This is a genomic window from Vibrio breoganii, from assembly GCF_001677275.1.
In the GTDB taxonomy this organism is placed as follows: Bacteria; Pseudomonadota; Gammaproteobacteria; order Enterobacterales; family Vibrionaceae; genus Vibrio; species Vibrio breoganii.
Genome location: NZ_CP016177.1, coordinates 1,268,775 through 1,325,720 on the forward strand (window position 1 = coordinate 1,268,775; position 56,946 = coordinate 1,325,720).

Annotated in this window: 58 protein-coding genes (2 of these 58 running past the window's edge); 32 read left to right on the forward strand and 26 right to left on the reverse strand. The window is 44.8% G+C overall.

Going from position 1 to position 56,946, the window contains the following annotated elements:
- Positions 1-1,449, forward strand: partial view of a D-2-hydroxyglutarate dehydrogenase YdiJ gene (gene ydiJ, locus A6E01_RS05955; protein WP_026026087.1) — the 3' portion only. 1,581 nt of this gene lie to the left of the window's left edge; only the last 1,449 of its 3,030 coding nucleotides appear in the window; its start codon lies beyond the left edge, outside the window; it ends in the stop codon at positions 1,447-1,449.
- Positions 1,450-1,516: 67 nt separating this feature from the next.
- Here ydiJ and A6E01_RS05960 read toward each other — a convergent pair whose 3' ends face one another.
- Positions 1,517-2,035 (reverse strand): phosphoribosyltransferase, encoded by a 519-nt coding sequence (locus tag A6E01_RS05960; RefSeq protein ID WP_017027540.1) that lies wholly within the window; start codon positions 2,033-2,035, stop codon positions 1,517-1,519.
- A 268-nt stretch (positions 2,036-2,303) separates the two neighbouring features.
- Here A6E01_RS05960 and A6E01_RS05965 point away from each other — a divergent pair, with 268 nt between their 5' ends.
- Positions 2,304-2,687: a hypothetical protein gene (locus tag A6E01_RS05965; protein WP_065209797.1), complete on the forward strand. Its 384-nt coding sequence runs from the start codon at positions 2,304-2,306 to the stop codon at positions 2,685-2,687.
- 32 nt (positions 2,688-2,719) lie between these two features.
- On the opposite strand, the gene A6E01_RS05970 is transcribed toward A6E01_RS05965, so the two are convergent.
- Positions 2,720-3,721: a metal-dependent hydrolase gene (locus A6E01_RS05970; protein ID WP_065209798.1), complete on the reverse strand. Its 1,002-nt coding sequence runs from the start codon at positions 3,719-3,721 to the stop codon at positions 2,720-2,722.
- Between the two features lie 256 nt (positions 3,722-3,977).
- Complete coding sequence (locus A6E01_RS05975; protein WP_017027538.1) at positions 3,978-4,451, reverse strand: peroxiredoxin; 474 nt, start codon at positions 4,449-4,451, stop codon at positions 3,978-3,980.
- 416 nt (positions 4,452-4,867) lie between these two features.
- On the opposite strand from A6E01_RS05975, the gene A6E01_RS05980 reads away from it, so the two are divergent.
- The gene (locus A6E01_RS05980) at positions 4,868-5,635 is read left to right on the forward strand and encodes a homocysteine S-methyltransferase family protein (RefSeq protein ID WP_237334503.1); all 768 of its coding nucleotides are present in this window, start codon (positions 4,868-4,870) and stop codon (positions 5,633-5,635) included.
- 94 nt (positions 5,636-5,729) lie between these two features.
- Here the strand turns inward: A6E01_RS05980 and A6E01_RS05985 are convergent, their stop codons facing one another.
- Both A6E01_RS05985 and A6E01_RS05990 read right to left on the reverse strand, forming a co-directional pair.
- Positions 5,730-5,921 (reverse strand): hypothetical protein, encoded by a 192-nt coding sequence (locus tag A6E01_RS05985; RefSeq protein ID WP_017027536.1) that lies wholly within the window; start codon positions 5,919-5,921, stop codon positions 5,730-5,732.
- A 217-nt stretch (positions 5,922-6,138) separates the two neighbouring features.
- Positions 6,139-6,459 carry a DUF4144 family protein gene (locus A6E01_RS05990; protein ID WP_065209799.1) on the reverse strand — a complete coding sequence of 107 codons (321 nt, stop codon included), beginning with the start codon at positions 6,457-6,459 and terminating at the stop codon, positions 6,139-6,141.
- A gap of 186 nt (positions 6,460-6,645) precedes the next feature.
- Between A6E01_RS05990 and A6E01_RS05995 the strand changes: the two genes are divergently transcribed.
- On the forward strand, positions 6,646-7,302 hold the full coding sequence (locus A6E01_RS05995; RefSeq protein ID WP_065209800.1) for an HAD family hydrolase: 657 nt from the start codon (positions 6,646-6,648) through the stop codon (positions 7,300-7,302).
- 112 nt (positions 7,303-7,414) lie between these two features.
- Here A6E01_RS05995 and A6E01_RS06000 read toward each other — a convergent pair whose 3' ends face one another.
- A complete protein-coding gene (locus A6E01_RS06000; protein ID WP_065209801.1) occupies positions 7,415-8,728 on the reverse strand; it encodes a 6-phospho-beta-glucosidase in 1,314 nt (437 codons plus the stop codon).
- A gap of 120 nt (positions 8,729-8,848) precedes the next feature.
- Between A6E01_RS06000 and A6E01_RS06005 the strand changes: the two genes are divergently transcribed.
- Positions 8,849-9,826, forward strand: coding sequence for a LysR substrate-binding domain-containing protein (locus A6E01_RS06005; RefSeq protein ID WP_065209802.1), 978 nt, complete (start codon positions 8,849-8,851; stop codon positions 9,824-9,826).
- Positions 9,827-9,912: 86 nt separating this feature from the next.
- Here A6E01_RS06005 and A6E01_RS06010 read toward each other — a convergent pair whose 3' ends face one another.
- A complete protein-coding gene (locus A6E01_RS06010; RefSeq protein WP_065209803.1) occupies positions 9,913-10,620 on the reverse strand; it encodes a DUF3581 domain-containing protein in 708 nt (235 codons plus the stop codon).
- A 337-nt stretch (positions 10,621-10,957) separates the two neighbouring features.
- Here A6E01_RS06010 and thrS point away from each other — a divergent pair, with 337 nt between their 5' ends.
- The 4 genes from thrS to rplT all read left to right on the forward strand — a co-directional run bounded on the left by thrS (position 10,958) and on the right by rplT (position 14,137).
- A complete protein-coding gene (gene thrS / locus A6E01_RS06015; RefSeq protein ID WP_017027532.1) occupies positions 10,958-12,886 on the forward strand; it encodes a threonine--tRNA ligase in 1,929 nt (642 codons plus the stop codon).
- Positions 12,887-12,889: 3 nt separating this feature from the next.
- Positions 12,890-13,444, forward strand: a complete 555-nt coding sequence (gene infC / locus A6E01_RS06020; RefSeq protein WP_082961343.1) for a translation initiation factor IF-3 — start codon at positions 12,890-12,892, stop codon at positions 13,442-13,444.
- Between the two features lie 103 nt (positions 13,445-13,547).
- On the forward strand, positions 13,548-13,742 hold the full coding sequence (rpmI, locus tag A6E01_RS06025; RefSeq protein WP_017027530.1) for a 50S ribosomal protein L35: 195 nt from the start codon (positions 13,548-13,550) through the stop codon (positions 13,740-13,742).
- 41 nt (positions 13,743-13,783) lie between these two features.
- On the forward strand, positions 13,784-14,137 hold the full coding sequence (rplT, locus tag A6E01_RS06030) for a 50S ribosomal protein L20 (RefSeq protein ID WP_004401084.1): 354 nt from the start codon (positions 13,784-13,786) through the stop codon (positions 14,135-14,137).
- Between the two features lie 140 nt (positions 14,138-14,277).
- Here the strand turns inward: rplT and A6E01_RS06035 are convergent, their stop codons facing one another.
- Both A6E01_RS06035 and A6E01_RS06040 read right to left on the reverse strand, forming a co-directional pair.
- Entirely contained in the window at positions 14,278-15,207 is a 930-nt protein-coding gene (locus tag A6E01_RS06035) for a LysR family transcriptional regulator (RefSeq protein WP_065209804.1), read from the reverse strand.
- A gap of 46 nt (positions 15,208-15,253) precedes the next feature.
- Entirely contained in the window at positions 15,254-15,736 is a 483-nt protein-coding gene (locus tag A6E01_RS06040; RefSeq protein WP_017027528.1) for a GNAT family N-acetyltransferase, read from the reverse strand.
- Positions 15,737-15,957: 221 nt separating this feature from the next.
- Between A6E01_RS06040 and A6E01_RS06045 the strand changes: the two genes are divergently transcribed.
- On the forward strand, positions 15,958-16,794 hold the full coding sequence (locus A6E01_RS06045; protein ID WP_065209805.1) for a sulfurtransferase: 837 nt from the start codon (positions 15,958-15,960) through the stop codon (positions 16,792-16,794).
- 48 nt (positions 16,795-16,842) lie between these two features.
- Here A6E01_RS06045 and A6E01_RS06050 read toward each other — a convergent pair whose 3' ends face one another.
- The 4 genes from A6E01_RS06050 to A6E01_RS06065 all read right to left on the reverse strand — a co-directional run bounded on the left by A6E01_RS06050 (position 16,843) and on the right by A6E01_RS06065 (position 22,927).
- On the reverse strand, positions 16,843-17,892 hold the full coding sequence (locus A6E01_RS06050; protein ID WP_065209806.1) for a YadA C-terminal domain-containing protein: 1,050 nt from the start codon (positions 17,890-17,892) through the stop codon (positions 16,843-16,845).
- 215 nt (positions 17,893-18,107) lie between these two features.
- On the reverse strand, positions 18,108-19,193 hold the full coding sequence (locus A6E01_RS06055) for a PQQ-dependent sugar dehydrogenase (protein ID WP_065209807.1): 1,086 nt from the start codon (positions 19,191-19,193) through the stop codon (positions 18,108-18,110).
- A 12-nt stretch (positions 19,194-19,205) separates the two neighbouring features.
- Positions 19,206-20,249 (reverse strand): DUF3080 family protein, encoded by a 1,044-nt coding sequence (locus A6E01_RS06060; protein WP_237334504.1) that lies wholly within the window; start codon positions 20,247-20,249, stop codon positions 19,206-19,208.
- 32 nt (positions 20,250-20,281) lie between these two features.
- Positions 20,282-22,927: a DUF2339 domain-containing protein gene (locus tag A6E01_RS06065; RefSeq protein WP_065209808.1), complete on the reverse strand. Its 2,646-nt coding sequence runs from the start codon at positions 22,925-22,927 to the stop codon at positions 20,282-20,284.
- Positions 22,928-23,383: 456 nt separating this feature from the next.
- Between A6E01_RS06065 and pheS the strand changes: the two genes are divergently transcribed.
- From pheS to A6E01_RS06105, 8 genes are all read left to right on the forward strand, one after another.
- On the forward strand, positions 23,384-24,367 hold the full coding sequence (pheS, locus tag A6E01_RS06070) for a phenylalanine--tRNA ligase subunit alpha (RefSeq protein WP_017030158.1): 984 nt from the start codon (positions 23,384-23,386) through the stop codon (positions 24,365-24,367).
- A 17-nt stretch (positions 24,368-24,384) separates the two neighbouring features.
- Entirely contained in the window at positions 24,385-26,772 is a 2,388-nt protein-coding gene (pheT, locus tag A6E01_RS06075; RefSeq protein ID WP_065209809.1) for a phenylalanine--tRNA ligase subunit beta, read from the forward strand.
- Between the two features lie 188 nt (positions 26,773-26,960).
- Positions 26,961-28,253 (forward strand): DEAD/DEAH box helicase, encoded by a 1,293-nt coding sequence (locus A6E01_RS06080; protein ID WP_065209810.1) that lies wholly within the window; start codon positions 26,961-26,963, stop codon positions 28,251-28,253.
- 75 nt (positions 28,254-28,328) lie between these two features.
- Positions 28,329-28,520 carry a YwbE family protein gene (locus A6E01_RS06085; protein WP_017030155.1) on the forward strand — a complete coding sequence of 64 codons (192 nt, stop codon included), beginning with the start codon at positions 28,329-28,331 and terminating at the stop codon, positions 28,518-28,520.
- 90 nt (positions 28,521-28,610) lie between these two features.
- On the forward strand, positions 28,611-29,336 hold the full coding sequence (locus A6E01_RS06090; protein ID WP_065209811.1) for a DUF429 domain-containing protein: 726 nt from the start codon (positions 28,611-28,613) through the stop codon (positions 29,334-29,336).
- A gap of 434 nt (positions 29,337-29,770) precedes the next feature.
- A complete protein-coding gene (locus A6E01_RS06095) occupies positions 29,771-30,979 on the forward strand; it encodes a serine/threonine-protein kinase (protein WP_065209812.1) in 1,209 nt (402 codons plus the stop codon).
- 118 nt (positions 30,980-31,097) lie between these two features.
- Positions 31,098-31,760 (forward strand): RipA family octameric membrane protein, encoded by a 663-nt coding sequence (locus A6E01_RS06100; protein ID WP_065209813.1) that lies wholly within the window; start codon positions 31,098-31,100, stop codon positions 31,758-31,760.
- A gap of 137 nt (positions 31,761-31,897) precedes the next feature.
- Positions 31,898-32,602, forward strand: coding sequence for a hypothetical protein (locus tag A6E01_RS06105; RefSeq protein ID WP_065209814.1), 705 nt, complete (start codon positions 31,898-31,900; stop codon positions 32,600-32,602).
- Positions 32,603-32,879: 277 nt separating this feature from the next.
- Here A6E01_RS06105 and A6E01_RS06110 read toward each other — a convergent pair whose 3' ends face one another.
- Positions 32,880-33,932 (reverse strand): IS91 family transposase, encoded by a 1,053-nt coding sequence (locus A6E01_RS06110; protein WP_065210350.1) that lies wholly within the window; start codon positions 33,930-33,932, stop codon positions 32,880-32,882.
- Positions 33,932-34,819: a tyrosine-type recombinase/integrase gene (locus A6E01_RS06115; protein ID WP_017030971.1), complete on the reverse strand. Its 888-nt coding sequence runs from the start codon at positions 34,817-34,819 to the stop codon at positions 33,932-33,934. The genes A6E01_RS06110 and A6E01_RS06115 overlap by 1 nt, the downstream gene beginning before the upstream one ends.
- 239 nt (positions 34,820-35,058) lie before the next feature.
- On the opposite strand from A6E01_RS06115, the gene A6E01_RS06120 reads away from it, so the two are divergent.
- From A6E01_RS06120 to A6E01_RS06170, 12 genes are all read left to right on the forward strand, one after another.
- The gene (locus A6E01_RS06120) at positions 35,059-35,514 is read left to right on the forward strand and encodes a GNAT family N-acetyltransferase (protein WP_065209815.1); all 456 of its coding nucleotides are present in this window, start codon (positions 35,059-35,061) and stop codon (positions 35,512-35,514) included.
- A gap of 177 nt (positions 35,515-35,691) precedes the next feature.
- Complete coding sequence (locus tag A6E01_RS06125; RefSeq protein WP_026026067.1) at positions 35,692-36,105, forward strand: GFA family protein; 414 nt, start codon at positions 35,692-35,694, stop codon at positions 36,103-36,105.
- A 71-nt stretch (positions 36,106-36,176) separates the two neighbouring features.
- Entirely contained in the window at positions 36,177-36,713 is a 537-nt protein-coding gene (locus A6E01_RS06130) for a nucleotidyltransferase family protein (protein ID WP_065209816.1), read from the forward strand.
- Between the two features lie 27 nt (positions 36,714-36,740).
- A complete protein-coding gene (locus A6E01_RS06135; protein WP_065209817.1) occupies positions 36,741-37,220 on the forward strand; it encodes a P-loop nucleotide/nucleoside kinase family protein in 480 nt (159 codons plus the stop codon).
- Between the two features lie 199 nt (positions 37,221-37,419).
- Positions 37,420-38,217, forward strand: a complete 798-nt coding sequence (locus A6E01_RS06140; protein ID WP_065209818.1) for a class I SAM-dependent methyltransferase — start codon at positions 37,420-37,422, stop codon at positions 38,215-38,217.
- A 119-nt stretch (positions 38,218-38,336) separates the two neighbouring features.
- Positions 38,337-38,498: a hypothetical protein gene (locus tag A6E01_RS21415; RefSeq protein ID WP_017027212.1), complete on the forward strand. Its 162-nt coding sequence runs from the start codon at positions 38,337-38,339 to the stop codon at positions 38,496-38,498.
- Between the two features lie 37 nt (positions 38,499-38,535).
- A complete protein-coding gene (locus A6E01_RS06145; protein WP_065209819.1) occupies positions 38,536-39,009 on the forward strand; it encodes a GNAT family N-acetyltransferase in 474 nt (157 codons plus the stop codon).
- A gap of 79 nt (positions 39,010-39,088) precedes the next feature.
- Positions 39,089-39,691 carry a flavin reductase family protein gene (locus A6E01_RS06150; RefSeq protein ID WP_065209820.1) on the forward strand — a complete coding sequence of 201 codons (603 nt, stop codon included), beginning with the start codon at positions 39,089-39,091 and terminating at the stop codon, positions 39,689-39,691.
- A gap of 60 nt (positions 39,692-39,751) precedes the next feature.
- A complete protein-coding gene (locus A6E01_RS06155; protein ID WP_065209821.1) occupies positions 39,752-40,537 on the forward strand; it encodes a PhzF family phenazine biosynthesis protein in 786 nt (261 codons plus the stop codon).
- Positions 40,538-40,570: 33 nt separating this feature from the next.
- Positions 40,571-41,041 (forward strand): ASCH domain-containing protein, encoded by a 471-nt coding sequence (locus A6E01_RS06160; protein ID WP_065209822.1) that lies wholly within the window; start codon positions 40,571-40,573, stop codon positions 41,039-41,041.
- Positions 41,031-41,726, forward strand: coding sequence for a pseudouridine synthase (locus A6E01_RS06165; RefSeq protein WP_065209823.1), 696 nt, complete (start codon positions 41,031-41,033; stop codon positions 41,724-41,726). Before A6E01_RS06160 ends, A6E01_RS06165 begins: the two co-directional genes overlap by 11 nt.
- A 14-nt stretch (positions 41,727-41,740) precedes the next feature.
- Complete coding sequence (locus A6E01_RS06170; protein WP_065209824.1) at positions 41,741-42,199, forward strand: NUDIX hydrolase; 459 nt, start codon at positions 41,741-41,743, stop codon at positions 42,197-42,199.
- A gap of 91 nt (positions 42,200-42,290) precedes the next feature.
- Here the strand turns inward: A6E01_RS06170 and A6E01_RS06175 are convergent, their stop codons facing one another.
- Both A6E01_RS06175 and pulA read right to left on the reverse strand, forming a co-directional pair.
- Positions 42,291-42,716: a hypothetical protein gene (locus A6E01_RS06175; RefSeq protein ID WP_065209825.1), complete on the reverse strand. Its 426-nt coding sequence runs from the start codon at positions 42,714-42,716 to the stop codon at positions 42,291-42,293.
- Between the two features lie 603 nt (positions 42,717-43,319).
- Positions 43,320-46,514 (reverse strand): pullulanase-type alpha-1,6-glucosidase, encoded by a 3,195-nt coding sequence (pulA, locus tag A6E01_RS06180; RefSeq protein ID WP_065209826.1) that lies wholly within the window; start codon positions 46,512-46,514, stop codon positions 43,320-43,322.
- Positions 46,515-46,926: 412 nt separating this feature from the next.
- On the opposite strand from pulA, the gene ihfA reads away from it, so the two are divergent.
- Positions 46,927-47,229 (forward strand): integration host factor subunit alpha, encoded by a 303-nt coding sequence (gene ihfA, locus A6E01_RS06185; protein WP_017027221.1) that lies wholly within the window; start codon positions 46,927-46,929, stop codon positions 47,227-47,229.
- Positions 47,230-47,333: 104 nt separating this feature from the next.
- Here ihfA and purT read toward each other — a convergent pair whose 3' ends face one another.
- From purT to A6E01_RS06225, 8 genes are all read right to left on the reverse strand, one after another.
- A complete protein-coding gene (gene purT / locus A6E01_RS06190) occupies positions 47,334-48,509 on the reverse strand; it encodes a formate-dependent phosphoribosylglycinamide formyltransferase (protein WP_065209827.1) in 1,176 nt (391 codons plus the stop codon).
- A 150-nt stretch (positions 48,510-48,659) separates the two neighbouring features.
- A complete protein-coding gene (gene cdd / locus A6E01_RS06195; RefSeq protein WP_065209828.1) occupies positions 48,660-49,553 on the reverse strand; it encodes a cytidine deaminase in 894 nt (297 codons plus the stop codon).
- A 147-nt stretch (positions 49,554-49,700) separates the two neighbouring features.
- Positions 49,701-50,378, reverse strand: a complete 678-nt coding sequence (locus tag A6E01_RS06200; protein WP_065209829.1) for a CidB/LrgB family autolysis modulator — start codon at positions 50,376-50,378, stop codon at positions 49,701-49,703.
- 1 nt (position 50,379) lies between these two features.
- Complete coding sequence (locus tag A6E01_RS06205; protein WP_065209830.1) at positions 50,380-50,742, reverse strand: CidA/LrgA family protein; 363 nt, start codon at positions 50,740-50,742, stop codon at positions 50,380-50,382.
- 3 nt (positions 50,743-50,745) lie between these two features.
- Entirely contained in the window at positions 50,746-52,161 is a 1,416-nt protein-coding gene (gene sbcB, locus A6E01_RS06210; protein WP_065209831.1) for an exodeoxyribonuclease I, read from the reverse strand.
- Between the two features lie 272 nt (positions 52,162-52,433).
- Complete coding sequence (locus A6E01_RS06215) at positions 52,434-52,811, reverse strand: nuclear transport factor 2 family protein (protein ID WP_017027227.1); 378 nt, start codon at positions 52,809-52,811, stop codon at positions 52,434-52,436.
- 132 nt (positions 52,812-52,943) lie between these two features.
- Positions 52,944-54,314: an L-cystine transporter gene (locus A6E01_RS06220; protein ID WP_017027228.1), complete on the reverse strand. Its 1,371-nt coding sequence runs from the start codon at positions 54,312-54,314 to the stop codon at positions 52,944-52,946.
- A gap of 192 nt (positions 54,315-54,506) precedes the next feature.
- Positions 54,507-55,166: an NAD-dependent epimerase/dehydratase family protein gene (locus A6E01_RS06225; protein ID WP_065209832.1), complete on the reverse strand. Its 660-nt coding sequence runs from the start codon at positions 55,164-55,166 to the stop codon at positions 54,507-54,509.
- Between the two features lie 97 nt (positions 55,167-55,263).
- Between A6E01_RS06225 and A6E01_RS06230 the strand changes: the two genes are divergently transcribed.
- Positions 55,264-56,289, forward strand: coding sequence for a succinylglutamate desuccinylase (locus A6E01_RS06230; protein WP_017027230.1), 1,026 nt, complete (start codon positions 55,264-55,266; stop codon positions 56,287-56,289).
- Here A6E01_RS06230 and A6E01_RS06235 read toward each other — a convergent pair.
- Positions 56,286-56,946, reverse strand: partial view of an alpha/beta fold hydrolase gene (locus tag A6E01_RS06235; protein ID WP_065209833.1) — the 3' portion only. 512 nt of this gene lie beyond the right edge of the window; 661 of the gene's 1,173 nt are visible here — the last part of the coding sequence; the start codon falls outside the window, past its right edge; it ends in the stop codon at positions 56,286-56,288. The genes A6E01_RS06230 and A6E01_RS06235 overlap by 4 nt on opposite strands.

Genomic DNA, 56,946 nt, shown 5'->3' on the forward strand with positions numbered 1-56,946 from the left:
CCAGGCAAGATTTGTACCCCGCTAGAGTCTGATGATGAACTGGTAAAAGTGAAAGGCGTCAAGCGTGCGCATTTTGATCGTCAGATCCCTGTTACCGTCCGCGATAGCTTTAATGGTGCAATGGAGTGTAATGGTAACGGCTTGTGCTTTAACTACGATGTTGCATCACCAATGTGTCCATCAATGAAGGTACTTGCCGACAGACGTCATTCGCCTAAGGGTAGGGCGGGTATCGTTCGAGAATGGCTACGCCAGTTGTCGGAACAAGGCGTTGATATACTCGATCTAGAAAGTAAAACTCTGAAAGGCTCATTGTCTTTAAAGAGCATGCTAGATCGAATGACTAACCGCTTTAATAAGCGACACCATTATGATTTCTCTCATGAAGTGTATGAGGCGATGCAAGGCTGTTTAGCGTGTAAAGCCTGTGCCACTCAGTGTCCTATCAAAGTCGATGTGCCAAACTTTAGGGCGCGCTTCCTCAACTTGTATCACTCTCGTTATCAAAGGCCTCTTAAGGACTACTTTGTCGCTAATATTGAGTCCTTGCTTCCGGTAATGGCACTGTCGCCAAAGATTGTGAATACAGTGCTTGATGCGGGTTGGGTTCAGTCGTTAGTGTCTTCAACGGTCGGTTATGTGGATGCGCCATTGCTGTCTTCTCCGACATTGAAGCAACGTCTGAAGAGCCAACACGTTGAAAAATACGATCATCAAAAGCTTTCAAGCTTAAGCGATGAGCAAAAACAGCGTCATGTGATTGTGGTACAAGACCCGTTTACCAGCTACTACGATGCCCAAGTGGTGGATGATTTTGTGTCTTTGTTGGTGAAGCTTGGATTTATTCCAGTAATGCTACCGTTTAAGCCCAATGGCAAGGCACAGCACATCAAAGGCTTCTTGAAGCAATTCACTGATACAGCGCAAAATACCTCACAATTCCTTGCTGAGGCTGCCAAGCTCAAAATGCCGATGGTGGGAGTAGATCCTGCGTTAGTGCTTTGCTATCGCGATGAATACAGAGAAACCCTGAAAAAAGATTGCCCTGATTTTTCCGTAAATACAGTGCATGAATGGCTACTTCCACAGTTGGAGACGCTTCCTTCTCGCGACAGTAACAGTCAAGAACCTTGGTACTTGCTCGCGCACTGTACTGAGAAAACCATGCTACCCAACGCGGAAAAAGAGTGGGGAGCAATCTTCAATCACTTCGGCGCTTCACTTGCGGCTGTGCCTGTTGGCTGTTGTGGTATGGCAGGTACCTTTGGCCATGAGGCTGATAAATTGCAATGGTCAAAAGACATCTATGGATTAAGTTGGAAGCCAAGCTTCGAGCGCTTACCTATAGAACGCTGTTTGGTTACGGGATACTCGTGCCGAAGTCAGGTGAAACGCTTTGAAGGTACAGTGGTTAAGCACCCACTCCAAGCGCTGTTAGAAGTGCTTTAAATAATAGAAAAGCGGGGTTTTACCTCGCTTTTTTCTTTTCCATTAGACGTTAGATTTACACCGCTGATTACTTTATTAGCTTTGAAACGTAAGGAACATTTCTTAATTTATCTTTCCAAGGTAGTCCATAGCCGACGAGCAAGTCATCATTTTCCATCTCATAAGCAAAATATTGCGCTACGGGTATCTCTACTCGGCCTGGCTTTACAAACAACGTTGCGATTGAGATTGAGTTAATCTCGTAATTGTCTGAAATATACTCCACTAACCTTTTCATGGTGCCACCAGATTCAATGGCATCGTCGATCATAATGACGTCCTTACCCTGAATTGATACGTTCTCATGGTATACGATTGAAGAGGCGTTGTTGCTATCGCCGGGGGTATGGGGGCAAGAGATAGTATCCATCTTTAAATCAAAGCTGAGGTTACGAACCAAATCAGCGGTAAATAAGATGCCACCAGGAACAACAGTGATCACTACCGCATCATCGAACTCTTCGTTTAGCTTATCTGCTACAATTTTCGCCCCAACCCGAATCTGCTGCTCACTTAGCACCAACTCACCGATATGTTTTGATTTCATTCCAAATTCCTAAATTTTCTGTCGCAAGATAATCTGTTTTATACAAATCAAATTGTGCATGGTCCTCTAATGTTGCCATTTTTCATCCCTAATTACAGTCAAAAATTCATTAATTTTAATCAGTGATGGGACTATGTTTTAAGCATATTTACCTTCAAAAGAGGAAATATACAGTGTAAAAGTTTACCGCAATTTATATTACTACCTGTGGTTACAATATTAAGGCGTTTGATTCTACTTAGTCATTCAACCTTAAAGCAAAGCCACTATGAACCAGAAAGCAAAACAACTTTTACAGCACTTGTGCGCTGAATACGATAGATTATCCGAAGAATTCAAATCTCGTTCGTTCCCTGAATTTTCAGAAACCATTACCCACTCATTGGGACATTGCTTTGTTCTATGCCCCGTTGGTAGTCAGCGTTTTTCAATCGTGTCGATTAACTTTGATCCTTGTGTGAGAGGGCAAGGGGTTCTAACCGAGTTTATCGATTATGTGAAACAGCACCCTTACCATTACCAAGGGGTTGAAGTGGCAACTATCGAGAATAAAAGCTTGGCAAAGCGGCTACGATCTCATGGGTGGAAGTACAAATCTCTGTTTGGCAAAGTTTTCTTTTCTAACACGCCGACGCTCATCCAGGATTTTTAGTGAGTCTATTGCTTTCATACCCAATGATTCGTTTAAAAGTCCGTTAGCATACGTAAAAAGCCTTTCCTAGACTCTGGGGTGTTGTCTCTGTGGGTTGCGTACTCAACATGCGCGTTTGCATCTGCCGTCGATGATAGATTGATACTCCACAGGGCTCTAATTTCGTTGGGCACCATAGAGTAACGCACATCTATAATTCTAAATTTATCGGTAGGATCTTGCGCTAGAAAACCATTTGAAAATTGACTGAATCGCTCGATGTCTTTCGCTTGTTGAGAGTGAGGGTCTAGCCAAGGAAAGTCTTTAGTCACGTTTAGCTTGTCGATGGATTCGCCAGAATACGTTTTTACCGATGTCCCCAATCTGACCGCGTCCACATAATATTTATCTTCTGTTTCGTAGATGACCTTCCACAATAAGATATTAGCGAATGTAGGTTTTGCTTCTAAGCGCAGCGGGGCATGTTGTCGCTCTTTAGCTAATTGCCATCCTCGCGCTTCTGCTCTGTCTCGCTGGATCACCCCAAGAGTTAGATAGATTAAACCCCATAGAAGGGCAATGCGTGCTAATACAGGCTTTTTCTTAAGTGTCGCAAATACCAGCAAAATCAATATGGGTAGGGTGAATGCAGGGTCAATAACGGAAATGGTATTCCATGCAAAACGTTCACTGGTTAGTGGCCAAAATAGCTGAGTGCCGTAGGAGGTACAGGAATCAAGTAGCCCATGTGTGCCATAACCTAACGCGCAAAACCCCCAGCTTTGCTTAAACGAGAGGCCACGCTTGTTCGCTATTAGCCAATGTAAAACCAATGCACAAATAAAACTGCCAATGGGGATAAACAGCAGTGAATGCGTAAACTGTCGATGAAATTCCAAAAACAATAGTGGATCGCTCGATGAACGAATAAGCACATCCAAATCTGGCGCCATCCCAGCAAGCAGGCCTAATACACCAGCAACAACGACATGCTGTTTCTTACTCAACGACTGAGGCACAGAAGCCCCGAGCAATCCTTGCGTTAATGGGTCCATTAATTTCTCTTCGGTAGGTGTTGCTTGATACACGCAGTGCAACTCGTTTTAAAACTGAATCTAGTTTAGAAACAAGGTTACTCTTTAGCATAGATTAATCGTATTGGGTTGAGATGGAATAGAGTCCTAAATTGACAAAAGGGTTTAGGTTGTGGATGTCTCTTAAGACATGCTGGGACAAGACCACCAACTTGCTATGCTAAAACAAAAATCGGAAGCCATTGCCTCCGATTTGTCTATCTACAGGTCAAGCCATCTACAATGTGGCTAATATGGTTTCAGCCGTACTCGCTTCAAACTCACCTTGCTTTTCAACGTTCAGAGTTGTCACTACGCCATTATCGATCACCATTGCATAGCGTTGTGAGCGAACGCCACCAAAACCAGCGGTATCCATTTCGAGTCCTAACGCTTTGGTGAACGAGGCATTACCGTCCGCCAGCATAGTGATTTCTGATGCATTTTGAGACTTCGCCCAAGCGTCTAGTACAAAAGCGTCATTGACCGAGATACAGGCAATCAAATCAACGCCTTTGGCTTGCAGCTGGTCTGCTAACACAATATAGCCAGGCAGATGTGCTTCGGAGCAAGTAGGTGTAAAGGCCCCCGGTACTGCAAACAGAGCCACTTTCTTATTAGCAAACAGCTCGTTAGTCGAGTGTTGCTGCATTCCATCGGTAGTGAGTTGGCTCAAGGTGCCTGTTGGTAGGGTTTGGCCTTGTTTAATCATGACATTACCATCCTTTGTATGAGTGAAGGATCAGTGTAACCGTGATTACTAAGATTCGCTAACGGTGCTGGGTAACTGGATCCCTAGAGCCAACAGTTCGTAAACATCAGTTGCTACTTGTGTGCAACCATGCAGGGAGCTCACGTTGCTGGGGACTCCCTAGACGTTGTTTCAAACTCTAAACTACAAATGAGCCTACCGCTTGTGAACTAGTCTTATGCACACAACACTATTTAGGAACGCACACTATGGTGAATCATCGGCGGCATTTAATTGAAGACATGACAATACCTACTCTTTGTTACACCGGAATAGATACGGAACTGCTCTTCACTCATAACTAACCTCTTCTTGGATATGCGTCTTACCCGCTTCTCGCCAAGTCGTCGACTCGTACAATAATAGAAAAGATGTATATGGACCTTATAGCGCTGGCAAAACGCTATCAAACAGCCGTTATCTTGGATGCGATGACATGGATAGCCAGTTCACAACGAGGAGCAATGATTGGTCTTAATGAACATCAGCTACGAGATTTCAATTTAGATGCCATCGACCTAATGGCGCAAGTGCGAGATAGATGTGGTGATTTACCTACACTGCTCTCTGCACAAATCGGCCCCCGAGAGGACGGGTATCAAGCAAATAATCAGATGTCTGCAAACGAATCTCTAGGCTATCACTCAACACAGATAGACACCTATAAGTTGACTAAAGCTGACTTTATTACAGCCTCTACACTGAGTTACCCCGAAGAAGCTGCAGGGATAGTCTTAGCAGCAAAAAGCGCTAACATACCTGTTGTTGTCTCTTTTACCGTCGAACTCGATGGTAACCTACCGAACGGACAATCGCTTGAAGACGCGATAGCCAAGGTTGATGGATTAACTAAGCGTTACGCGTCTTACTTTATGATTAACTGCGCCCATCCATCGCACTTTTCACATAGTTTCACCCAGCAACCATGGGAGCAACGCATTAAAGGTATCGTGGTTAATGCTTCAAAATGCAGCCATGCAGAATTGGATAGGTGCGAAACATTGGATTCAGGTGATCCTTTCTCATTGGGCAAGGAAGTTGCAAAGATTTGCCGTCAAAATACTCAGATATCAGTAGTGGGTGGATGCTGTGGGACGAACCTTGATCATCTAGAACAGATCATGAAAAATCTACGCGAGAGTTGATGGTCAATAAGACGAAGAAATATCGAAAATGATAGGTATCGTACAAAGGACTTGTTAGAAGTTTCTGCTTTGAGCTTAGTTGCTGTAAGGGCTTTTAATCAGAAGTCTTGCTCTTTTTGATGTACTTATACACCGCCCAAATAAGATAACCCGCAACGCCGACGATAAGTGCTGAGCGAATCAGAATAGGGGCGTCATGCTCTAGTTCATTAACGTGCGGGACTATGCTCGCGTACAGTCGAGTGGTGAAAAGCAATCCCATTATTAGCATAAAAACTTTGTTCATGTGACCGGCCTTTATATCAATGCTTTGTACAGAACAATGTAATCGTGAATGCCTTCTCATTGAGAGCAGGTTTTGTCCTGTTTGGATTTAGAAGAATGCGCTTCTTAAGCAGGCTCGTCAACGCGACATGCGTTTATAACAGGTAAGCTAATTTTCCAGATTTGGAAATGCTCTATGCTTGGCTGGGCCAACTCGCTCGGAAATGAAGGTTCATACACTATCCTTCAAACTGAAGTGATTGTATGGCTTCTTCTACGGACAGGAACTGTATCTTGGTCAGGCACATTTCTGCTTTGGAAAATTCATGTTCTTGAATCAATTGAGTAACCGATTGCAGCGATAGCGGTGCTTCAATCGATTCAAATAGATATTCGTCGCCTCTTTGTTTGATGGTGTAACTTTGACCTGTGCTATCAATCAGACAATCGGCACTACCCCAAATGAGCCCTTCTAATTCTTGATTTAACGTTAACATTGAGTCGATAAATAGTAGCTCAGAGTCACCGTCCAACTTTAAAATACATGGCCATTGAATCATCGTCTTCCTCACGAAAAAAACCTACAATCCTGTTTTTCTACCGTAACATTAACCCTCTAGGAGTTCTACTTATCGCAGTCTGTGGATTCATTCTCAAGGTTATTCTGAAGAGGATAGGCAGTTTGATGATTTGCTATATGAGATAATTTTAGTAGTATCTCGTTTCCTGATTTTCGAGATAACACTATGACCTTTAAAGCCGCAATTTTTGATATGGATGGATTGCTTCTTGATACTGAGCGCGTGTGTATGAATGCGTTTGAAAAAGCATGCCATACATTGGATCTCGAATTTTTGAAGCCGGAGTACCTTGCAATGATTGGCCAAAATGCTCAGGGCGTGGAGCGTACTATCCGTGACGGTTATCCTGATGATTTGGATTACCCAGCACTGCGTAAAGTGTGGATGGAGTACTACCACGATGTCACGCATCATCAGGCTATTCCCATTAAAGAGGGAGTGCTTGAGCTTCTTGATTGGCTAAAGGGCAATAACATACCGATAGCAGTCGCTACATCTACAGAGTTAAGCTTGGCGAAAACAAAGCTTAAACTGGCTGGACTAGAGAGTTACTTCGATGTTCTGGCTTGTGGGTGTGAGGTGACTCATGGTAAGCCCGATCCTGAGATCTATTTATTGGCTGCAAGTAGATTGAATATAGATCCACAGCAATGTTTAGGTTTTGAGGATTCAAACAATGGCGTGCGCTCAGGTATTGCCGCAAATCTGCAAATGTACCAAGTCCCAGACCTAGTCTCTCCAACTGACGAGATAGTCGCGCTAGGCCATCAAATTCTTCCTTCAATGCTTGATGTACTGCAGCATCTAAAACAAGCGGGTTGAGTTTCCAATTAGCGGTAATCTAGGCTGTTTAAAATAACAAAATGCATTGCGAAGGTAAGACCTTCTGCAATGCATTTATCAACGGTTTGCTTATTGATTTACGCTTTAAAATTTAGCGAAACTGAGGCATGTAGTCCAAGTTTGCTTGGATAGTTTCCTCTAGCGCTTTCTCCAAGATTGAACCTGTAGTCACCAGTGGATTCAATATCAAGGCTCTATGCGCCGCGTTACGATTGCCAGTTACAGCAGCTTCAACCGTTAATGATTCAAACTCTTTTAGTACCTGAATGAGACGCAAGGTATCACTAGGGAAGGGCGCCACACTGAGAGGTACAGGACCTGATTTTGTGATCATGCTGCTAACTTCTACGGTGCAGTCATCAGGCAGGCCTTGGATAGTGCCGTTATTGCGTGTATTAACATGCATGATGGTACGCTTGTCGTTGTAAATAGAGCTCATCAGTTCGCAGGCCGCTTCTGAATAATATTGACCACCACGCTTTTCTAGCTCTTTTGGTTTTTCGTTTAGCTCAGGGTTTTGATAGATATCGAACAGGCGTCTTTCCATGGCTTTCACCACTTCGCCACGAGTACCTTCACCGCTGGCTTCTTGTTGTTCTTGCTCCATGATGTCTTCGCTAGTGTAGTAGTAGCGTAAGTAAGCGCATGGAATCATGCCCATGTTGCGCAGTAATTCTGGTGGCCACTCAAACTTAGGGATGTTTTGTGGAACCAAAGGATCGTTTCCAGATAGCATGGCATCTACCACATCTTGAAGCTTATCTTGACCGTTATGTAAAACTTGGCGAGCCCAGATAAAGTGGTTAAGCCCTGCAACTTGCAATACGAAGTCTTGCTCATCCGCTCCTAGTATTTGAGCGATGCCTTTTTGCATGATGACAGGTACATTACACAGACCAACGGCTTTTACCTTGGTGTGCTTTAAAATAGCCTCAGTAACCATGCCCGATGGGTTGGTAAAGTTAAGCAGCCATGCATCAGGGCACAACTCTTCCATTTCACTGCATATTTCTAAGGCGATAGGGATAGTGCGGCACGCATTGGCAAACCCACCCAGGCCATTGGTTTCTTGACCAATCATTCCATATTTAAGCGCAATACGTTCATCACGAATACGACCCTCTAAACAGCCAGCGCGGAATTGAGAACAAACAAAATCAGCATCTTTAAGTGCAGGCTTACGATCTAGGCTGACATGGACATTGATGTGCGACATGCCGTTCTTCGCCAACATGCGACGAGTGAGCTCTCCAATAATCCTTACTTTCTCTGCACCATCTTCAATATCAACCAACCACAACTCACCAATGGGTAGCTCGTGGTTACGCTTGATCAGACCTTCAATAAGCTCTGGTGTGTAACTAGAGCCTGCGCCAATAATAGTGATTTTTAGGTTCTTGTTCATCGTGATGATTCTCGCTATGGATAAGATGGTTTAATTTAAAAGCATTAGGCGTGCCTTTACAAACCAGTAATAAAAAGCTATGAATTAGCAAGGCTAATCCATGGGTAATATCAAAGCACTATGAATAAAAATCAACAAATGCTATCCAATATGTACACCTTCGCCATTGCAGGAAAATCACTTAGCTTTACCAAAGCAGGAGAAGAACTGTTTATAACGCAAGGCGCGGTAAGCCAGAGAATAAAATCCCTCGAAGCACAATTGGGCTTTAGTTTGTTTGTCAGAATGACGCGCCGTTTGGAGCTTACGAAAGAGGGAGAGCGATTACTTCATGCATTGAATCAATCATTCGAGGTCATCTTTTCTGAGTTAGAAGACATTAAGTTTGATGAGTTACGTGGTGAGCTATACATAGGTGTTGCGCCCACTTTTGGACAAAAATGGTTGCTGCCAAGGCTTAAGAGTTTCCAAAACAAGTATCCAAATTTGAATGTGAAGCTGAGGGTAAAAGCCAGTCGATTGGACTTCCAGCATGAGCCTGTCGATATCGCGATCTATTACAGCAAAGAGGACCATCATGGCTTTCATCATCAAAAACTCTACGATGAAGCGCTTGTTCCAGTGTGTAGCCAAGAGTACTTCAATGCGCACTTTGGCAATGAGGTGCCAAGCGTAGAGCAATTTTCACAAGCGACATTGCTGCACTGCACCGAGTCGTTGGAAGGTGGCGAGCCGGGAAAAGAATGGTCAATCTGGCTTGATAAGCAATCGCAACATGAGCTTAAGTCATTTGATGCAATGCAGCGCACCTATCACTTTAACCACTCAGATATGGCGATGATCGCCGCTAAAAACAGCATGGGAATAGCAATAGCGAGGGCATCACTAATACAAGAGTATTTAGATAGGGGTGAATTAATTGCACCATTTGAGCGAGTAAGTGCAGGGCGCGCCTACGATCTGATCTGTCTAAAGGGCCAACAAGACAGACCAAGGATTTCAGCATTCATTGCATGGTTGACGACCCAAGTAGCACAAGAACAAGAATTGCAGGAAGAGAGAAAGGGAAGGAAAGTTTTTCTGACGGCTGACGGCTGACGGCTGACGGCTTTAAGCCAGAAGTTAAAAAGGGCCTAATAGCATTAAGCTCTAGACCCTTTCTCAATTGTTAACGGTAACGCCTGTTACTTATTAAAGTTTGTTTTCGCTGCGTTGAACTTGTCTACGTAAGCCATCATGTCTTCTTCAACCCAAGGGATAAGACCGCTAGCAATCATTCGTTTACTACCTGTACCGATAACTTGACCGTCTCCCTTAAACTCGAAGTTCAGGGTGACTACACCGCGTTTACCATTCACATCAAAGGTGGCGCTAGACAGTTCTACTGTCGGCTCCTTGATATCAAAGCGATCAAACTCAAGCTTCATGCTTTCATAAATGATAAGAGGGCGTTTAGTGTTGAACATCATTTGCTCTTCTTTCATAAGAGGAACCATGATGTGAGGGAAGTTCATGCCTGAAAATTGTACATAGCCACGAATTACATTCTCAATGAGCTCAGCATCGGTGCAGATGTCACCACGACGCTCCATGCTCAGATATTCTTTGCCTTTTTTATCTACCACCGCGCTGTTTTCATCACAGGCGTGATCTAACTGTAATTCAACGCTATCACCCACCATTCCAGAGAAGGTGAATTTCATGTTCTGGCTTAGTCCCTCATTCTGCAGTAATACCGCGAATAATAGGTCACCGGGTACGCAGAAACGCTTGTTGTCTTCATCATGTATAGGGTTGAAGTCACCCGCAACACCTTTAGCAAAATCACTTGCTTGCTTGCGAGTAAAATGAATTGATGAATTATCACTTACGAAGTACGGGGATAGAAACATAGTTACAGCTTAAATCTTTGTTATTAGTAGATATGTGAATGGAGTATATCAAAGTGTAAAAACTTAATGGTCTATCCAGTATATAAATGTGTGCATAACTGTGTAACTTAACGTGTTGAATTACGGGATTAAAGCCGTGTAATCCGGCATTTTGGTTGTTATTTGAGTGATTTTGGTTACAATGCTCAGCTTGCTGTTATTTGAATCCAATCACATCAGTAATTGTGAAGGACTTAATGGCCATTTCTTTGGCTCTTGTATTCTAGGCATTGAACGCAAGAGATTAACTTAAAACATGTGTTGCTTCGTATGTAACACCACTGGAATAGGACTTAAAATGCCTGTAATTACTCTTCCTGACGGCAGTCAGCGTCAATTTGACAACCCTGTATCAACTCTAGATATCGCAGCTTCTATCGGCCCTGGTCTTGCAAAAGCAACCATCGCTGGTCGTGTTGATGGCGAGCGCGTTGATGCTTGTGATCTTATCGAACAAGATGCAAGCCTAGAAATCATTACTGCAAAAGATGAAGTTGATGGTCTTGAGATCGTGCGCCACTCATGTGCTCACCTTCTTGGTCATGCAATCAAACAGCTTTACCCTGATGCGAAAATGGCTATTGGTCCAACGATCGATAACGGTTTCTACTACGACATCGATATGGAGCATCACCTTACGCAAGAAGATTTAGAAAAAATCGAAAAGCGTATGAAAGAGCTTGCTAAGACCAAGTATCAAGTTGTTAAGAAAAAAGTCAGCTGGCAGGAAGCTCGCGATGCATTTGAAGCACGCGGTGAAACCTACAAGATTGAAATCTTGGATGAGAACGTTTCTAAAGACGATCGTCCAGGTCTTTACCACCATGAAGAATACATCGACATGTGTCGTGGTCCACACGTACCGCACATGGGCTTCTGCCAACACTTTACGCTACTTAACGTAGCAGGTGCATACTGGCGTGGTAACAGCGACAACAAGATGCTACAGCGTATCTACGGTACTGCATTCCACGACAAGAAAGCTCTTAAGGCGCACCTAACACGCCTTGAAGAAGCGGCTAAGCGTGACCACCGTAAGATTGGTAAGCATCTAGACCTGTTCCACATGCAGCAAGAAGCACCGGGTATGGTGTTCTGGCACCACAATGGTTGGTCTATCTTCCGTGATCTAGAAGTATTCATTCGTCAAAAACTGACTGAATACGATTACCAAGAAGTAAAAGGTCCTCTAATGATGGATCGTGTTCTTTGGGAACGCTCTGGTCACTGGGACAAATACGCTGACGCGATGTTCACAACGAACTCAGAAAACCGTGAATACGCGATTAAGCCAATGAACTGCCCAGGTCACGTTCAGATCTTTAACCAAGGTCTAAAATCGTACCGCGATCTACCGCTACGTATGGCTGAGTTTGGCTCATGTCACCGTAACGAACCGTCAGGTGCGCTACACGGCATCATGCGTGTTCGTGGCTTTACTCAGGATGATGCACACATCTTCTGTACTGAAAGCCAGATCCAAGATGAAGTGATTAGCTGCATCAAGATGGTCTACGATACGTACCAAACATTCGGCTTCGATAACATCGTAGTTAAGCTGTCTACACGCCCTGAAAAGCGCGTAGGTTCTGATGAAATCTGGGATGAATCAGAAAAAGCACTAGAGCAAGCTCTGCAATCTTTGGATATCGCTTATGAGATCCAAGAAGGCGAGGGTGCGTTCTACGGACCGAAAATTGAATTTACTTTGTATGATTGTCTGGATCGTGCGTGGCAATGTGGTACAGTGCAACTCGATTTCAACTTACCAGGCCGTTTAGGTGCAACTTATGTCGGTGAAAACAACGAACGTTTAGTTCCTGTTATGATTCACCGTGCAATTTTGGGTTCACTTGAGCGTTTCATCGGTATCTTAATCGAAGAATACGCTGGTTTCTTCCCAACGTGGTTGGCGCCAGAACAAGCGGTAATTTTGAATATTACTGACAAACAGTCAGAATATGTACAAGAAATCGTACAAAAATTGCAAAAAAGTGGAATTAGAGCCAAAGCGGACTTGAGAAATGAGAAGATTGGCTTTAAAATCCGCGAACATACTTTAAAACGTGTACCGTACATGTTGGTTGTCGGCGACCAAGAAATGGAAGCTGGCGAGATTGCAGTACGTACTCGTAAGGGTAAGGACCTAGGCAAGTTCAAAGTGGATGATTTTATCTCTTACATCCAAGCCGAGGTTTCAAACCGTAAGCTCAATCTGGAGGAATAAGCTATTAAAGGCGGAAGACGTGGTCAACAACAACCGGCCAAACAAAACCAGCATCGTTTAAACGATGAAATCCGAAGCGTTCGTGAAGTTCGTTTAAGTGACGCCGAAGGCGAACCAGTAGGTATCGTTACTTATCAAGAAGCGCAGACTATAGCAGACGAAGCTGGTATGGATCTCGTAGAGATCAGCCCTAACGCCGAGCCACCAGTTTGTCGTGTGATGGACTATGGTAAATTCCTCTTTGAAAAGAGCAAAGCTCTTAAAGAGCAAAAGAAGAAGCAAAAGCAGATTCAGATTAAGGAAGTAAAATTCCGTCCTGGAACTGATATTGGAGACTATCAGGTAAAACTACGCAACCTGACGCGTTTCCTAGAAGACGGCAACAAAGTGAAGGTAACAATTCGCTTCCGTGGCCGCGAAATGGCACACCAAGACATCGGTGTAGACGTTCTGAAGCGACTGAAAGAAGATACAGTAGAATTTGCTGTTGTTGAATCTTTCCCTAGCCGAATTGAAGGTCGTCAGATGATCATGGTGCTAGCCCCTAAGAAGAAGTAATTACAGGCCTGCAAGTAATGTAACCTCGCTGCTGTATGCGGCGGGGTTTTATTCGCCCTAATTACTATTGTTTAATTAACTCAACAATGCGGAGTTATTCATCATGACTAAGATGAAAACCAACAAAGGTGCTGCTAAGCGTTTTAAGAAAACTGCTGGTGGTATCAAATTTAAGCACGCTGGTAAACGTCACATCTTGACTAAGCGTACTACTAAGAACAAGCGTCAGCTACGTCCAAATGCAATCCTTCCTAAGTGTGAAGTGGCTGCAGTTATTCGTATGATGCCATACGCTTAATTCTTTTTAGTTTATAATTCGTTTAGTTTAGGAGAAGCATAATGCCTCGCGTAAAACGTGGTGTACAAGCTCGTGCACGTCATAAGAAAGTTCTAAAACAAGCTAAAGGTTACTACGGAGCACGTTCACGTGTTTACCGCGTAGCTTTCCAAGCAGTTACTAAAGCTGGTCAATACGCATACCGTGACCGTCGCAACAAAAAGCGTCAGTTCCGTCAGCTATGGATCGCTCGTATCAATGCTGCATCTCGCCAGAATGGTCTATCTTACAGCCGTTTCATCAACGGTCTTAAGAAAGCATCTATCGAGATCGACCGTAAGATCCTTGCGGATATCGCGGTATTCGACAAAGCTGCATTCGCAGTTCTAGTTGAAAAAGCAAAAGCTGCTCTATAATTTTTAGAACACCAAAGCTTTATTTAAAGGAGACCTTAGGGTCTCCTTTTTTATTGCTTATAATTCCTAGCTGATAGCTGATAGCTGATAGCTGATAGCTGATAGCTGATAGCTGATAGCTGATAGCTGATAGCTGCTATTCATTCCGACTGAAAGTGTTGCTTTCCAAGCTCAATGGATTTGCTTAGGTCGTCTTTAATCAGCGGTAAGCAAAGCTCTCTAAACCACTGATGCTCTGGATCGTTATTATAACGAGCGTGCCAAAGTAGGTAATAGCTGTGTTCGTCGGTATCAAAGGGGACGGGCTTAACAACCAAGTCTCTATCGGCAAAGCCTGCGGCAATGTGCAGGGGAACCGTCATCAATGTTTGGGTGAGGAGCAAGGCTTCGACACCAGAATCAAACGAGGGGACGGTGGCGAATATGTGCCTCTTTTGTCCAGCATCTGCGATCAGTCGATCCACTTCTCTTTGTTTATCAACGACGCCATTCACCAAAATGTGTTTAGCATCGGCGTAGCGCTTTGTGGTCATCGACATATCGGCTAGGGGATGTGAGGCCGACATCAGCACAACGTACTTATCGCCTCCAAGACGTTTGCCGTACAGATTGTCCGGGATCTCTTCTGCCATGGTCGCTACCACATCAACACTTCCCTTATGCAACTCACTAAGGTCTTCACTTTGCCAAAGTTGCGTCGTTAAACTGGATAAAGGGGACTGCTCCTCTAATTGCTGGCAAATAACCGGCAGTATCTTAGGGGCAATGAAGGCGTTGAAGGCGAGGGTAAAGCGGCGAGTGATTTCTTTGGGAATGATTTCTTCTGGGGAATAGAGTCGGTTTAGCCTTTGCAAGAGTTCAGGTAACTCTTTTTGTAAGTGGGTAGCACGCTGACTCAGTGAGAATTGATTGCCTTCACGGATCAATATGGGATCACCGAAGGCATCTCGGATCTGCAGGAGTGTTTTGCTCATTGCCGACTGACTGACATTAAGCTCTTGGGCAGAGAGTGTCAGGTTGCGGGTTTTGAGCAATGAATCCAGCGCGATTAACAGCTTATAATTGTGCATCTTTTCATCCTTGATAAGATTCAAACCATCCAACGGGCGGTAATTACTACAACGTTTTTAGCATCCACACGTCACACATATTGTGTAGCGTTCCTTCTAACGGAGCAGATAGATGCTCAAAACCGAGCTTTTCATAAAGACGCACTGCAGAATTCATATTAGATAGAGTATCTAAATAGCACTGAGTGAAACCTTGCTCTTTGGCAAACTCTAAACAGTGGTTAGACAGGGCTTTGCCTAGACCTAGTCCTCTTGCTCCCTCTAGTAGAAACAATTTTTTTAATTCACAAGTCGATGAGCCTTCAGTAAAGGGTGCAACGCCACAACCGCCCACCACTACACCATCTTTAAGCGCGACAAAGTAACGGCTCTTGTTCTCTAGCGTGTAGTATCGACTCATATTCTCTACTTCAGGATCTGAAGGGCCATAGCCTTCACCAACGGCGCCAAATTCCTCACCTACTTTCTTGATGACCTCTTTTACAACAGGATCAAACTCTGGGCTTATGCTTACGATTTCTAAAGACATAGGATTTCCTCATTCTCTATTATTCTTGGTCTGTAGTAACAAGTTACCGTTATTTATCGCTATAGAGAAATGGATAAAATGACTACTTAGTATGAATTTTTATCAAGTCTAGCAGAAATGGGAGAATTATTATCATGCTAATTTACTGAGCATTGTACTTGTCACAAGGGTTGGTTTGATAAATACTGAGTTGTTATGAATCAGTATTTTAGGGATAAGAGATGAGCAATGTGTTGGTTGATTGTGCTTGGCTAAACGAGCATTTAGATGATAAAGATCTGGTACTGCTTGATGCCTTTATGCTGAAGGTCGTGGGCAAAGAACCTATTGAGTACCCAGAGTTCGTCACCATTCCCGGCGCGTTGCCCTTTGATATTGAAAATGATTTTTGTAACAACGAATCGACGCAGCTGCACGCACTTCCTACCTCACAACAATTTACTGAACAGGTTCAGAAGCTAGGCATTAACAAGCAAAGTAAGGTCGTGATCTTCGATAATCAAGGCATTTATAGCGCTCCTCGCGCATGGTGGACGTTTAAAGTGATGGGCTTTGACAATGTGAAGGTGTTAGATGGCGGACTACCTGCGTGGATTGAGAAAGGGTACCCAACCACTTCCGCTTATGCAGAAGCTTCTGGCAAAGGCGATTTTGTCGCTAGCTACGATTCAAATAAAGTGACTGACTATCAAACGGTACTATCAGAGCTAAACAATCCTCAACAATTGGTTGTCGATGCCAGAGGCAGCGCGAGGTTTAATGCCGAAGTAGCAGAGCCAAGACCAGGCGTTAGAGCGGGGCGAATCCCTAATTCTGTGAATCTTCCTTTTGCATCGCTAATGGAAGGGAATGGGTTTAAATCGAAACAGGTACTATCACAGCTGTTCTCGAATGTTGATACTGCTGACTCTGAGCGTATGGTGTTTTCCTGTGGCTCGGGGATCACCGCTTGTATTCTGATCTTGGCGGCTCATGAAGTGGGTCTATCCAACACCATTTTATACGATGGCTCTTGGGCGGAATGGGGCTCTAATGAGGCACTTCCGCTAGGAAAGTAAACAAAAAACGAGGAGCCATAAAGGCTCCTTTTTTCGTGAACTTATTTGTTAGAACTCATAACCCACACCAGCGTATGCACTCATTGATTCTGTTGCTGTGTCGTAAGCGCCACCGAGTTTTGCAGTAAAGTTCTCGGTGAATCGTTCACCGACACCTACAGCAACCGCTTGTGCATCACCGTGATAACCCACTGCGGCAGTAACCGCGAATTTACCTACACCATATGGGTCAACTAGACCTGCAAAAGCAGCTGATTCGGCATACGCACCATCTACGTTTTTAGCCATTTGTTCGAAGTCTTCTCGTAAATCTTGAAGATCTGCGCTGTTTTGTGCCACTTTCTCAGAGTTTTGCTCAACCATAGCGCGGTTCTGCTGAGCCATCGCTTCTGCATGTGTGGCGTGATCATTCGCATTGGCTACTTGTTTCTGCTGATTACGCAGAGTCTGCGTATGAGCATCGAGAGTGTGTTTATGTTCTGCTAGCGTTGCTTCATTACGCTCAACCATAGCTCGGTTCTCTAGTGAGTGATTCGCATTTTCCGTTACTCCTTGCGAGTTGGCATTAGCGGCGCGAGCATTGGCTTTAACTTGCACATCTTGACGATCAAGATTCGCTTTATTTTCCAAGGCGTGACCAGCATTCTCAGTTAACTGTTGACGCTGTGCATCTTGCTGACGTTGCACTCGTCCTAACCACTGATTGTTGTTGTGAGCAGTTTCCGCGTTACCTAGCGCTGCTACGTGGTTTACATCGGCTTGTTTTTGCACTCGCCCTAACCACTGATTGTTGTTGTGAGCAGTTTCCGCATTGCCTACCGCTGCTACGTGGTTTGCATCGGCTTGTTTTTGCACTCGCCCTAACCACTGATTGTTGTTGTGAGCAGTTTCCGCATTACCTACCGCTGCTACGTGGTTTGCATCGGCTTGTTTTTCCACTTGCCCTAACCACTGATTGTTATTGTGTGAGGTCTCTCCAGCTGCTACTGCTGTTCTGTGGTTCATCTCTACTTGCTGTTCTAGTGTCTGAGTCGCGAGTGCGTTTACTGAAACAGCTGTAACTGATAGAGCAAGTAGAGTTTTAGTTAGATTTTTCATTATATTCACCTTCAATTAAATGTTAGTTAGTGCCCGTTGTTGCTTCAGTTCGTTGGGCATGCATTTAATTTAGGTGTTTTCAGTCGCTCAGAAAAACGACATTTTGGAATAGGGGGTGTGAGATAATTTCATGTGCATTAGGTCTAGTAGTCTATTAATGCATTCTTTTAGTCAGCGTCGAAATATCTCACAGTTAACGCTTGTTGATAGGATAACTAGGGTAGCAGTCGCATCACCTTGCCACTGTCTGTGGTGATATACAGGTAATCATCAGGTGAGACTTGTATATCACGAATCCTTTCGCCTAAGTCTTCAAATAGGCGCTTCTCTTCAATCAGTTCCTTACCGTCTAACTTGATAACGTTGATGTGAGTGAGCTTTAAGGCGCCTGCGAGTAGCTTTCCATTAAGTTCTGGATAGCGTTCGCCTCGATACATAATGAGTGAGGAGGGCGCAATTGATGGGGTGTAAACAAGTGAAGGCGGTGTAACCCCTTCTTGGTACTCAGAGTCACCGACCATTAAAGGACCCCAGTATTCTTTGCCGTGAGAGGTCATGGGCCAGCCGTAGTTGTGTCCTTTCTCAATCCTGTTTATCTCATCTCCTCCACGAGGACCATGCTCGATTGCCCATAGTGTTTTTGTTACCGGGTCAAAGGTTATCCCTTGCGTATTTCTATGCCCATAGCTCCATATCTCAGGTAACGCATTGTCACTGCTTACATAGGGATTGTCTTTTGGTACTGAACCGTCAGCGTTAATACGTAGAATGGTGGCAGCATGATTAGAGATGTCTTGACCGTTATCCCTATCGCCTCTATCTCCAATGGAAAAATAGAGCATGCCCTCATCATCAAACACAATGCGGCTACCAAAATGTCTTCCGGTATCTGAGTGAGATTGGGTAGGCAGGATTTCCTTGAAATTACTGAGTGAACCCTTGGCATAGGTTGCTGAGGCTAGGGTAGTGCTCGGGCCTTTTTTATCATTCTGGCTGTAGGTGATGAACAACTGGCTGTTGTCTTTCGGGTTAAAGGCGAGGTCTAGCAGTCCGCCTTGACCACTAGCGTACACATCCTTAGGTTTGTACAGAGCTTTGACCTTTCCTGAGGGGATGTCCAGCTCCACGATAGAACCATTACGCTCGCTAATGACGGCGGTTTTACTATCGGCAAACTCGATTGACCAAGGCACTTTTAATCCAGTTGCTACGGTTTGCAAACTGTAGGCGTGGCTTAGGTTTACACAACCCAATGTTCCCAACGCGACTGCAAGTAAATGACTTTTTTTCAACCTAAGCATGCCTGTTTCCTTTTAGCGCGACTGTCCAACTTGATCCCCGCAACGCTTGAATAGTGACATCCAGTATTGTGCGTGATTGATTGTGGCTTGTTTATATTCAGTATATGCACTTTGTACAGGATGATGGTATTGCTTGTCGAGATTGACAGTATAAAGAATGTCGATGTGTGGAGACAAGGTATGGTAGGCGGAGTTAAGGTCAGCGAGGTAGGGCTGAATCTCCCCAACATAGTACTTCTGAAATACGTTTTTTAGTCTGCGATACTTGGTTGTGTCTCGGTTTTTTCCGCAGAATATAACGCTATCGTGCTGCTTAAGTTGTTGTGTACTCGCGTGCAAATAGACGGTCGCAGATTGCAAGGAATAGCTTATTCGGCCGAGTTGATCGTACTTTTCTATCTCTTCTTGATAACTAAGGATATCGAAGTATTCAGGCAGTTCTTCCTTAAGGTAAAGAGCGTGTAGCGTAGACAATGCTTGAAGCGCGCTTTGCAGGCTATACAGCCCTTGATTCGTCTCTTCTGTGTACCAGTTTGTTGAGAAGGCATTGGCGTAAAGAACGTCACTGCTGTAGAGAGTATTGGTGATATGTAACGGCAGTTCTTGCCACTTAACGGCATAGATCCTCTGTAGATCTTGGTTGAGCTCTGCGTTCAATTCATTCGTGGCTAGACACGATTTTAGTCCAATTAATAGTGCGACTTCGTACTCTAAGCTTCGGAACTGATCTTGCACCTTACCCAGTACCGTGTTTCTCTGTGCAACCAGCTCCATGAGATGACATTTAGAAAGCTGAAGGGCATCAACAAGCCCAACGGTTTGCCTAGAAGGTTGCTGAAAGAGGTCGCGCTTTCTTGGATACTCAGGGGGTGAAATTGCCACTTCCATCGCGTCTTTTTCTTGTACGTTCGCAAGGCGCTCAAGATAGTTCTCAAATTTAGCTTCAACGCTCGATGATCGATCACAACCCAACAAGGCTAGGCATGCTGCCATAGTAACAGTGATGGCGATTGCGCTTTTTGCTCCCTTCACAAACAGCCCTCGAATATTATTCATAACCACGTATACGCATTGGAAGAACAGATAGTCTAAGTGGGTTTGCTCATCCCCTTGTTCATCGAACTGTCATCATGTTTCAAGCGTTGGAATAGCCAACCTATGGCCACTAAGCACAGCCCTAAACCTAAGAAAGATAAAGCGCGATATAAGCCCGTTAGCTGAGACATATCGATGACAAAGGCCTTAAAGATGACAATAAAGAGAATGCCAAAGCCAATGTGGTGCGCCAATTGATTGACCTGTTTTTGAGACCAGACAATGGCGACAACCGATAGCAGTAGCCAAACGACGGAGTAGGTATAGAGCTCTAGTTCTTTAATGCCAAGCACTACGCCAATCGAACCATCATGAAAGTAATGACGAATTAACGCATTGATGCCTAAAGCGATAAATACGCCCGAAGCGGCTAGCGCGTAAACAGAAAACTGGGTAGATATCAGCTTGAATAACCAACCAATAGCAAGAATACAACCAGGAATGACCCATAGCGGGAGCAACCAATTTAAAAGGAAGTAACCTCCAAGGAATTGGTTAGTAAATAGTGGGTTTAATGTGGTGAACAGATGTACGTGAAGCAAGGCAGAGCCGCCGATTAACGCGCAGGCAAAGTATTGGTAAACGAGCTTTGTATTTCCTGTGCTGACTCTCAAACGGTATAGATAAATGAGAGAAAGCGCCAACCAGTTCATGGCTAATAGCGCTGATTCTTTGAAGGTAAGTGTAAATATCGAAGGATAGTCGCCAACAAGAAAGTAGCTGGTTTCAGTGGTGACGAATAATGCAATGAGGTGTAGGCGAGATCCTGCTAACCAAGGCTCTATGGACGAGCGTTGTAATTGAGTGCTGGTGGCAAATAACAGAGCAAAGCAGACAGGGTAAATGATCAGTGTCCAATGAATACCCAAGATGGTTTCGGACTGATACTCAGGTAGCCATGGCGCTAATGTGAGGCGAATTATGACCACCGCGACCATCACTTTAATCAACCAATCTGGAGCACTGAAGTTGAAGCGACGACTCCAGAAGGCAAGAGCAAGCAATTGAAGCGTCAATGCTACGGTGAGCGTGCCGGCCTCAAGAAGCATGGTAAATATCAAACACAGGTTAGCGTTAGCGAGCAGCCAGCCGGAAACCAAAATATGAGGCTCTTGATACCTCTTTGTAATGAGCACCGCAACAATGGCTAAAATGACTAACTCTACAGACCACAAAGAGTAGAGCATTTGGCTCGCCTCAGCGCTGGTTAAACTATAGCTTGTAGCAAACAACAAAGGCGTTGCACTCGCAAACAGCAGTGAAAACGCAGGGCGGTTGGGGTAACGGCGGTGCATCATTGCGGCAAACATCAAAAATGCGATGGCGCAGAATTGGGTGAACTGATGTGCCCCTGTGTACATGAATAGCATGTCACTGAAGTCAGAGGTCGGCACATGAAGCACCAAGGTCATTATGGTGAGCGCTAGTGCCAGCATGGGCCATGTGTCAAAAGTGGAATGTCGGACAGACGCAGCGCAAAGGACAGCAGCATAGATCAAAGTGCAGCTGATGAGCTCCCCTTGAAATCCATAGAGAGTATAAAAGGCGATAAGTGGCGCCAATGAACAGATCAACCCTGCTTGCTCTTTACGTGGCATGAGCAAGATCTTAAGGGGCATAGCTATAGTGTTTTGTTGCAATAAACGCCATCCCAAAACGGGGACGAGGGTAAACAGATAAAGAGATAACAGGCTAAAGGCAAGAAGCACGTAGATCTCAAATGAGCTGCTAGAGATTAGCGTCGTAATGAGAAGCCAAGCGAAGTTCCCCGCAAAGCTAAGTCGCCACAGCCATTCGCTAGCCACTTTTTCAGAGATATAAACAGCAGACGCACTGATAAACACCACAAATAGGGCGATTTGCAACGTATTGGGCTGCAGTTCCCAAAACAATGCGGGTATCGCGTAACTGCCAATAACACCAATGAAAGCAACAATAGGGCCAAACCTAAGCGCCATAAAGGTGGCCAGTGAGGTGACGATGACGGTAAGAATCAACGCCGGAGTCGAGGAGATAAACTGATAGTAATGTGTCGAAACCACTATCATGGCAAAACAGGTGATGACACCCGCCGAGGCTAATGCGGCGCTTACTTGATTGGTTTGGATATTAAACCGCTTGGGGTATCGAACAAGGTATTCAGCACCAATAAGCAGCGCAATACCAAATGCAAAGCCAAGTGCGACGCGAGCATGAGCTGAAATTAACTCAACTTCCACCGCGTATTTTGCAAGAAATACGCCGCCAAGTGCTAACACAAAGCCACCCAGCCACAGCAGACTATTGCTACTGAGATGCTCAAGCCACTGCTTGAACTTGATTTGTCCAGCCTCCCATGAAGGAGCGCTTTTACTTTGTGGTTCTGATTTCGGCTGGTAAAGCGCTAAAGTCGGCGTTGCTCTTGCTAGGTTAGGATTCTGAGCGTCCTGCACCGCGACTTCGGATTCTTGATCGCGTCTTTCAATGTTGTGTTTTTCAACATTGTGCTTTTCTACATTTTGCAGCGCGACTTGAAGTTGTAGCTGTTCTAATTCACCTTGAAGCTTGGAAATTCTTTTGTGAGCGTAACGCGCCATCACCAAACCAACAATGATGGCGACGAGGAGGACGAATTGTAGCAGGAGCATTATTTCAAACATGTATGGCAAGTAATCCAAGGTTTTCGTTTCTTAAGCATAGCACCTTGAAACGTGTTGAATTACTTGGTTTTTCTTTGCGCTTCTACAAACTTCCTTTGGACAAAACCCTTAGTAAAATAGACCCACTTACTGAGCACTATCCTTACGATACGTATTGTGAGGTTTCAGTTTTTTTAAAGACGAACCCAATCTGTTTCTTATCGCCTGTAAACTAGTGATCTCGGTGGTGAACCCTAATGCGGTAACGGCGCTGGTAAGTAAGCTCATTTTAGGGATATAGCGTTTAATTTGTCGGCAATATGTGTGCAGTTGCGTCCGATCTTGGCAAAGTTTTAATTAATCTTGAATTTCCTCCCAATTAGGTTTGGCTTTGTGTCTGCCTTTTATTACTATGTGTAGCTATTCAAAATACCCGAAGTCCCGAAGGATACTGCCAGCTAGGCAGATGAGGAAACAATGCAACATCTACAAGAGATTATTGCTAACGCGACTGCTGCTATTGAAGAAGCACAATCGCTAGTCGCACTGGATGAAGTGCGCGTTCAGTTTCTAGGTAAGAAAGGTGAGCTAACGCTTCAGCTTCAAAGCCTAGGTAAACTACCACCAGAAGAGCGCCGCAGTGCTGGTCAAGAGATCAACAAAGCGAAAGGCGCAGTTCAGCAAGCTATCGCAGCTCGCAAAGACGGCCTGCAAAAAGCAGAGCTGGAAGCGAAGCTAGCGGCTGAAACTATCGATGTGACCCTACCAGGTCGTCGCATTGAAAATGGTGGTCTGCACCCAGTTACTCGTACTATCGAGCGTATGGAACAGTTCTTTGGTGAGCTTGGTTTTGCAACAGAATCAGGCCCTGAAATCGAAGATGCATTCCATAACTTCGATGCACTGAACATTGCAGAAGATCATCCGGCTCGTACTGACCACGATACTTTCTTCTTCAACCCTGACTTGATGCTACGTACGCACACCTCTGGTGTTCAGATTCGTACAATGGAAAACGGTAAACCACCGTTCCGTTTCATCGCACCAGGCCGTGTTTACCGTAACGATTACGACCAAACTCACACTCCAATGTTCCATCAAATTGAAGGTCTGTTGGTTGACGAGAACGTAAACTTTGCACAGCTTAAAGGCATCATCTCTGACTTCCTAGTTGCCTTCTTTGAAGAAGAAGTTGAAGTACGTTTCCGTCCTTCTTACTTCCCGTTCACAGAGCCTTCTGCAGAAGTTGACGTTAAGCGTAAAGACGGCAAATGGCTAGAAGTTCTTGGTTGTGGCATGGTTCACCCGAACGTACTTCGCTCTGTAGGCATCGACCCTGAACAATACCAAGGCTTCGCATTTGGTATGGGTGTTGAGCGCTTGACTATGCTTCGTTACGGCGTAACGGACTTGCGTGCGTTCTTCGAGAACGATCTTCGTTTCCTTAAACAGTTCAAGTAATCCAGGGGCATAATTAGATGAAATTCAGTGAATCATGGCTTCGTCAGTGGGTTAGCCCTGCGGTTACTACTGACGAACTAACACACCAAATCACAATGGCTGGCCTAGAGGTAGACGACGTTCTTCCTGTTGCTGGCGAATTTACCGGCGTTAAAGTAGGTAAAGTTGTTGAGTGTGGTCAGCACCCTGATGCTGACAAACTGCGCGTAACTAAAATAGATGTTGGCGCTGAAGAATTGCTAGATATCGTATGTGGCGCTTCAAACTGCCGCGAAGGTATCCTAGTTGCTGTAGCAACTGTGGGTGCTGTTCTACCTGGCGATTTCAAAATTAAAAAAGCAAAACTGCGTGGCCAACCGTCACACGGCATGCTGTGTTCATTTACTGAGCTAGGTATCGACATCGAGTCTGATGGCATCATGGAACTACCTGAAACCGCGGTAATCGGTACTGATTTCCGTGAGTTCCTAGACCTAAACGACGTAACGGTAGATGTTGACCTAACGGCGAACCGTGCGGATTGCTTTAGCATCCGTGGTCTAGCTCGTGAAGTGGGCGTTCTAAACCGTGAAACGGTTAAAGAGCCTGAGTTCGCAGCAGTCGCTGAAAGCATTCAAGACACAGTTTCTGTTGAAGTAAAAGCTTCAGAAGCGTGTCCACGTTACCTTGGCCGTGTGGTTAAGAACGTAAACGTTAAAGCTTCTTCTCCTATCTGGATGCAAGAGAAGCTGCGTCGCTGTGGCATTCGCTCTATCGACCCAATCGTTGATATCACTAACTACGTGATGCTAGAGCAAGGCCAACCAATGCACGCATTCGATCTGAGCAAGATTGAAGGTGGCATCGTGGTTCGTATGGCTGAGCAAGACGAGAAATTGACTCTTCTTGATGGCAACGAAGCGAAGCTAAACGCAGATACACTGGTTATTGCTGACCACAACCAAGCGCTAGCGATTGCAGGCGTATTTGGTGGTGAAGGTTCTGGCGTAACGACAGAAACGACAGACGTATTGCTTGAGAGCGCATTCTTTGCACCGGATCATATCCGTGGCCGTGCACGCGCTTACGGCTTGCACACTGATTCTTCTATGCGTTTTGAGCGTGGTGTGGATTACGCACTGCAGCACAAAGCAATGGAGCGCGCGACTCAGCTTTTAGTAGAGATCTGTGGCGGTGACGTTGCCCCTATCGCTGGCGTTGAATCTGAAGCAGACCTTCCAAAAGCAAACACAGTTGCTCTGCGTCGCTCTAAGCTAGACAGCCTACTAGGCCACTCTATCTCTGATGCAGACGTAGTTGAGATCCTTGAGCGTCTTGGCTGCAAAGTTGAAACTACTGATGCTGGCTGGAACGCTGTTGCTCCAACATGGCGCTTTGATATCGCTATCGAAGAAGACTTGATTGAAGAAGTTGGCCGTATCTTTGGCTACAACAACATTCCAAATCAAGCGCCAATGGCGGCTCTTACAATGAACGACCACAAAGAGGCAAACCAGCCACTTAAACGTGTTCGTGATTTGCTAGTAGACCGTGGCTACCACGAAGCAGTCACTTACAGCTTTGTAGAGCCTGAGCAGCAAAAGCTTATCGAACCAAACATTGAACCTTTGATCCTGCCATTCCCAATCTCTGCCGATATGTCAGCGATGCGTGTGCAGCTTATCCAAGGTCTATTGAACACTGTTGTTCACAACCAAAAGCGTCAGCAACCACGCGTACGTCTATTTGAATCAGGTCTTCGTTTTATCCCTGATGCAAATGCTGAAAACGGCATGCGTCAAGAGTCGATGCTAGCGGGCGTTCTTGCAGGTACTCGCAGCGAAGAGCACTGGGACATTGAAACCAACACCGTTGATTTCTTCGACCTTAAAGGCGACCTAGAAGCCGTTCTTGAACTTACGTGTGATGACAAAGCGTACAGCTTTGCGGCAACTAAGCACCCAGCACTTCACCCAGGACAAGCTGCGGCTATCATCCTAGACGGTAAAGAAGTGGGCGTGATTGGTACGGTTCACCCAGAGCTTGAGCGCAAGTTTGGTCTTAACGGCCGTACTGTTGTGTTTGAACTTGAGTGGTCTGCAATTGCAACTCGCGTATTGCCTGAAGCCGTAGCGGTATCTAAGTTCCCTGCAAACCGCCGCGACATCGCGCTAGTTGTTGATGAAGCAGTCGCTTCAGGCGACGTAGTAGCTGCATGTCTTGCAAACGGTGGCGAGCTAATGACAGATGCGAAACTGTTCGACGTTTACCAAGGTAAAGGCGTTGAAGAAGGTAAGAAGAGTCTTGCGATTGCTCTTACTCTACAATCAGTTGAGCGTACTCTGGAAGAAGCAGACATCTCAGGCGCTGTAGAAGCAACAGTGAAGGCTGTATCTGAGAAGTTTGACGCTGTATTGCGTGACTAGTTCTTATTAACTAGTACAGAAAATCTCAATATAAAATGGGGAGCCTGATGGCTCCCCATTTTTTTGGCTAATTTCCGTGAAACTGAATGTAATTGCACTGAAAACTGGCAGAAGGCTGTTAGTACTACTTCAATTAGTCGAAATACGCTAGAATGCGCCTCACAATTTAAGTCTGAGCCAAATTATCTATGACCAATGCCACAACCTCTAACAGCTTTGCTGATCTTGCCTTAATTAAACCTCTTTTAGCCCGACTAGAAGAGCTGGAGTATCAACAGCCTACACCTATCCAAGCGCAAATCATCCCTAGTGTATTAGCGGGTCGTGACGTCATTGCCGGTGCAAATACTGGCTCAGGTAAGACAGCGGCATTTGCACTGCCAATGCTGCAGGAACTGTTCACCAAGCATGATTTAGTTAAATCTAGCTCAAGCAAGGGTAACTATGTTTCTGGCTTGATCTTGGTTCCAACGCGCGAGTTGGCAAAACAGGTTGCCGATAACATTAAGTCTTACGCGGTGCACTTTAACGGTGAGATCAAAACCGTAGCGGTATTCGGCGGTGTATCGACCAACGCGCAGATGCAAGCATTGCGTGGCGGTACGGATATCTTGGTGGCAACGCCAGGTCGTCTAATTGATCTTATCTCTAGCAACGCCATTAAGCTTGATAGAGTGAAGACCTTAGTGCTTGATGAAGCAGACCGCATGTTGAGCCTTGGCTTTACCGAAGAGCTGTCTGATCTTTTAGCGAAACTGCCTAAGCAAAAGCAGACGCTTTTATTCTCTGCGACTTTTCCAGAGCAAGTGCAGGCGCTCACTCAAGAACTGCTAAACAATCCAGTTGAAGTGCAGCTGCAGAGCGATGATGAGAGCACCGTGGTTCAGCGTGTATTCAACGTCAACAAAGGCGAGAAGACAGCTGTACTTGCGCACCTCATCAAAAAGCACCAATGGCGACAAGCATTAGTGTTCGTGAATGCGAAAAACAGCTGTGAGCACTTAGCGGACAAACTGTATAAGCGCGGCATTGAAGCTGACGTCTTCCACGGTGACAAAGGCCAGGGCTATCGTACCCGAATCCTTGATGCGTTTAAGTCAGGGGAGATTGAAGTGCTGATCGCAACGGATATTGCAGCTCGTGGTCTAGATATTGAAAAACTGCCAGTAGTCATCAACTTTGACCTTCCAAGAAGCCCATCAGACTACATGCACCGTATTGGCCGAAGTGGCCGTGCAGGTGAAGTGGGTTTGGCTCTGTCATTGATAGACTATGAAGACCTACATCACTTCAAGGTTATCGAGAAGAAGAACAAGATCCGTCTTGAGCGTGAGCAAGTAGCAGGCTTTGAAGTAGATGAAACCATCACTCAAGAAATGATCGAAGCCAACAAGCCAAAGGCAGCACCTGCAGGCACTGGCAAGAAAAAGCGCAAGAAAAAAGGGCAGGGTGGCTCTGACATCTGGTTAAGAAACTCTTAATCAAAAACAGTGAGTGCCAGCCCATCAAGGTTGGCACTTTTTTATTATTCATACTTTCAAAATAAGGAAGACACCATGAGCGGAACTCAAAGATCGGACATCCACGCTGGCCTAGAAGTGAAAATTGTCCTTAAGAAAGACCAACGCACAGGAACACTCACTTCAGGCGTTGTTAAAGACATCCTCACCAAGTCACCCAACCATCCACATGGCATCAAAGTTCGTCTTGAAAGTGGCGATGTTGGTCGCGTGAAAGAGATCGTTTAAACGAAAAAGTATTTGGCTTTTGTTCGTACCTCTCAAATTATAATTCATTACTGTAGACCATTTGACTAGGCAATCGCAGGAGAGAAAACATTGAAGTTAGCAGGAATAGATTTAGCTTGGCATGGTGAAAAGAACCCTTCTGCTATTGCCATTGGTACATTACATGGGACACATCTCACATTAGATGAGCTAGAGCCTGTGGTTTATGGTATGTCTGCGGTTTTAGATATTATCAATATTCAGCAAGAGCTTAATGGAATTGCGATAGACGCCCCCTTAATAATCGAGAACCAAACAGGTCAAAGAGACTGTGAAAAATCACTTAGCCGTGATTACGGTTCAAGAAAAGCATCTTGCCATACTTCGAATAAGTCTTTGTACCCAGATTCTTTAAGCGTCAATTTGTCTTCGAACTTGAAAAGCCAAGGATTTGAACATTTATCTACGAATCGATGGCAAATCGAGTGCTATCCGCATCCTGCCATAATTGAATGCTTCGATTTACCTGAGAGACTTGCCTATAAGAAAGGTAAAGTCGCTGACAAAAAAACAGGGCAGGTTAACTTAGCAAACCTACTTTTAAAGCTAGAAACCTCAAATGTACTAACACTTCAACTTCCTGAACAAATCAAAGTCCTTTTCTCAGAGTCCTATATTAATACGTTGAAAGGTAGTGCTCTAAAAAGCAACGAAGATGCACTAGATGCTATTTTCTGTTTATACATAGCGGGGCTTTATCAATTAAGAGCTTCGAGCATTACCTATGGTGATACAGACCGAGGTTATATCTGGGTTCCACGTGTCAAATGTATATAAAGAGCTTATTCTGTACCTCCTAAAGTTAAGTTTTTAGTTTGATGTAGAAAAGGCGTTTACAGACTTCAGATAAGAATAAACTGGGCATAATCACACATCAATCTCGCGGTATGTCTATAGAGCTTATCGTTGAGATCACTTTTACAAGTGTGAAAAAAGTGGTAATTAGCGTATAGCATTCCCATTTGTTCTAGTGCGATTCAATTAAACCTGAATAATTTCAGATGATTGCTGATCTAGACTCCTTTGATAATGGGAAACCTACTATCTGGTTTATTGAGAGTTCCTATTAACCGATTGTAGATTACCGATATAATGATATATTAGGTATTAATATCAGATAGTTACTATTAGGGGTTGTTGTGCTGAACGGTTACGAAGTAGAACTTCTCACTAATAAGCTGTTAGTATTCTCAAATGTACGGAGGTAAATATTGGACGTATATTCTAGTCATTTGAAGCGCCAAGGTTTTGAGTTACTTGGTGATATCGGAAGTGGACTTTCTGGTAAAACAAAAAAAGCCAAGCAGACCTCTCTAGCTAGGTTTGTTGCAGTAAAGTTTTTTGATAGTGTCTTCAATCGAAATAACACTGAGCTTAAGAAAAAGTTCAAACGAGAAGCGTTTATTTTGGCTGAAGCCCAACACCCGGCAATACCTTATGTAATTACTCATGGTGAAATCCCACATCAGGAAAACTCTATTCCATATATTGTAATGGAATACATTGATGGCACAAATTTAGAGGATTACATTCAAAAAAACGGAGTGCTAGAACATCGTCAAGTTACCAATGTCGGGACTCAAATTCTTGATGCACTGTCACTTGTGCATTCAAAAGGTATCATTCATCGAGATATAAAGCCTTCTAACATTATGCTGTCTTCGGCTGGTCATGCTTATCTCATTGACTTTTCGATTGGTTTTGCTCCATCAGGTAATCCAAATTTTACTAGAGCGACAAGAACCGGCGATCGCTTAGGTTCAGCTGAGTATATTTCTCCTGAGCAAAATGAGGATATGAAGAATGTAGATTGTCGAACAGACATCTATTCCTTGGGTTTGACCTTGTGCAAGTTACTTACAGGTACACCTTCATTAAAGGCGTTAGATAAACCAGAGTTATCCATACCCTACGCTTTACGTAAGCTAATCTGTAAAGCTGCAGAACATAATGTTAAAGACCGTTATCAAAATATTGAAGACATGCTGAGGGAGCTAAAGAGTTTTTCAGGTGCAGGACACTTCGCTGTTACTTCTCCAAGTAAAGCGCTATGTAATAATCTGAAGTGCCCCGATGCCGATTGGTCACCTAGCGGTTATTATAAAGGGGCTAATTTCATTGAAAACTGTATTGATATTCATTGTACTTCGTGTGGTAGTGAACTCGTTTATCAATGCATGTGTGGATATCCAATAGCCGATACGCGTTTTTGTGGTGGCTGTGGTTCTGAACTTTTCCAAATTCCAGAGTGCAATATTTGTGGTTCTCACTTGACGAAGAAAGACATCGGTAAAGATACGTCAAAGGGGTGCAATAAGTGTTTAAGTAAACAGCAGCTAAAACCACAACCACAACAAGTTTGGGGTCAACCTCAGAAACTATCAATTCCTGTAGATTTCGACGATGACATACCATTCTGAGAACAGAATACTAACAAGGCGCTCAACGGTGACCCAAAACGCTTGGCATTTTTGCTACGCAAAGTGTAGCCAAGGTTTTGTGCACGTTAGCTTGGCGTTAGCCATCATAGGAGATTGTATGCCTCAAAGTGATTATTCTCAGGAACAGTATCAAGCTGATTTTTTGGATAATAAATGTGTAACAAGACAGGCTTTGGATAGAGCTCTTGATACTAGAAAATTTGAAATAGAGTTGTATTGGAAGAGAGCAACCTACTTTTGGACGTTTATTGGTGCAACATTAGCTGGTTTTATCGCAGTTCAAGCATCAAGTATTGAGAACAAAATCGATCTATCGGTTGTACTTTCATGTGTCGGGTTTGTATTTTCTTTCGCTTGGTTTTGTGTAAATCGTGGCAGTAATCATTGGCAAGAAAACTGGGAAAAGCATGTAGACATGCTCGAAGACAAAGTATCTGGTCCACTATACAAAGTTGTCCTTACTCGTGGTAAGCCAACTGGAAAACTCGAGCACTTGCGGCATTGGCTAACAGGTCCCTCTCCACTGTCTGTTTCCAAAATAAACCAGTTGATTAGCCTTTATGTCTCGCTACTCTGGGGTATCTTGGTGTATTACTCCTTACCTGAATTCAACCGAAATGCAGATATAAATTGGTTTTATGTTGGTGTTATTTTTCTTAGCATTTCGGCATGTATTTCATTTTTATGGTTGGCTCGCTCGTATCAAGGTGGCTTTTGGCACAATGCTACAATCAGAACCACGACAATCAATAATGGCTAACAAAGCATTTAAGAGTGATTCGCAACGCTTGGCATTTCTCATTCCATCGTTGGGTTTCGTGTTTATGGTGGTAAGGTTAAGTTTCGTGGTCGCGTTGCTCACACCTTAATGCGGCGTTAGATTTTTTGGGAGGCATCATGACTAAATTACAAGCCGAAGTATCTCGTGGGGAATTTAAAGGCACGCCTTTATTTCCGCACAAGCATAAAGAAGATGGCAGGTATGTGGCGAGCTTGTCTCGATTTGAAGAGGATTATGTCCGAGTCGATACAATAGAAGAGTTAGCGACTTTGGTTGAAACTGGTTATGGCGCAAGAATGTCGAACAATGCAATACCAAATGCTCCTTCACTTATCGTGTCTTCGAATATTTCAAACTCTGCTGTTCGTTCCCTTGTCCCATCCGAGCATTTGCCTGCTTCAATTCGTGAACGAGACTTGGAATCTGACTCAGTAGCAAAGATAAGAAAAGAGCAAACCTACCTTCGCGCACACCTGTTAAAAGGCAAGAAAGTGGCGAAATGCTCCCTGTGTGGTGAAGAGTTTCCATTTGATTTACTTGTTGCAGCCCACATCAAAAAGCGTTCAAAATGTGAAGATTTTGAAAAACTAGACTTTGATAATATTGCTACTCTCATGTGTAAAACAGGGTGTGATGATTTCTTTGAAAAAGGCTATGTCGTTGTAATAGAGGGCGAAATAACACAGGCAAAAAGAAAGGGGTTAACTTCTAGGGTTCAGTCGTTGATCGATCAGTTAGTAGGTAACACAGTCCCAAATTGGGAAGGCAGTAAACGATACTATGAGTGGCATCAAAAAGCGCATTACAAGAAGATTGCATAAAAAATCTAACAAATAAGGATCAGTGTCGCCCAGCCGACACTTTATCTGGTTGTTGAACAAGCCCGTCACGGTGACACCTTTATTAGTAATTTGCTCAGTCTGAGCAAGAGGGGTTTAGGCTCCCCTCGCGTCTTCAAGCCGAACGAAGCCATTGAGCCGCTCATTGACGATCTGCCCAAGCCGATAGTTGTCCTGTGTCTCTTTTACGTGTTAGACCTCCGCGGTGTTCATTGCACCATTATCCTTATAAGCGAGCACCTTTCGGCTCGTCAGCTGGCTAGCTCGGTCGGGTGATCCCAACGCACACCATTTCGTGCTCGCAACAAGGGCACGTTCGTACGGCTTTGCTGTGCACAGGGAGCGACGTTGGCATCGGACCGATCCACTGTGGTGCCAGCAAGAGTAAGATAGCCAGCCTTAACCGCCTCGCATTGCCATGCATAAATCCATAGTCTCGAACCCGTTGCAGCCCTTTGGGCAGCACGTGCTGCAAGATAAGCCACAGGAACTCGAGCACAGGTAACGAGCGGGTTTCGGTACACTGTGTTTGACTGTCTTGGTAACGGAAAGTGACTGCCGTCTCTGAGATCTCGAGGATGTCTTTGTCAGGCAAAACACCTCGGTAAAGATAGCGTGACAGATACTTCAGTGCAGGCAGGCCGTAGCCGACCTTTCGGCAGTCCACGACCCATTGGGCAGGGGTACCCGTTGGCAGATGAAGGTGAGCGTCATGAGCGAGCGCTTCAAGCAGCCTAGCTCGCCATACTTTCGCCAGTGCGAACGCATTAAACAGGTAGCCTTTCTTACCTTTATACCAAGTGCGCTTTGCTGCGTCATAGCCCCCTGCGGCCACCACGACATGCAGATGAGGGTGCAGGTCGCGCTTACGATTGTGGGTATGCAGCACCGAGGTAAAACCTTGTTGCCCCACTTGAGCACGCACAGCAAAGTCCTTTAGCACACCTGATGCAACCTTAAACATGGTTTGATAAAGCGCTTTGGGATCCGTTTGTGCTAACCCTCTGAGCTCGTACGGCACGGTAAAGGTCACCATGTAATAGTGGACAGGCAACAACTTGCGTTTTTGTCGCTCGAGCCAGTCTGTGGTGGTGCGATGTTGGCATTGTGGGCAGTGTCGATGGCCACAGGATAAGGGCAGTCTGTCATCGTGGTGACAGTGCTGGCAGTACCATTGCGACTGCCCTTGATGTGTTGTTTTACAGCGGAGCATTGCGTGGATCGCACGTCTGATTTCGGGTGTGAGTCGGTCAGCATAACGCTGTTCGAAGGCGTTTTGGTGGTGCTTAAGTACGTCGATAAAGGCGCTCATCATGCAACCTCCCACAGCACGACCAATTGCTCGGCCAGTTGATTTAGCGCGTGTGCGGCTTGTTTCTGCTTTGGTTCGGTGAGCTGGGTGTATCTTGCGGTAGTATTGAGGCTGCCGTGCCCAAGCAAATGTTGTAGGGAGCGCAAATCGAGTCCTTGCTCTAGCAAATGAGTGGCGAAGCAATGCCTGAGCGTATGGGGCGTGATGGCTAATTGAATGTGGCAGTCTTTTAAGATCCCTTTCATGGCTTTTTGAATCCCACCTCTGTCCATGGGGTTATCGGCTTTGGATCCGATACCAGGAAACAGCCATTTTGGGTGATGATGCGTGCACCAGTGCCCGCGCAGGGCGTGCAAGGTTCTCTTAGGCAGAGGAAGTACGCGGTCTTTGCCGCCTTTTCCTTCTCGAATGTGAACGGTCATGGCACTGGCGTCAATATCGTGAACAGTCAGATTAAGCGCCTCGCCAAGGCGAAGCCCCAGGGTATAAAGCGTCAAAAAGAACACTTGGTAGCGCTGTTGCCTCGTCATGCTGATGAGCAGTCCCACCTGCACTGGCGTAAGGATATCTGGCAGTCTTTTGACCTGAGGGGGTTTGACGATATCGAGCCATTCCCATTGCTTATTCAGTGTGTAGCGATAGAAAAACTGTAGGCCGTTGCGGTCAAGTTTCACGGTACTCCAAGAGTGGGTTTGGATGAGTGACGCGAAGTAGCGTTTCAGCTGTTGTGTGGTAAGCGTGTCGGGAGCGCAGTCAAAAAATGCACTGATGCGACGCACCGCACGGGAATAGGCATCGATAGTCGCAGGGCGTTTGCCTTGCAGGGTGAGGTTGGTAAGATGTTGTTTATACAGGATGTCGAAGCGTTGTTGGTCTTGGGTGTTCATAATGATGCTCTCCATTTGAACATTCTCGGAATGAGAATGCCGATGAAGAGTATGGATTGGGCTGGGTTTTCTGCCGCAGAGCGGCTTCGTTCAACAATAAATTTAAGCAGATTCGTAACGCTCGGCATTTTTGCTTTGAATTAGCTTTAGTGTTTACGGCACAATGGTTTAGGTGGGGGTAGCGTTACTCACAACTTAAGCGGGCGTTATTTGTTCAGCTCGAGTTATGAGACTAATAAATGAAATTAGTACAAGTTACCAAAGACAATTTACGTAAAGTTGTTAACTTGAAGTTAGATGAAACACAAATAGGCCTAGTGTCTGACAATGTTTTATCCATGGCTCAAGCAGCAGTTAATAAGGACTATCAACCAAGAGTCGTAGTAGTTAAGGGCCAGATTGTGGGCTTTTTAATGTACAGTGAATGGCTTAACGCTGATTGGGCACCAGTGCCTCGGCCTAATGAGTACTATATTTTTCGCGTAATGACGGATAGAAACCACCAAGGTAAAGGGTATGGACGTCTAATGATGAATAAAGTCTTAGAAGAAATTCGAGCCAAAAATCCTAAGGCAATCCATATTGGTTATAGTGAGAGCAACCAAGTTGCCAGAAACTTTTATCAAAGTCTTGGCTTTGTGGAATATGGACACTTTAATTGGGGTGATGTTGCAGCCAAAATTGAGTTCAAATAGCGCTCTATACTAGTCGAGATTACTTGGAAAAATACGCAACTAACAAAGCACTTAAAAGTGACTCGCAACGCTTGTTGTTTTCTCTTCGCTCCAAGTATAGGCAAGCGCCGCTCATACCTTTATACGGCGTTAGCTAATAATAAACTTTCACACACATTTCAAAGGTTTGGGGGATCTATGAACGGTAAAGGGAAGTGTCTATGCGGCTCGGTTCAGTTGGAAGTTGAGTACGCCAGCAATGAATTGGCGGCTTGTCATTGTAGTATGTGTAGAAATTGGTCTGGCGGGCCAATGTTAGCGATTGATTGTGCAGATTCAATTAAAATTTCAGGTGAATCAAATGTTGTTAGGTATCAGTCGTCAGACTGGGCAGAAAGAGGATTCTGCGGTAAATGCGGCACCCACTTGTTTTACTTTTTAGTTCCAAGTAATGAGTATCACCTTCCTGTTGGCTTATTGAACCCAGACGAAAATTTTAAGCTAACCCATCAAATATTCATTGATGAAAAGCCAGAATATTACGAATTAAAAAACCAAACTCAAAATATGACGGGTGCAGAAGTTTTTGCCCACTTTGAAAGTGGAAAGTAAGCGACTTTCAAGTCGCCCAATCAGATCTCAAACGCTAGGTGTTTTTGCTTGCGGTTAGGGCACAAGACAAAATGGACAGAATCGTAGAACTAGTAAAACAAGACCCAATTAGAGTTGAAGCCTTAAACTGCGTTTCTCAACTTGGTTTACCTCAATGTTATATTGCCGCAGGTTTTGTCCGAAACCTTGTGTGGGATTCGTTACATGGATTTGAGATAACCACGCCATTGAATGACGTTGATGTGATCTATTTTGACCTTAATGAGCAAGATCTCAATGTTCACTTTTCTTATGAATCTCAGCTTAAACAGCAAATGCCGCAAATTAACTGGCAAGTGCGAAATCAAGCTGTGATGCATACTCGAAATGGTGATGTTCCCTATACCAGTTCACTGGATGCCATGAGTTACTGGCCAGAGAAAGAAACCGCGATTGCTATCCGACAAATTGCTCCTGAAACATACGAATGCATTTCAGCTTTTGGCTATGAGTCACTGTTTGATTACTGCGTCACACATAATCCGAAAAGGTCACGAGAAGTGTTTGAAAATCGTGTAAATTCAAAAGGATGGTTAGCGAGGTGGTCATCTTTGGGCATGGCACCTTAACCAGGCGTTATAAGCAGAAGAGGAACAATGACCAAGATCTATTTCGTCTGCGGTTTTATTGGTTCAGGTAAAACTACTTATTCCAAAACCCTTGCACAGAAACATGGTGCTTTTCGTTTCTCCATAGATGAATGGATGATTCCTTTATATGGTGAGCATATGGAGCGGGTAGTTTTTAATCATCGCTTGGCTACTTTGCAAGAGCTATTCAAAGACTCTGCTCTACAGCTTTTCTCTCTTGGAGTACCTGTTATTTTCGACTTTGGTTTTTGGCGTAAAGCTGATCGAGATACTTTTACAGATTGGGCATCGAAAGTTGGTGCTGAGGGCGAAGTTCATTACCTAGATGTTTCTTTTGATGCATGTAAACAAAGAGCATTTACCCGCAATTCAGATTTGAATGGCAAGTCGTATGAGATGACACCAGAAATGTTAGATTTGTTCTGGTCTTGGTTTGAAGTTCCGGCTTCAAATGAAAATGTTGTATGGGTCCAGCAAGCGCCGTAAGTACGTTTATAATACCAATCACACTAAGTAAGTGATCAGAAATAGCGCAGAAAAAATGCTCGAGAACAAGGCAGAGTTTTTCGATAAGTAGTTATTCTACAATAAAAAATTCTAACGCAGTTATCGAGCATTTTACCAGCTAGAATGACCAGTTATTTAGTACGATTGGTATAACAAAGCGTTTACTGACAAAAGGATTATGGAAGAATTGATAGCCCAATATACTGGTGCAAACGAAGATGAAAGACTAACTCGGCAATACATCGCACAAATAGAATTTGATACGACCATGCATAAATTGTCACCGTATTTATCTAGCGGTAAATCGGTGTGCGAGTTAGGGGCAGCGACAGGTCGTTATTCTTTGAATTTTGCGAAGATTGGGTGTGATGTAACAGCCGTCGAACTCGCACCTGACCAAGTTAGTATCTTAAAAACCAAAGCTAAAACCGAGAATATTACGTTAAAAGTGTTTGAAGGTAATGCATGTGATGTTTCATTTATTGAAAGCAATTCACAAGATGTTTGTGTAATTCTTGGGCCTCTTTATCACTTAAAAACTCAGCTCGAAAGAGAGCAAGCAATAAAGGAAGTTTTACGAATATTAAAGCCTAATGGGGTCATGGCCGTAGCTTATATCTCGCGTTTCTTTGTTGCTGGCATGTTCGCACAGCAATTTCCAGAACTAGTGACTTCAGACGTTTTATTGGAATTACGTAAAAACGGAACGGTTTCAAACTCGAAAGCAGGAAGCTTCTTCAAAGTTGGGTACTTTGCTACTCCAAATGAAATTGAAAACCTAGTACAAAGCAACGGGTTTATCGTTATGGGACATTCAGCGACAGATGGTTTTGGTCGTTATATCTCTAGCGGAGTTAATAATTTTTCACCATCTCAATACCAGACTTGGTTAGATTATCATTTAGAAACTTGCGATGAACCTAGTCTTTTAGGTTCAAGTAACCACGGTTTAGTGATCGCTAGAAAAGCCAGTTAACAAAGCTTAAGTTGGATTCTATATGTGTGCCGACTCGTTTACCCCCAAAATCAATCCGCAATCTCAATCAATTTTCCATTATAATTCTATGTATTATCAAAACCTTAATAAGATAGAACATGAGAAAATACTATACCGTTGAAGGTGACACCTCGTCTAAAAAGCAAAAAGTCGCCTACCCAAAAATGGCACTGTGTGAGAAATGCGTGAATGATTTCATCGTCATTAGTGAAGGTGAGAGAACTTACGAACCGTGTCAAAAATGCGGTGCTGACGACTGACTAGTGCGTAACTCATTTCAAATAACAAGGATGCTTTATGATTGAAATTGAGCGACTGAATTCCTCGTATGTCCCTTCTGTAAAAGACATTCAACTCTCTGATGAAAGTGTCAGATTTGCTTCTACTGCCGATGACTTCTTGCTTGATGGGAGTGATACCACACACCTTCATGTGATCAAGCACCATGGCTTGGTTGTTGGCTTTTTTAAGCTAGATACTGCTTATGCCTCTACGTACAGCTTCTGTTCTAAAAACAGCATTGGTTTGCGGACCTTGGCATTAGACCAAAGACAGCAAGGCAAAGGCCTTGGCACTAAATCAGTAGAGGCTTTGGGTGACTATCTTGCCAATCACTACCAGAGTTATGACTTTGTCTATCTAACGGTGAATTGCAAAAATCCTGCGGCGGTTGCGTGTTATCGAAAGGGTGGTTTTGAAGATACGGGTGAGCTTTATCTTGGTGGCGAAGCGGGCCCGCAGCATGTTATGCGTCGCAAAATCACTGGGTGATTATTTAATATCCCTCAAAACGAACAGAACTTGCTAGGATTACGGTTCACATGGATGAGTGCCAGTTAAAGGATGAACGATGGACTTTGATATTTCTGAGTTAGAAAGCCAAGATAAATATCGGCTTCTCAATGGTGGCGTGACTCCAAGGCCGATTGCTTGGATCAGCACACGCTCAGCTGAGGGCATTGATAATCTTGCGCCATATTCCTTTTTTACCGTCGCCAGTTGTAACCCGCCTGTACTTCTCTATACCCAAGTGACCCAAAGAAGCGGTATAGACAAAGACACCTTACAAAACCTCAGAGAAACGGGCGAGTGCGTCGTTAATATCGTTGGCTCAAGCTTGTTGGAACAAATGAATAGCACCAGTGCTGCTCTGGATGCCGATGTGAGTGAGTTCGAACACGCAGATATAGAACATACCGCCAGTAATAGAGTTAGCCCATTGTCAGTAAAGGATTCCCCAATTCGTTATGAGTGCCATTTGAGAGAAGTTATTTCATTGGGCGACCTTCCAGTTGGTGGAACAATCGTTCTGCTAGACGTTAAGTCTGTTTACGTTCGTGATGATTTGTATGTTGATGGAATGATCAATCAACAGCTGGTCGATACTGTGGGCAAGATGGGTGGAAATGACTTCAATGTTAATGCCGATATTGTTGAGTGTATTCGACCTTAGGTCATAAAAATCAATCGGTTAATCAAAATACTTTTTAATTGCAAGGGAGCGCAATAGAGCATGGAAATCAAGATTTATCAGGTGGATGCTTTTGCAGAGAATGTATTTGAAGGTAACCCCGCAGCAGTGTGCCCCCTTGATGAGTGGCTTTCAGATGAGCTACTGCAGAACATTGCCCAAGAGAACAACCTGTCTGAAACGGCATTTTTTGTTGCCGAGGATAATGGTTATTCACTGCGATGGTTCACGCCGGGCGGAGAGGTAGATTTGTGTGGTCATGCGACTTTAGCCTCTGCTCATGTGTTGTTCCAGCACCTTGGTTACTCTGATGAGGTCATCGCATTTCATACCATCAGTGGCGCATTGTTGGTGGGGAAATCAGGCACAGGGTATAGCATGAGCTTTCCTGCGAGCGACATTAAGCCTACGGATGCACCCAGCGAATTGCATTCAGCGTTGGGCGTGACTCCGGTTGAGACACTTTCAGATTTTGATTATGTGGTCATCTTGGACAATGAATCCCAAGTGGCGTCTTTGACACCTGATTTTACCAAGCTTTCAAATCTAGGCTTACGCGGCGTTGTGGTATCCGCACCTGGGGAGAATGTTGATTTCGTGAGTCGTTGTTTCTTTCCAAAGTTTAACGTGGACGAAGACCCCGTCACTGGCTCAGCACATTGTGAGTTGGCTCCTTATTGGGTGAAAAAGCTTGGTCGTACTCAGTTAGTGGCAAAACAGCTATCGAAAAGAACCGGAGTGGTTCAGTGTGAGGTAGTTGATGACAGAGTGTTCCTCTCCGGAAATGCAGTCGATTACATGTCAGGAACAATTACTATCAACGCCTAAAGAGGTGAGTTTTACCTATGAGAATGACGAAACATGGATGAGAAAAGCCAATCCTATTTAAATGTATATCTAGAGTCCTTACCTAGCGACATAGCCAATAAATACACTTCATTCAGCGCCGATTATTTTTGTGCAGATGAGTACAACGCCAACCTGTGCGCGCAGCTGATTTTACGCGGCGAAAAGCGCGCCTCGTGCAGTATGGAGTATTGGTACAGTCACGAGGGTGAGGCTATGCCCGCTGTGGGTCACTTGCAAGTTGTTACCGATTGGCAGGGTGAGCCTATTTGCATTATCGAAATTACCTCCGTGGATACCTGCAAATATTGCGACGTTAGCGCTGAGTTTGCAGCCCTTGAGGGGGAAGGCGATAAATCCTTAGATTGGTGGCGAGAAGCCCACTGGAAGTTCTTTAGTTTAGAGTGCCAAGAGTTGGGGATTACACCTACTCAAGAGATGTTACTGGTTTTAGAGCGCTTTAAGGTTGTCTACAGTGCGTCTTGATAGGTTTGTATGCAAAAGTACCGAACTCACCAAAGCTGAAGCCATCGAGCAGATCCACCAAGGAGCGGTCAGCGTCAATGGCGAGGCGATTACCAGCGAAGCGACTCAAGTTCATGAAAACAATGAAATAACCCTTAATGGTGAAAAGCTCATTGCTCGCAGTTTCCGATATATTCTGATGCACAAGGCCGCAGGCACTATCTGTTCCAACAAAGATGAAGTCTATCCATCGCTGTTTAATCAAATCGCTATTGATCGAGTTTCTGAGCTTCATATCGCTGGGCGTTTGGATGCGGATACTACCGGCATGGTGTTAATCACCGACGATGGGCGCTGGTCATTTAATATCACCACGCCAACCCAAAAGTGTGAAAAGGTATACCGCGTTGGGCTAAGTCGTCCTATTGCTGACGATGCTGCTACTAAATTTAGCCATGGCCTCAGCTTGCAAGGCGAGGACAAATTGACCTTACCTGCGGTGCTGGAGGTGATAAGCCAAAAAGAAGTGCTACTAACGATTACCGAAGGCAAGTTTCATCAGGTAAAGCGCATGTTTGCTGCTATTGGCAATAAAGTAGTGTCACTACATCGTGAAAAAATCGGTGCGGTGTCGCTTGATGTGGAAGTCGGGCAGTGGCGATATCTGACACCTGAGGAAATACAGTCGTTTACTAACGGCAAATGAATTTAAGGATGACTATGATCCCAGTAAATACCTCTATTGTTTCTGGTGTGGCGCTATCAAAGATTGATGGCGAGACGAAGATGTTGCTCATGAAAAGGGTGAAGGGGGGCTTTTGGTGTCATGTGGCTGGTTCTATTGAGGGTAACGAAACCGCAGTAGAGGCCATCATCCGCGAGTTTGATGAAGAAACTCAAATACAAGTAGCCGATCTTTATAATGCGCAGTTTTTAGAGCAGTTCTTTGAGGCTAGTGTGAACGTGATTGAGCTGATCCCTGTGTTTGTTGTGCTGTGTCCTGCCAATCAAGAAGTCGAGCTTAATGATGAGCATACGGAATATAAGTGGTGCAGTTTAAGCGAGGCGCTAGAGTTGGCTCCGTTTCCCAATCAGCATGCAGTTTATAGACATGTGTGGTCATACTTTGTTGATAAGCCAATCAATCCGCTTTATCGAGTGGAGCTTGCAAAACAGTAGGGTTTTGAATTTGCCAAAAACAAAAACGAGAGCCAATAGGCTCTCGTTTTTTTTGAAAGGCGAACTTTCTAAATTAATCCTGCCTTGAGGATTAACGGTATTCAATCACGCGTGCAACGTAACGGAATACGCCAGAGTCACCGTAGTAATCTTTGTACAGATCAACAGAGAAGAAGTCAGGCTGGTCTTTTTCGATGTGTTTAGCGATATCTGCGCTCAACTTGTCGATGTTGTGTTGGTTATATACGTGGAATGTATGAACCTTTTCTAGACCCATTTTCTTCGCGTCGTGGTGAGTCACGTAGATGTCTTTGTATTCAGAGATAACGAAACCTTTGTACTCAATTTGTTGAGCATTGGTGTCGATGTCTTTTTCAATCTGAACCATTACCGGAACAGATGTTTCTAGTGAAGCCATATCAGCGTCAATTTTTTGCTGCTCTTGGCCGATGTTTTTTGCCATAGCGCCAGTAGATAGAAGAGTTAGAAGGCCTACTGCAATTAATGTTTTTTTCATGATGATATCCTATTGATACGGCGCGTTTGTGTCCGTACTGTTGTGTTGATGTGGGTAATTTAAGGCAGTTTTTGCCAATCACCAACACGGTTATGTAGGATTAGATCCGTCGAAGAAATACAATAAAAGAAGTTGAAAGGTTCGAGCTTGTCTCTTGATCAAAAGTCAGGATTTAGGGGGAGTGTCATGTCAGAGTGCTTTTCTGGGGCTGCATTCTGGTTAGGCATCTGTTTGTTAGAACGGTTGGTGAAGAGGTCCCCGATAGAGGCGCTCGGGGACGACGTTTATTTCGGGCTATGTTTGTTTAATGTAAACCTAGAATCAACTATTGACGCAAATAGTTGAAAGCTTCGAGTTTATCTCTTGATCAAAAGTCAGGGGCTAGGGGAGTAGTCATGTCCGAGTGCTTTTCTGGGCCAGTACTCTGGTTGGACATCTGATTCTTAGAACGGTTGCTGAAGAGGTCCCCGATAGAGGCGCTCGGGGACGACGGTTTGTTCGGCCTAGGTTGGTTAATTTCAACCTAGAGCCAACTATTGAAGCTAATCAAATTTGTGTATAACAGGCTGATAGCTGATAGCTGATAGCTGACAGCTAAAGGCTTCATCTTTCCTCAAACACCACCGCACTCCACGGTGGCACAATCGCCATATCATCAACCATTTCCGTACCGTCTGCTAACGAGAAGGGGCCAAGTTGAGAATGGAAACGATGAGGCTTAAAGCTGCTCATGTTCAATTGATCTATGGTTTGAATGTCGTTGCGTGCGTTGATCACCACTACAATTCGCTTGCGCTGCGGATCTAGGTTTTCAAACGGCGCTCGGTCATCAATGCTCATGACAATTAAGCCAGGAAGCTGATTTGAGCCAGTATTGTGGAATTTAATGCGCTGACTGATTTCTCTGCCGTCACCTAACGTAAAGAGTGGGCTACTGGTTCTGATTTCCATCATCTCCTTAAAGAAGCGCTCCATAGTGGCGATATCACGCGGAGAGACATCTAACTTGCCTTCTGTGTTCTTATAGATGTTCTCAATCAACGCCCAATTTTGTTCGTCTTCATCGGCACTCGGTAGCCCAACATTCCAGTTGTTGGACTGCTTGGTAAAGTCGACGCGGTTGTACCAATCTCCAGAATCATACGAGTTTCTTTCCATTGATTTGGAGCGTAACAACTCGCTGCCCATGTGATGGAATACGACATTTTGCCCATACATGACTGTGGCTAAGCTGGTGGCATGCATTCGGATGCGAGTATTAAGGTCGGCATCAAATGGCGCTTTGTATTGGTGATTGTCCCATAGGGTTTGGTTATCGTGTTTCTCAACGCAGTTTATGATTTCCCAAGCATCCTTGGCGTAGCCTGCGGGTTCATCGTTGTACTCTAACTCAGAGCCTTTGATGGTGCGATCTTGGCTATCGGTAAACGAAAAATCTCTCAAGTTGCCCGCCATTCCAAGACGCACAATATCGGCTAGGTGCTTTGCTTGGGCTTCGTCTACCTTGTTTAGTTCATTGGGATAAACAAACGCGCCATTGCCAAAGCCTTGCGAGGCTCTTATCTGCTCTTCTTTATCAAATGGAGAACCACCTCGCACTGCATCTCGCATGCGATCGGAGAAGGTGCCTATGCCGGTGCCATATAAATTGAGCTGAGACGCTTGTTGAAACTGACTGTCGCTTTTCACTTCGCCAAAGTCCCAGCCTTCGCCATAAAAATACACCTCAGGGTTTACTTCTTTTGCGGCATCAAGGGTGGCGAGTATTTGCGATTTTGGATGGTGACCCATCAAGTCCCAGCGAAATGCATCTACCTTGTAATCCTTAGCCCAAACCACCACAGAATCTGTGATCAGCTTTTCCATCATTTGTCGCTCTGGCGCTGTGTTTGAACAGCAGGTGCTTTCTTCTACTTCGCCAGTGACAGGATCTAAGCGGTGATAGTAGTTAGGTACAATTTTATCGAGTACCGACTTGTCCGCCATACCAGATTCATTGGTGTGGTTGTAAACCACATCCATAACGACATTCATCTTGATGTCTGACTTAATAGCCATAATCATCTTACGAAACTCGACAATGCGCTGCATGCCATTGGCTTCGGTAGCGTAGGAGCCTTCGGGGGTTGAATAGTGGTAGGGATCGTAACCCCAGTTGTAGCTGTCGTTTTGACTAATAGCCCGGCTCAACTCTTGAACAACCGGCGCTTCAAGAGAGTCCTCGCGAGAGAATTGCTCTAACACCTTTTCGCCAAATAATCCGCCATCACAATACAAGCCAAATTTAGGGTGGCGTATTAGGTTGGGGTTCATCTGACACAGCTTTCTAAACGACTCATTAATATCGGCGCGCTCTGTAAGCTCTTCGTTGACTGTTGCGAAGTCAAATACAGGCATTAGGTGCAAGTGGGTCGCGCCACGTCTTGAGAGCGATTTTAGGTGCGTTACAGGCGCTGAATCACCTTCGGTGAACGCTAGGTATTTACCCCGATAATGGTCCGTTGTGGATTCATCTAGCGCAGAAAAGTCGCGAACATGCGTCTCGTAGATCATGAAGCTGGCAGGGTTTTCCTGAGATACAGGGGAAGAAAGCTCATCCCAACCGGCAGGTTTTAATTCAGAGCTATCCAGATCCACCACTTGGCTGTGTTGAGAGTTGGTGGACAAGCTAAGGGAGTAGGGGTCGGTTACTTGCAGTGTTTCTACTCGACCGGTTTCTGGATGATACAGGGTGACTTCATAGCGGTAAAAGTCGCCATGCGCTAACTCAGTATATTCCGCAAGCCAACTGCCTGAGGCGTTGTCTCTTCTCATTAAAATAGGTGTTAGAGCTCTTAAGTCTTCATCGAAGGGGATGAGCTTGACCTGCTGCGCGGTAGGTGCCCAAAGTCTAAATGTGGCGGTGTCCGATTCATGGTCAATAACCGCGCCGTATTCGAGCTTGGTTGCCTCATCTGCATATAAGCTGTCTAACAGCTCTGCGGTCTGCACTCGTGTTACTGAACTCAGTGCCCGAGCACCTTCCTCGTCAGCATAAGAAACTAACCAGATTTGGCCGCGGATCATATTGGCAATGGTATTGCTATCACCTTCCTTGATTTCAAACGCAGTAAACTCATCGGTGAGATGAGGATAGTCTTGTTGCCAAGCTGAGGCGCTAGACTGTGCCAGTGTTAACGTTGTCGCAGTACCTTCTATAAGGTTGTCTCTTTCATTGATGCTCATGCCACCGGTTGTAGACATGACCAGCTCCGCTTCAGTGGTGTTTTTGGGAACTAATATGAGCGAAGGTGATATCCAGTGAGAGTTGGCACCCTTTAGGCTAACCGCAGTTTCTGGGGGTGTGGTTGAGGGGGTATAAAAAACACGATTAGTATCTTTAAACACATAACCTACCTTAGCGCCTTCGTTTACATTATCTGAAAAACGCAGTTTTAAAGCGGATGTTTGATAATCAGGGTTGAAGCGGTGCGGAGTAAAATTGACGCACTCAGCGTTGGGATCTATTTGCAGATCCCAATACACACCATAATCGGGGTCTTGACCACTAGGCTCTAAACCTGCCTTCCAATCGGTATTATCACCCATATAACCGTCACAGGTTTGATCATTCCACACATGAAGAACGTATTCGGGTTGAGCTTCTGTGGAGTTGAAATAGATTCGAGCGATATCAGGATTAATTAGCGCGGTATCTTGAACTTCGTCTTGCGTTGCGCATCCAATACTAGAGAGTGCGAGAGCAATTGAAATAGACAGGTTGCACCTTGATGCAGGCATTGGAAGCAATGTAGGCATGAAATTCCTTTTCAAGCGGGTGTTAATTAGACAAGTGTACTCAAAATTTTAAAAGTTCCGTGTGAGCCTGTTCACTTTGCTCAACTATTATTCATAGGATAGCAGAACAAGTGACTGAATTTGCTCTATAAAACTCACTTTTTTGTAAACTTTACTCATCAAATAGTCTTGTTTATTCATAAAATTTAACGCAAAAACACTTGAATTATCTAAGTGTCTAATTCTTATAAATATTATTTAGAAAAAAGTTGGCGAAACTGAAAACCTTGGCATACACTTTCGATCGAGTCATCAATATGTAGTTGATTGTAGAGACAAATTTTAGGAGCTATCGTTGGTTTCAATTTAAGTGAAGCCTAGGAGTGACAAACTCTAGCGTAGCAATGGTTCATCTAGCTTTGAGGAAAGTTTTATGGCGCTCACCAAGGCCGATTTGGCTGAAAACCTGTTTGAAAATCTTGGATACAGTAAACGGGATGCCAAGGAAACCGTGGAAGTGTTTTTTGAAGAAATTCGGAAATCACTTGAAAGTGGCGAACAGGTAAAACTGTCTGGTTTCGGCAACTTTGATCTAAGAGACAAAAAAGAACGACCTGGTCGTAACCCGAAAACAGGTGAAGATATACCTATTTCCGCACGTCGTGTGGTCACGTTTAGACCTGGGCAAAAGCTTAAAGCACGAGTAGAAGAGCTTAAGAAAGACGACGTTAAATAACATACCATTTGCGCAAAACAAAAAAAGAGGTCCTATGACCTCTTTTTTGATTTCTCGAAACGTAGAAAACGAGCGTTTCTATATTTGTATCGAGCGTGATTCAATTAGTAATGAATCTTAACCTTCTTGGCTGCATCGACAGCTGAATCAACCGCGCGCGTTGTGTCTTTAGCGCGGGTCAAAATCACACCTAAGCGGCGACGGCCATCAATATCAGGCTTACCAAACAGTCTGATCTGCGTATCAGGATTGCCCACCGCATCTTCAATACCTGTATAAGACAGGTTACTTGACGTGCCTTGACCTAAGATAACCGCAGACGCTGCAGGACCGGTTTGGCGAACCTTGTTGATAGGATTACCCGTGAATGCGCGAACGTGCAAAGCAAACTCTGACATATCCTGAGAGATCATGGTGACCATGCCTGTATCATGCGGGCGAGGGGACACTTCGTTAAAGATGACCTTATCGCCTTTGATGAATAGCTCAACACCAAATAGACCGTAGCCACCCAGCGCGTTAACAATTTCTTCTGCAACGTACTCTGCCGCTTTAAGCGCAACATCAGACATTTGCTGTGGCTGCCATGATTCACGGTAGTCGCCATCTTCTTGACGGTGACCAATAGGCGCACAGAAGTGAACGCCATCGACAGCGCGTACGGTTAGTAGGGTGATCTCGTAGTCAAAATCAATGAAGCCTTCAACGATAACGCGACCTTCACCACTGCGACCCCCCTCTTGAGAGTAGTCCCACGCTTTTTGTACATCTTCTTGCGTGCGGATAACGCTTTGACCTTTACCTGATGAACTCATTACTGGCTTTACCACACAAGGCATGCCAACTTCGGTAACGGCTGAGCTGAAGTCTTCAAACGTGTCAGCAAAGCGATAGTTTGAAGTGTTTAGGTTTAGCTCTTCTGCCGCTAAACGGCGGATACCTTCACGGTTCATCGTCAGTTGCGTAGCGCGTGCGTTAGGAACAACCGTTGTGCCTTTTTTCTCAAGCTCTACCAAGGTATCAGTAGCAATGGCTTCGATTTCAGGAACGATGTAGGTGGGTTTTTCTTTATCAACAATATTTGCCAGTGCTTCACCGTCAAGCATGTCCAATACATAGTTTCGATGCGCCACTTGCATTGCTGGAGCGTTTTCATAACGATCACAGGCAATCACTTCGATGCCTAAACGTTGACACTCGATGGCCACTTCTTTACCCAGTTCGCCAGAACCTAGCAATAAAACCTTAGTTGCACCTGATGCCGTAGCCGTACCCAACATAGTATTTCCTTTAAGAAGATGATTTTTTTCAGCAGATAATACTCAAATTTTTGCGTAGCGCAATCGTTTGCATGGCGATTTTGATGAATTTTTTATGAGAACACCACAGACTAAGCTGTGGTGTTTAATTATAAAGATGTTCTGCAGAGATTATTCGCCAATCGCAACGTAAGCGACAGGGATATCTGGATTAATCGCCTCTATGGTGCTTTGCGTATCCGCAAGGTGCGAAATAGAACCTTCGTTCATTTCAGCTAAACCTACTTCAGCTATTTCAGAGAAGGGTATGCCAGCCATTTGCAGTTGCACTAGTGCTACCTGTAATGGCGGTAAGCTAGGGTTGAATGCGGCGTTTTCTGCGTAGCTTCCACAAAATAGAGTGCCATCTTTGGTCTTGATAGACACGCCACTGTGATCCTTTGTGTAAGGGGCATGGCTGCGATTGAGCGCGTAAATAGCCTTTTCAAGAAGCGGGTCATTCTCAGCAAAGCTGTAGCCATGATCAACCGGAGACATCAAGCCAGACTCGATACCTAGGTCTTTTGGACCAAAGGACTCTGGTAAATACTGCTGTAGCGTCATTTTATCGCGCTCTGGCAGTTGTACAGAAAGATGCTCAGCGGTAGAGAGTTCATTCATGAACTGACGGCAATGACCGCAAGGGCTGAAGTTAATTGTGATATCAGAGATACCTTCTTCGCCTTTCATCCACGCATGGCTGATAGCAGATTGCTCAGCATGTACCGTTTGACCAAGTTGCGCACCGGCAAATTCAAGGTTTGCGCCAAAATACAGCTTTCCTGACGTCCCTTTAACAATGGCGCCAACATAGAACTTTGAGATAGGCGCGACAGAGTAGGCGGCGGCAAACGGCAGTATAGCGACCTTCAATTCTTGTTCGTCGAGCTTGGTGATCTGCTTAAGCGTTTGAAACTGCTCATTGCTTATCTCGCCAGCAAACGAGGGAGAATCAAAGATAGATTTGAAGCCATCTACGTAGTCGGTTGGAAGGTCTTTGTAGAGGTCAATAAAACGCTGGCTCATTGCAGGTTCCTATTAGAAAAATCATTGCAAACAGCATAGTGCAACTCATTGCGAATAGGGAGACTAATCGGTGAGGTAAACGGTTTCGTTCACACTGAATGCGGTTTGTTTGTTCATTTTGAAGCCTTATCGGCTATAGAACAGTGCTTAAGAGCTGAGGCTAAGCATGAGTGTCATTACAAAGGGCGCCAGTAGAGAGGTGATAACGCCACATAAAACTAATGCTAGCGAGCTAAACGCCGCATCCTTTTGACTGTGCTCAAAGGCTGTGGCTGTGCCAAGTGCATGGCTAACGGTGCCCATAGTCAGCCCCTTTGCGATAGGGTGTTTGATCTTTAGTAATTGGTACACAGGATACGCAAGCAGCGAACCTGTTAATCCAGCCAGCAATACCAAAATGGCTGCAACAGCGGGCTCGCCACCAAGCTCAGCAGACACCTGCATCGCTATCGCAGTGGTCACGGATTTACCCATAATGCTGGCGAGTAACTGTGAATCGGCACCAAGCAACACAGCGAGAAGACTCGAGGATAGCATTGCACCTAGGCTACCGATAACGCAGGTGGTGAGGATTAACTTCCACTTTGCACGTATCTCGTTTAACTGCTCATACAAAGGATAAGCAAGGGCTACCACCGCAGGTTGTAACAGGTGTTGAATGAGCTCATTGCCTTGGTAATAGGTTTGATAAGGCACCTTAAAAAGCAACAAGAATGGGATGATAATGGCGAGACTTATCAGCAAAGGGTTCGCCAACGGGTGATGGGCTTTCTTGGCGATAAATCTGGCAATGAAGTAGACAACAATACTGAGCAGTAACCACATATTATTTGTCCTCCGCTAAGAGCTTATCCAGCGCTAAAGAGAGGACAACCAAGATAAACAGGCTGCCTAATACGGTACTCACCAGGATGGCAAGGGCATTGTCTAGCAGCATATGGTAGTGGTTCATTAGGCCTGCACTGATGGGAATGAACAGTAAGATCATGTACTTGATCAATAGTGAGGCGCTAGGTTGAACCCAGTGAGGCTTTACCACGCCACTTACCAAACCCAGAAACAAGATCAATAGCCCAATCACACTTCCTGGTACAGAGAGTGCGAAAAAGTCCTGTATCCAATCACCGATAACAAGCGAAAGGACAATTAAGCCTGCACTTAGCAGATAGAAGAATGCCTTGCTGAGCATTAACTAAGAAACCAACTGTTCAACGTAGTGGTAGATGGCCTTGAGGATCTTCATCTTATGCTCATCCCCTTGATGCTGCGCACCAAGATTTTCTAGGTTTAACATGTAATTAGGCAGTTCTTGCTCAAACTTATCACGACAGTGGAGTAGCCATCGCTTCTGCTCTTGATCGGTCAGAGTATGAAAGAAATTTCGAGCTCGGTAGTTAAACAGCAAAGGAGCGATGCGAGGATCTGTAACTTGAATATCAAGAGAACCTAATACCTCAGGCTTTGCATCTCGGATAATGCGCATCTGCGCCTTATCTGATGGAGAGAAAAAGCCGTTGTACAGCTGCTCTTCGATGTTTGGGCTAGTTGGAAACTCTCGATTTTCTGCAAACACCGCATCGAGTTTTTCTCGAATCTGCGGATGTTGCTGCAGCAACTGCTGTTTTCTCAAGCACTCTTCTTTGTCGATCTGCGTGCGCTCAATAGCGTCAGCAGTCAACACACCTAAAGGCGCAAGAATGGGGCACTTGTTAAGATGCACCAGTTTTACTGGGATAGGCAACTGACCCTCTTCAAGGTCGCTGCGTTTGGTATAAAGTCTGTCTTTGATTTCATCGGCTGAAAGCTCAATTAGCGGCGTAATGTCTTGAGTAAGATCAATGGTGATTAACGCCTTAATCGGTGTCCAACCAATAGGAGCAATTAGAGCGGTTTTCTGGTGCTCAGTGCTGAGCATGCCCGATACGTGAACCAGAGGGGTCATGTTTACAATGTCCACAAGGGCGTTTAGCTTTTGTTTTCCTCTATGTTTGTAGAAGAAATCAAATAGCTTAGGCTGGCTCTGCTTAACCTTTTTTGCCATCTCAATCGTGGCATAGACATCGGCCATAGCATCGTGGGCGTTGCTGTGCTCAATGCCGTTTGCAACCGATAAATGCTCTAATCGAAAACTGGTATTGCCTTCATCATTTTCTGGCCAGTTTACCCCTTCCGGTCGCAGTGCATGACAGGCGCGCATCACATCCAGTAGATCCCATCTAGAGTTGCCGTTTTTGTAGCTCCACTCATAAGGTTCGATAAAATTACGATAGCAAGTGTAGCGGGTGACTTCATCGTCAAAGCGTACGCTGTTATAGCCAAGGGTACAGGTATTTGGGCGACTCATTTCATTGTGAATCGCAGTGATGAATTCTGGCTCTGATAAGCCTTCATTCATCGCCTTTTGCGGCGTAATACCGGTCACAAGTGCCGCTTCAGGATTGGGTAGATAATCTGCAGGGGGTCTGCAATAGATGACTAGCGGCTCTCCAATGACATTTAGGTCGGCATCGGTGCGCACACCAGCAAACTGACACGGTCTATCTTTTGCAGGACTGACTCCCCAAGTCTCGTAATCAAAGAAAAAGAATGTGGGTTGGTCCGTGTGCATAAAAAATGTCCAAATATCAGTGTGTTGTCAGTTATTAGACCATTGCCGAATGCGGATAGCAAACCTCTTTGGCAATGTGCGTAATCAAAGCTCAGCCTAAGGAATAAAACCTGAGTTAACTTAATAAATTAGCAATGAGAAATACGATTCAATTCAGAATCTTATAATAATCTTAGGAGGGAAATCGCAAGGGGGTATGAATTTCCATCAACTGCGGTGGGGTTCCTAGAGATGGATCAAAAAAGGCCCCTTGCTAGGGTCGCATTGTTCGCTTAATACATCGTATTGTCGTTGAGGCTTTCTTTCGGGATTTGTTGTATTGAGTCCCAGTGCTCGACAATCTTTCCATTGCTGTCAAAGCGAAAGAAATCCATGGTGACGTACTGGTCATCATCAGGCCATGTTTGATGGGTATGTAGGGCCACTAAGTCACCTTCCGCAACAGCGCGCACGAACTCAATCTCTTTATCAGGGTAGTGCTGCTGCATTTCAGTAAAGTAGTCGATAAAGGATTGCTTACCATCCCCAACTAACGGGTTGTGCTGTATATAGTCATCTCCCACATACAGCTCTACCGCTTGCTTAGGACTACCGAGATAGGCCATTTTGTAAAAGGCGATGGCGTTCTTTTTGTTGGATTCGAGCTTCATAGAGATGTGCCTCAGCGTTAACGTAATAGTGGTTAAAAGCTAGGCGATATTGTGGGATTGCGCGAACTCTAAATACACAAAAACCGAGGCAAAAGCCTCGGTTTGATAGCGTAAGAACGAGAGCGCGAGTGATTAAGCGTTGGCTTCTTCTAGCTGTTCTTGCTTCTCTTTACCTAGGATACGTGAAGTAATCGTACCTGCGGTCATTGCACCAGAAACGTTTAGGGCCGTACGCGCCATATCAATTAAAGGCTCGATAGAAATCAGTAGTGCGGCAATCCATACCGGCAGTCCCATTGCTGGCAACACGATAAGAGCTGCGAAGGTTGCACCGCCGCCAACACCGGCAATACCAAATGAGCTGATGGTGATGATAGCCACAAGCGACAAGATGAAGCTGAAGTTCATTGGGTCAATACCCACTGCCGGAGCCACCATGATAGCTAGCATTGCTGGGTAGATGCCTGCACAGCCATTTTGACCAATGGTTGCGCCAAATGATGCAGATAGGTTTGCAATTGCTGGTGGCACGTTCAGTTTAGTGATCTGTGCTTCTACGTTTAGCGGAATGGTTGCCGCTGAGCTGCGAGAGGTAAATGCAAATGTTAGTACTGGCCAGATTTTCTTGAAGTATTCTTTCGGGCTAACGCCAACAAGAGATACAAGCAAGCCGTGCACAACGAACATTAGAGCAATTGCTACGTAAGAGGCAACGATAAAGCCAAGCAGATTTAGGATGTCTGATGCACTTGAGGTTGCAACGACTTTCGCCATCAATGCCGCGATGCCGTATGGCGTTAGAGCCATGATCATTTTAACGAGACGCATCACCACAGACTGAGCCACTTCAACGAAGGTGCGAATAGGTTGCTCTAGCTCTTCTTTCTCGATCATTACTTTACGAGCCGCAATGCCCATAAGCACGCTGAAGATCACTACAGCAATGATTGAAGTAGAGCGAGCACCTGTCATGTCGCTAAACGGGTTTGTCGGAATAAAGCTTACCAGCATTTGCGGGATAGTTAGATCCGCAACGCGGTCAATACGGCTCTCTAGTACGGCGATACGTGCAGTTTCGCGAGCACCTTCAGCCAGTCCTTCAGCCGTTAGACCAAATACTTGGGTAACGGCAATACCAACTAGTGCAGAGATGGCGGTAGTAAATAGCAACACGCCAATAGTCAGTCCGCTGATTTTTCCAAGAGAACCTGAGTTGTCCAGTTTAACGACAGCAGAGACCATAGATACCATCACCAGGGGCATGATGATCATCTTAAGAAGTCCAACATAACCACTGCCGACCACTTTTACCCAATCAAGAGTTTGAGCAATAGCAGGGTTTCCTTCGCCATAGATAAGTTGTAGTGCTAAGCCAAAACCACTACCAGTAACTAAGCCTAAAAGTACAAGACGGGAGAGTGTATTTTGTTGTTTTTGTTTAGAAAATAGAAAATAGATGATACCAACAAAGACCGCTAAGTTGGCAACGACAGCAACTGACATAGTTATTCCTTTAAAGTGTAAATCCGTGTGTTTTTATAATCAGATCTTGAAAAGAGAGCATAGATTATCGAATTTTCCACTCAGTCATAAGTTCAAAAAGGAATAACATATTCCAATTGTGGTTATCAGTTGTAGTTATAGCTTGTGGTAATAGAAGGCTAACTAATTCAACAACTTGATGGTTCTAATGGGTTAACCATTCATCTCACGATAGTTGGCAATGGTTTCGCCACGGTCGTTAACGTCAATACACAGGCGATCCACCAGATATTTCGCCACGTCTTGAGCGTGAATAGGGCGAAGATTTTCAAGTGGACCCAACATAATAGGTTTTACGACCTTAAGGACTTTCTGCAGTACGACCTCGTCCCATCTAGGCGCTGTTCGCTCCCCTTGTAGCGGGCCTGGCCTTGCAATAACAAGCCTCTCAAAGCAAAGTTGTTGCAGGTCTCGCTCCATCTCTCCCTTACATTTTAGGTAGTGAGAAGGAGAATCGGCTTTAGCACCATAGCTAGACACCACACCTAACCGCTTAACGCCTAAGTTCTTCATTGTTTCTGCAAACGAGATAACCAAGTCATGGTCGATGCGATAGAGTGCTTCATTGCTTCCAGCCTGTTTCTTGGTGGTGCCCAAGCAAATAAGCCCAATAGTTGCATTAATGTCTAATGAGTTGTCGAACGCCTCATTGGATAGGGTAACCAGTGAATCTGCCGAGAGCGTTAACGGTCGCCTTGTTGGCGCGTAGATTTTGTCGACATATTCAGGGTGCTGCAGAAGATAATGAATGGCGTGCTGTCCTATAAGGCCAGTGCCTCCGGCGAGAATGAGATTGGGCTTTGTGATTTCCATAGAGAATGCCTATTAATCTTCTGTCACTAATACAGAGTTTCGGTATGATGTTGCTTCGATGTTACATCTATATAGTAGGCTTCGGAAGGGAGAATCCATGCCAGTACCATTATTTGAGTCCTCATTTTTACAAGACACGCTTCAAGCATCTGCGACTTCGCCTCGCTCTATTACCCTGAGCAATGGCGTGCAAATGAGTTTGTTGCAAAAGGGAGTACTTAAAATTTCCCCGCCGGCTGACGCAAAACAAGCCAAACACATGGTTATTTCTAGCGCGGTTCATGGCAATGAAACGGCGCCTATCGAAATGGTGGATGATCTTGCTAGCCAAATTGCCAGCGAGTCTATTGTGCCGCAGCACCACTTACTGCTGATTATTGCGCACCCTAAGGCAATCCTTGCAGAAGAGCGATTTGTGGAAACAAACCTCAATCGCCTGTTTGGCGATGCCGATTATCCACAGTCTGAAGAACTCGCTCTGGCGGTGTCTCTAAAAGAACAAGTCACCCAGTTTTGGCAAGATGTGCCAATGGCAAGTCGCTGGCATTTGGATATGCATTGCTCCATTCGCGCTTCTAAGCACTATACCTTTGCTATCAGTCCGCAATCGGCTTATCCAACCAGACAAAAAGAGTTTATCGACTTTATGCAAAATGCAGGCATAGAAGCGGTGCTACTATCCGAAGAGCCTTCAAGTACGTTTAGTTGGTTTAGTTCGAGTAAATTTGGCGCACAGGCAGCTACCTTGGAGTTGGGACAGGTGGCAAAGTTTGGTCATAACGATATGAACAAACTGGCACAGTATCACAAAGCGTTTCTAGAGCTTGTTCAATCGGTAGAGTCGAGCACTGCGACAGATATGATCACCTACCAAGTGGACAGTTCAATCTATCGTGAAAATATGGACTTTGAATTCTACTTTGACAAAGCGTTACCTAATTTCTCAAGATTTGCTGAGGGTGAAGAGCTGGGTAAAGACGGTGACAAGGCGTTAACCATGACGGTAGAGCAGGGCGGCGTTGTGTTTCCTAACCCTAATGTAGAGCTTAAACAAAGAGCCGCACTGATTGTAAAACCCTGTGCGACTCGATATGTCGACAATCAACTGACGGTAATAGATTAGTTACTATTGTCGGCAAGGAAGCGATTCAACTTCTGCATGCTTTGATCAAAGTAAGGGTTCCAACTTATCCGAGCCCTTACTTGAGTCTCTTCACCATCCCCAAATGCAGCAAACCAGACTTGGTCGCTGGCCACTTCTGAACAATCTTCAGGCATGCCTTCTGGTTGCTCTCTAAAGCACAGCCTTACCTCACCATCGCGTTTATAAATAGGATTGTCCGGTGAGAATACTAAGGATATATGTGACGCACTCAAGATCTTCTGCTGGGGAAGGTCCATGCTATAGCGGGTTATGCGTTCATCTTTATATTGAGTCTCACCAAACCATAGAAGCTCACTCTGACTGTTGGTAAATCTCTCAGAAAACTGTTCCACGGCGTACTGCGAGTCAATGGTTTCGTCAGCTTCACTTAGCATGACAAAAGTAGGCTTGTCGTAACTGGCATCGTCTATGTAGTCTCGAACCACTGCCGATGTCTCGTAATAGGTCGCCGCGCCATTCATATGCAGCGAGTTGTAACGGGTATAGTTATCCTCTTTTGTTTTGCCTTCCCAATCGACAAACCATTTAGCGTAAGGGGAGTACTTCGCCAATGAGTTACGTGGTTTAAATGCAGGAGAGAACAGCAATAGCCCTTTTACGGTTGGCTGTTGATAG

What these genes read in the sequence shown, in the direction of transcription:
- A6E01_RS05960 (WP_017027540.1), bottom strand. Translation starts at nt 2,035, where the DNA reads ATGAAATCAAAACATATCGGTGAGTTGGTGCTAAGTGAGCAGCAGATT.
- A6E01_RS05965 (WP_065209797.1), top strand. Translation starts at nt 2,304, where the DNA reads ATGAACCAGAAAGCAAAACAACTTTTACAGCACTTGTGCGCTGAATAC.
- A6E01_RS05970 (WP_065209798.1), bottom strand. Translation starts at nt 3,721, where the DNA reads ATGGACCCATTAACGCAAGGATTGCTCGGGGCTTCTGTGCCTCAGTCG.
- A6E01_RS05975 (WP_017027538.1), bottom strand. Translation starts at nt 4,451, where the DNA reads ATGATTAAACAAGGCCAAACCCTACCAACAGGCACCTTGAGCCAACTC.
- A6E01_RS05980 (WP_237334503.1), top strand. Translation starts at nt 4,868, where the DNA reads ATGGACCTTATAGCGCTGGCAAAACGCTATCAAACAGCCGTTATCTTG.
- A6E01_RS05985 (WP_017027536.1), bottom strand. Translation starts at nt 5,921, where the DNA reads ATGAACAAAGTTTTTATGCTAATAATGGGATTGCTTTTCACCACTCGA.
- A6E01_RS05990 (WP_065209799.1), bottom strand. Translation starts at nt 6,459, where the DNA reads ATGATTCAATGGCCATGTATTTTAAAGTTGGACGGTGACTCTGAGCTA.
- A6E01_RS05995 (WP_065209800.1), top strand. Translation starts at nt 6,646, where the DNA reads ATGACCTTTAAAGCCGCAATTTTTGATATGGATGGATTGCTTCTTGAT.
- A6E01_RS06000 (WP_065209801.1), bottom strand. Translation starts at nt 8,728, where the DNA reads ATGAACAAGAACCTAAAAATCACTATTATTGGCGCAGGCTCTAGTTAC.
- A6E01_RS06005 (WP_065209802.1), top strand. Translation starts at nt 8,849, where the DNA reads ATGAATAAAAATCAACAAATGCTATCCAATATGTACACCTTCGCCATT.
- A6E01_RS06010 (WP_065209803.1), bottom strand. Translation starts at nt 10,620, where the DNA reads ATGTTTCTATCCCCGTACTTCGTAAGTGATAATTCATCAATTCATTTT.
- thrS (WP_017027532.1), top strand. Translation starts at nt 10,958, where the DNA reads ATGCCTGTAATTACTCTTCCTGACGGCAGTCAGCGTCAATTTGACAAC.
- rpmI (WP_017027530.1), top strand. Translation starts at nt 13,548, where the DNA reads ATGACTAAGATGAAAACCAACAAAGGTGCTGCTAAGCGTTTTAAGAAA.
- rplT (WP_004401084.1), top strand. Translation starts at nt 13,784, where the DNA reads ATGCCTCGCGTAAAACGTGGTGTACAAGCTCGTGCACGTCATAAGAAA.
- A6E01_RS06035 (WP_065209804.1), bottom strand. Translation starts at nt 15,207, where the DNA reads ATGCACAATTATAAGCTGTTAATCGCGCTGGATTCATTGCTCAAAACC.
- A6E01_RS06040 (WP_017027528.1), bottom strand. Translation starts at nt 15,736, where the DNA reads ATGTCTTTAGAAATCGTAAGCATAAGCCCAGAGTTTGATCCTGTTGTA.
- A6E01_RS06045 (WP_065209805.1), top strand. Translation starts at nt 15,958, where the DNA reads ATGAGCAATGTGTTGGTTGATTGTGCTTGGCTAAACGAGCATTTAGAT.
- A6E01_RS06050 (WP_065209806.1), bottom strand. Translation starts at nt 17,892, where the DNA reads ATGAAAAATCTAACTAAAACTCTACTTGCTCTATCAGTTACAGCTGTT.
- A6E01_RS06055 (WP_065209807.1), bottom strand. Translation starts at nt 19,193, where the DNA reads ATGCTTAGGTTGAAAAAAAGTCATTTACTTGCAGTCGCGTTGGGAACA.
- A6E01_RS06060 (WP_237334504.1), bottom strand. Translation starts at nt 20,249, where the DNA reads ATGAATAATATTCGAGGGCTGTTTGTGAAGGGAGCAAAAAGCGCAATC.
- A6E01_RS06065 (WP_065209808.1), bottom strand. Translation starts at nt 22,927, where the DNA reads ATGTTTGAAATAATGCTCCTGCTACAATTCGTCCTCCTCGTCGCCATC.
- pheS (WP_017030158.1), top strand. Translation starts at nt 23,384, where the DNA reads ATGCAACATCTACAAGAGATTATTGCTAACGCGACTGCTGCTATTGAA.
- pheT (WP_065209809.1), top strand. Translation starts at nt 24,385, where the DNA reads ATGAAATTCAGTGAATCATGGCTTCGTCAGTGGGTTAGCCCTGCGGTT.
- A6E01_RS06080 (WP_065209810.1), top strand. Translation starts at nt 26,961, where the DNA reads ATGACCAATGCCACAACCTCTAACAGCTTTGCTGATCTTGCCTTAATT.
- A6E01_RS06085 (WP_017030155.1), top strand. Translation starts at nt 28,329, where the DNA reads ATGAGCGGAACTCAAAGATCGGACATCCACGCTGGCCTAGAAGTGAAA.
- A6E01_RS06100 (WP_065209813.1), top strand. Translation starts at nt 31,098, where the DNA reads ATGCCTCAAAGTGATTATTCTCAGGAACAGTATCAAGCTGATTTTTTG.
- A6E01_RS06105 (WP_065209814.1), top strand. Translation starts at nt 31,898, where the DNA reads ATGACTAAATTACAAGCCGAAGTATCTCGTGGGGAATTTAAAGGCACG.
- A6E01_RS06110 (WP_065210350.1), bottom strand. Translation starts at nt 33,932, where the DNA reads ATGAGCGCCTTTATCGACGTACTTAAGCACCACCAAAACGCCTTCGAA.
- A6E01_RS06115 (WP_017030971.1), bottom strand. Translation starts at nt 34,819, where the DNA reads ATGAACACCCAAGACCAACAACGCTTCGACATCCTGTATAAACAACAT.
- A6E01_RS06120 (WP_065209815.1), top strand. Translation starts at nt 35,059, where the DNA reads ATGAAATTAGTACAAGTTACCAAAGACAATTTACGTAAAGTTGTTAAC.
- A6E01_RS06125 (WP_026026067.1), top strand. Translation starts at nt 35,692, where the DNA reads ATGAACGGTAAAGGGAAGTGTCTATGCGGCTCGGTTCAGTTGGAAGTT.
- A6E01_RS06130 (WP_065209816.1), top strand. Translation starts at nt 36,177, where the DNA reads ATGGACAGAATCGTAGAACTAGTAAAACAAGACCCAATTAGAGTTGAA.
- A6E01_RS06135 (WP_065209817.1), top strand. Translation starts at nt 36,741, where the DNA reads ATGACCAAGATCTATTTCGTCTGCGGTTTTATTGGTTCAGGTAAAACT.
- A6E01_RS06140 (WP_065209818.1), top strand. Translation starts at nt 37,420, where the DNA reads ATGGAAGAATTGATAGCCCAATATACTGGTGCAAACGAAGATGAAAGA.
- A6E01_RS21415 (WP_017027212.1), top strand. Translation starts at nt 38,337, where the DNA reads ATGAGAAAATACTATACCGTTGAAGGTGACACCTCGTCTAAAAAGCAA.
- A6E01_RS06145 (WP_065209819.1), top strand. Translation starts at nt 38,536, where the DNA reads ATGATTGAAATTGAGCGACTGAATTCCTCGTATGTCCCTTCTGTAAAA.
- A6E01_RS06150 (WP_065209820.1), top strand. Translation starts at nt 39,089, where the DNA reads ATGGACTTTGATATTTCTGAGTTAGAAAGCCAAGATAAATATCGGCTT.
- A6E01_RS06155 (WP_065209821.1), top strand. Translation starts at nt 39,752, where the DNA reads ATGGAAATCAAGATTTATCAGGTGGATGCTTTTGCAGAGAATGTATTT.
- A6E01_RS06160 (WP_065209822.1), top strand. Translation starts at nt 40,571, where the DNA reads ATGGATGAGAAAAGCCAATCCTATTTAAATGTATATCTAGAGTCCTTA.
- A6E01_RS06170 (WP_065209824.1), top strand. Translation starts at nt 41,741, where the DNA reads ATGATCCCAGTAAATACCTCTATTGTTTCTGGTGTGGCGCTATCAAAG.
- A6E01_RS06175 (WP_065209825.1), bottom strand. Translation starts at nt 42,716, where the DNA reads ATGAAAAAAACATTAATTGCAGTAGGCCTTCTAACTCTTCTATCTACT.
- pulA (WP_065209826.1), bottom strand. Translation starts at nt 46,514, where the DNA reads ATGCCTACATTGCTTCCAATGCCTGCATCAAGGTGCAACCTGTCTATT.
- ihfA (WP_017027221.1), top strand. Translation starts at nt 46,927, where the DNA reads ATGGCGCTCACCAAGGCCGATTTGGCTGAAAACCTGTTTGAAAATCTT.
- purT (WP_065209827.1), bottom strand. Translation starts at nt 48,509, where the DNA reads ATGTTGGGTACGGCTACGGCATCAGGTGCAACTAAGGTTTTATTGCTA.
- cdd (WP_065209828.1), bottom strand. Translation starts at nt 49,553, where the DNA reads ATGAGCCAGCGTTTTATTGACCTCTACAAAGACCTTCCAACCGACTAC.
- A6E01_RS06200 (WP_065209829.1), bottom strand. Translation starts at nt 50,378, where the DNA reads ATGTGGTTACTGCTCAGTATTGTTGTCTACTTCATTGCCAGATTTATC.
- A6E01_RS06205 (WP_065209830.1), bottom strand. Translation starts at nt 50,742, where the DNA reads ATGCTCAGCAAGGCATTCTTCTATCTGCTAAGTGCAGGCTTAATTGTC.
- sbcB (WP_065209831.1), bottom strand. Translation starts at nt 52,161, where the DNA reads ATGCACACGGACCAACCCACATTCTTTTTCTTTGATTACGAGACTTGG.
- A6E01_RS06215 (WP_017027227.1), bottom strand. Translation starts at nt 52,811, where the DNA reads ATGAAGCTCGAATCCAACAAAAAGAACGCCATCGCCTTTTACAAAATG.
- A6E01_RS06220 (WP_017027228.1), bottom strand. Translation starts at nt 54,314, where the DNA reads ATGTCAGTTGCTGTCGTTGCCAACTTAGCGGTCTTTGTTGGTATCATC.
- A6E01_RS06225 (WP_065209832.1), bottom strand. Translation starts at nt 55,166, where the DNA reads ATGGAAATCACAAAGCCCAATCTCATTCTCGCCGGAGGCACTGGCCTT.
- A6E01_RS06230 (WP_017027230.1), top strand. Translation starts at nt 55,264, where the DNA reads ATGCCAGTACCATTATTTGAGTCCTCATTTTTACAAGACACGCTTCAA.